Source organism: Mesorhizobium sp. M1227 (assembly GCF_040318315.1).
Classification (GTDB): Bacteria; Pseudomonadota; Alphaproteobacteria; order Rhizobiales; family Rhizobiaceae; genus Mesorhizobium.
The window spans coordinates 1-55,373 of the sequence record NZ_JAMYLZ010000019.1 but is presented as its reverse complement, the minus strand read 5'-3'; the positions used below and the strand labels follow the sequence as shown (position 1 = coordinate 55,373).

Sequence of the window (55,373 nt, the reverse complement as noted above, 5' to 3'; positions counted from 1 at the left end):
ATTGACCAACGGGCTTCTGCATCAATTTCACATCCTCGAGGTCGCCGAAACCCTTGGTGTAGACGTAATCCACCACCCGAGCAGCGCTAAAGCCGCCGTCGAAGGTTACGACAGGCTCCCACGCATCATCCGGATCGTAAAAAGACAGGCTGTCGAACCGTACCTGTTGTACCCAATCGCCATAGGTGCCGTCACCATAGGCGTACATTGCGGGCTTGCTGCCGGGCACCGGCTTTACGCCAGGGACGCTCGAATCGATCTCCGCGTTGAACTCATCCGACCCGGTGTCGAATTCGAACAGACGAGGCTTGGCACTATTGATGCCCACCATGATCCCGAGTTTGTGATAACCACCGTCGGTTCCGTATTCCCTGACGTGTTGCAATGGAATAAGTATCGGGCCGGCAGCCTGGACAGGGACGGTCTCTTCGGCCACCGCAGGTGCGGCATGTGATGTGTTCGCTGCCGGAACGGGGCAGCTCGGATCGCGTTCCTGGCATTTCAGGTAATCCTCGAAGTCTTTGACACGGGATTGCGTCAGGCTGTCCATGCACTGCGCGACGAGCATTGGCATTACACTTCCTCCGGCCGCTCCCACGGTCTGGAAACTGCACTCCGCGTCGCGAAATTTGACCCAATCGCGCTGTGCTTGAACAAAAAGCGTCTTGGTATCCACATCATCCTTCACGCGGGTTTCAATCTGCTTGTAAAGCTCGTTGAGCTTGTTGTCGGATTTCTTGGACGCGGCATCGGCGCACTCGTTCGCGGCGGCCTGATCCTTGGCGGCGTCGTAGCACTTGTCCTGGGCAAAAACGAAAGCCGGCATGGCCAGGACCATGGCAATGGTCAGCGTCGCGGTTTTCATCGGCTGACCTCTGTTTAGAACTGCCGGCCCGGTCGGCTGCTAGTTGGCATCGTCGTCGTTCGATCCGGCAGCGTCGTCGGTACTGTCATCCGTCGCATCGTCATCCGAGCTGTTGTCGTCAGTGTCGGTGTTGTTGTCGCCATCACCACCGTCCGTTGGGTCTGCATCGTCATTCTGATCGCTCGAATCGTCCTGATCGTCGGAACTATTGTTGTCAGTGCTGTCATCCGACGCATCGTTATCCGTACTATCGTCGTCAGTGTCGTCGTTCTGATCGCTCGGATCGTCCTGATCATCGGAACTTTTGTCATCGGCATCGGGAGGAGACGTTTCTGCGTCCTGACTGGCGTCCCCAGGCTGCGAGTCGTCCCCGCGATAGCTTGTGTCATTGAGGCCCGTCTCCATCTCCTCGTCATACTCATCGACGATCTGCGTCCATTCCTCTCGATTGTCGACGCTCGTCCATTGGGAGATATTGTTGACCGAGATGTTGGTGTTGAAGTTGTTGACGGTGATGTTGGTGTTGACCTCGACGACGTCTGTGACTTCTGTCCCGCGGTTCACGCCAAACAGGAAACTGGTGGCACTCGCGGCAAGGGCGGCCCAAACGAACCTATCGACATCGCGCGGCGTCGAAATCGGCTGATGCCGCACTGTGGCAAGCACGTCACCCGGTCGGATGCCTTGCCGCGCGGCAACACCGTGGGGTGCAACGGCCAGGACATACACGCCGCGAAGCTTGGGCGGGATCTGGTAGCGGTGCCGAGAGGCGTGATTGATCGGTATCAGAACCGCGTTAAGAGCCCGGGAAACATAGGGTTTCGGCAGATCATATTTGCTGGCATACGCAACATTGATCGTGTGCGGGACAGCTACACTCACAACAGCCGTCATTTTCACTGAAGTTGCCAATGCACGGGCGAGCTGCATTATCAGTCTGGATTTTCGAACGGTTTGCATTTTGCACATCCTGCAGCTGATGATTGGAGTCGATCTCAGAGCCCCGGCGCCCCGGAGCGCTCACCAATCATTCTCCCCCTGCACCAACGGTCAGCGGCAATTTCCAGCGATCATCACCGTCGTTCCGTAACTTCCTCGGCAAAACACTTTGCCAGGTCTTGCGGCGCTCCGAGCTTCTTCGCCCAGGATACCAGTTCAGGTTTTTCCGACGGCTCGGCATAGCCGCCCCACACGTCGCGAAACTGCTTCTTTCCGTCGACTGTCTGGAAGAACATCACGCCGTCGTCGCTCACCGGCGTGGAGACGTAGGCGGCGCTCCAGCTGCCGCTCTCCATGATCGTGAAGAACTTTGCCTGAGCGGGCTTGAACTTATTGGTCATCGCCGAGACGACGAGAGGGGCATATTCCTGCTTGCGCGCCTTCGTCACTTCGACCTTTATACCGTCACAGGCGTTATTCGCAGCGAAAGCGGACGTCAGCGCCATTCCCAACCCCGCAAGGCCGACCATAACGATTTTGGCATGTCGCCGGACCAGGCCGCTGAATTCAGACATGATTGGCTTCCTCCTTGTTCGCCCCCGAGTCCCTTAATCGGAATCGTCATCGTCGGATGAATTGTCATCGTCCGGTGTATCGACCTCGCAGCCGATGCCGCGGCAGCCTTGGTAGTTGCCTTGCGTGTCGAAGTTCGGATTGCCTTCCTTGTCGTACTGCGGCCTGTCGTCGATGCTTTTATCCCTGTCATCAGGATCGTCGACTTTACATCCGAGCCCATGGCAGCCGATGTAACGGCCCCTGGTATCGAAGTTGGGATTGCCGTTCCTGTCGAACTGCGGCCGGTCGTCTATCTTCCGGCTCCCTTTATGGGACCGATCAACCAGGCAGCCCTTTCGGCGACAACCATCGTAGTCGTCGGTGGTACAACCGACGATCGCCATCAAAGCAGTGACCAAGGCCGCACAGATTACGAGTTTCATGATTCATTCCTCCGACCGGCTGGCGGCGGACATCGTCCATATCGGAAGGCCATTGCAGGCGGCGATCCCCGCCTTTGCCGCGAAGGCTGGCGCCAATCGGAGGAGGGCAAAGCTTCGCCGGCCATCAAACGAGAGCCAGGCTGTGGGCGATGCATTCGACGACTTAGCCGACGGTTGCCGTAGTCTCTTGCGTCGGGTCGAACGCTCCCGGCCGGGGCCGCCGCATTAGCGAGTGTCAATATTCCTCTCCATGCTTAGTGCCCCGTCCGCCCAAGCATGTTTCAACGATCCGCTGACGCGGCTGTGCTTCCAAGAAATGCATCCAAGTCAGCCTATGACAAGGACAAATCCCAATATCGCAGGATTGAATTTTGCAAATGCTTAATAATTCGGAATCAGCACGGGCTATCTTAGCAGGTACTGAAATGTGACCAGCAGCAAGATTCAGGAATGCTTCCTTAGGTTTGTTCTCATTAAGCCGAGTTAGTACAAGCAATATTCTATGCTGTTGTGAATTTTGCGCCAGCTCTACAAAAAGGGCGCGACGAACCCACCCCAATCGCGATCTATTGTGGTATTTTGTCGAACCCAGCCAACCCTTGCGAGGGCCGAAAGAAACGTGCCCTTTGCCCGACTTTTCAACGCTGCGGAGTGCCAAATAGAGGCACAGTGGGGGCGGCACATCCCACAAAAGCTCGCAGAGGCGGCTGCGGCCGACCGGATGCGGCGCCAGCGCCAGATAGGCGAGCAGCGCACACAGCTTGCGCGATTTTGGGAGCCGGCTGATCGACCAGAACATCGCGCAAGGGCATTATCTCGGCGCGCTGATCGCGGCCGAACCGGCACTCGAAGTGGTAGCGCCGGTGAGCATCAACATCGTGTGCTTTCGCTACCGCGCGGACGGACTGGGCGGGGAGCGCCTGAAAGCGCTCAATACCGAGATCATGCTGAGGCTGCAGGAAGAAGGCATCGCCGCCATTTCCGACACGACGGTGCATGGCCAGCATAGCCTCAGGGTGGCGATCAACAACCACCGCACCCGGCGCGACGATCTGGACCTGCTGGTGCGGGAGACCGTGCGGCTTGGACTGGAGATTTCAAGGCCTGGCGTGGCTCTTCCTTCTCCCCTTGTGGGAGAAGGTGGACGCGAAGCGGCCGGATGAGGGGTGTTCCAGCTTGATACTGACGGCACTCCGTCCGCACCCCTCAACCGTCTTGGCGCTGCGCGCCAATCCACCTTCTCCCACAAGGGGAGAAGGAAGAAAGAGCGGCGCTGGCCCCGACAATTGGTCGTCTGCAAGGCTACGCCTCGAGCCAGACCTTCTCGAAATGCTGCTCGAGCGATTGGTGCTGCTCGCAGCCATGCACGCCCTTGCGGTAGGTGCGGTAGACCGAGCGCCAGTAGGGCTGGATGATGACGCCGGAATCGCGCAGATTCTGTTCGATCTTGGCCATGAGCTCCTTGCGGGCGCCGGGATCGGGCATCGCCAGCGCCTTGTCGAGCAGACTGTCGAATTCCGGATCGGCGTAGGCGGTCTCGTTCCACGCGGCGCCAGACTTATAAGCGAGCGCCAGCACCTGGACGCCGAGCGGCCGGCCGAGCCATTCCGTGCAGGAGAAAGGATATTTGCTCCAGTCGTTCCAGAAGGTCGCGGCCGGCAGCACGGTGCGCTTGATCTTCAGCCCGGCCTCGCGCATCTGCGCAGCGATGGCGTCGCCGGAGCTCTTCTGCCAGTCCACGTCGACCGAGATGAGTTCGTATTCGTGGTCGGCCTTGCCGGCCCCGGCGAGCAGGGCCTTGGCTTGATCAATGTTGCGGACGGCCGGGCCGATATCGGCATATTCGGGATGCATCGGCCCGACATGATGGTTCTCGGCAGGCTTGCCGCGGTTGTCCATGCCGATCTTCAGCACGGCGGCGTTGTCGACGGCGAGCTGGGCGGCGCGGCGCACCTTGATGTCGTCATAGGGCGGATTGCCGATATTGAACCGCGCGACGATGGTCGAGCCGGTGGCGATTTCCGAATTGCTCAGGCCCATGGAGTCGGTCTGCGCAACCGTGTCGGAGGCGGTTTCGTGATCGGTGTCGATCTCGCCCGATTCGAAGGCCGACAGCATCGCATTGGGGTCGGAGCCGTAGTCCACCCATTTGATGCCGTCGAGGTAGAACTCGCCCTTCCACCATGGCTTGTCTTTGCGGCGGACTTCGGCGCCGACCTCGGCGTCCCATGCCACGAGTTCGCAAGGCCCGGTGGTGATCGCCAATGCCTTCAGCGGATCGCCGTCGCCTTCATAGCTGCGGTGCATGATCAGCGCCGGGTAGTCGGCCATGCCGGCGATCAGCGAAATGTCGGGCTTCGGCAAATTGAGCCGCACGGTGACGTCGTCGACGCGCTCGATGCCGCCGTCGACGGGCTTCTTGGTATCGGCGTTGACCAGTGCGCCCATGCGCGCGGCGACTGAATTGCCGGCGACGGACGCATCACACCAGCGCGTCAGATTGTGGATCACGTCGTCGGCGTTGAAGGTGTCGCCGTTCGACCAGGTGATGCCCTTGCGGATATGCAGGGTCAGGACGCGGGCGTCGTCGCTGGTCTCCCAGCTCTCGAGCAGCCATGGCTCGAAGGTGAAGTCGCGCTTCCAGCGCACCAAATATTCGTTGCACTGGCGGGCGACGTTGGACATCTCGACGCCGTCGAAGGTGCGCGGATCCTTCCAGCCCTTGACATTCATGGCAACGCGCAAGACGCCGCCGCGCTTCGCCTCCTCGGCCCTGGCCGGTGACGGAGCAAGCCCGCCAAGCGCCAGCGCGCCGGCAGCGCTGACACCGAGCGCAGCCATGGTGGCGAGATATTCGCGCCGGTTCATCTGGCCTTTCTTGAAGCCATCGGCGACGGGCTCGGCCTGCGGATGCAGTTTTCGATCGGTCAGCATGAACTTCATTGTCGTCATTCCCCTGTTGTTGGGCACCTCTGCCGATCGCCAAACGCGGGGGACGGATGCGATCGCCGGAGCGCCATTGCCTCGGGGATGATAGGGCGAGCGCCCGTGGGGGAGTGTTCGGACTTCCGCAGTTCTTGTGCGCTGTTCCGCAAGCGGAAGGTCCCCCTCACCCGGATCGCCAACCGAATTGCGAAGGGCAGTTCGGGGCAATCCGACCTCGCCCCCGGGGGGAGAGGAGGTCGCCTGCGTTGATGCCAGGCTCTTCTCGCCAGCGGGGAGAAGGTGGACGCGAAGCGGCCGGATGAGGGGGCCTTCGCAACCTCAGTAAGGCCAGTCGCCTTTGCCAAGCGCGGCGATGGCCGCAATGATGCGGGCGAAGGCTTCACCGGCGCGCGGAACGGTTTTGCGGGCGCGCAGGAAACTGTGCACCAGACGCGGCTCCTCGCGCCACCAGGCGCGGCCGCCGGCGGCGAGGATGCAGTCGCGATAGGCCTCGCCGTCGGAGGACAGCGGATCGCACTCGGCCGTGATGATGAAGGTCGGCGGCAGGCCGGAGAAATTGCTGCCTCGGAGTGGCGAAAAGGTCGGATCGTCGGGCGACTGTGCCTTTGCGGAGCGCACGTTGCGATAGAATTCGATATCGCGCAACGTCAGCAGCGGCGCTTCGGCGTGCTCGACACAGGAGCCGGCGCTCTCTTTGCCAACTGGTTCCGGGCCGCCGAGCTCGGGATAGATCAGCACCTGGCCGATCGCATGGCGAGGATGGCGGTGTGTCGCCTGTGCCACCGCAGCGGCCAGATTGCCGCCGGCGCTTTCGCCGCAGAGCACTATCGGCAGGCCGGCCGTCGCCGTCGCCCATTCGAATACGGCCAGCGCATCGTCGAAGGCGGCCGGATGCAGATGCTCGGGCGCCAGCCGGTAATCGGCGGACAGCACGGCAAAGCCGGTGCCGGCGCATATCTCGGCGCAGATGTCGTCATGGCTGTCGAGGCCGCCAAGGACGAAGCCGCCGCCGTGATAATAGACAACCATCGCCTGCGGCGCCGTGCCCGCCATCTGGTAACGCCGGACCGGGATCGCACGGTCGCCGGCAGGAACCGCGCTGTCGCTGGCCTTGACGCCGGGTGGATAGGGCTCGCGAAACGCCCGGCACATGGCATCATAGACCGCCCGCTGCCTGTCGATCGGCATGTAGACGATTTCGGGCGGATACCACTCGTTGACCCGATCGATATAGGCCCACAGCTCCGGATCGAGCAGCGTCTGGTATTTTCCGCGCCCTCTCGTTCCGGGTCGCTCGGCCTCGGTGATCATCGCTGCGCGATCCCGCTCAGAGCTCGGCGTAGAGCCGGGCAGCATTTTCATAGCTGAAGCGCAGCGGCACCGAGCCCTCGACCTGCCAGGCTTCGACCGTCTCGCCTGCCAGCAGCCGGCAGGCGCCGTCGGTGGTGGTGACGGCACCGCCATAGAGCCGGTTGGCAAGGTTGAGGATGGCCGTCTGGTGCATCGCCGTGCTGCCACTGCCGCAGGCATCCTTGACCAGCAGCACTCGAAACCCGAGCGCCACCGCATCCTTGACGGTGGCATCGATGCAGGCCTCGGTCCAGACGCCGGCAACGACCAGCCACTCGATGCCATCGGCCTTCAGCCGCTCGGCGGCAGGCCCCGCGCGGAAGGCGCTGGCATCGGTCTTGACCAACATCATCTCGCCTGTCGCCGGGCCCACTTCCGCGCAGATCGCAGTCAGCGGATCGTCCTTGTCGGAAAATGCCGACTTGCCGCTGGCCTCGACCGGGTGGAACGGCCGCGCCGTGGCGAGATCGACGATATAGGCCCAGTGATACAAAGGCACATGATTGGCCCGTGCTGCTGTCTGCAGGCGCTGGACGTTGGGGAGGATATCGCCATAGCCTTCGACCAGATAGCGCTTGTCCCGCCGATGCTCCTCCTGGAGATCGATAAACACCGCCGCCGCCTTGCCGCGCTTGATCGAGATCGGGCTTTTCATGCAAAACTGCCTGTCAGCACTCAAACGTGTCTGTCAAGGAAATCATCCTCATAGGGGAAGCGCGACAGGAGCTCGGTGCCGGTCTCGGTGATCAGGATCTCGTCTTCCAGCTTGACGCCCTCGCGGCCGCCCTTCTCGCCGATATAGCTTTCGACGCTGACCACCATGCCGGGCACGATGAAACCGTCGCGGCCATAGGTCTCGTAGTCCATGGCGTGCGCTATGAACGGCGTTTCGCCATGCATGCCGACGCCGTGCATGACCGAGGTATAACGCTGGTCGACGAAGCGGTCCGGTATCTTCCAGGCCCTTTCGGCAATCTCGCGAAACGCCATGCCCGGCTTGACGACCCCGATATTGTGCTGAACCTGGTCGTGCGCCATGCGGTAGAGCGACTTCTGATAATCCGTCGGCTTGCCAGGTCCGCAACGGAAGGTGCGCGAAAAGTCCGAATAATAGCCGTAGCAGCCGATCGTATCGGTATCGAGCGCCAAGAGTTCGCCCGGCCTGATCTTGCGGCCGCTCGCCTCGTTGAACCACGGATTGGTGCGCTGGCCCGAGGTCAGCAGCCGGGTCTCGATGAACTCGCCGCCTTGCCGGATGACCTCACCATACATGATGGCGAACAGCTCGTTTTCGGAAACGCCAGGTTTGATCGCCTCGCGCACGGCATAGACCGCAGCCTCGGCACCAGCCATCGACACCTGCAGGCATTTTACTTCCTCGGGCGTCTTGACCGCGCGCACCGCCAAAATCTCGCCCTGGCAATCCCGCACCTCGCAGCCGCGCTTTTCGAGCGCCAGTGCCTGCAGATGACTGCAGCGGTCAAGGCCGAGCTTCATCGAGCCGCCGCCATGCACCTTGAGCAATTCGGCGATCTCATCGGCGAACGGGCCGGCGGTCTCGTCGTCGCGGCCTGACACCGACGACCAGACCAGCTTGGACGGACGCGCCTCGTCGATCGTGTCGAGCACCATCGAGACATGGTAGCTCTGCGGATATTCGAACAGCACGATCGGCCCTTCGGTGGGTATGAAGAAATAGCGCGTCGAGTTGCGCAGGAAATAGCCGAACATGTTGCGCGAACCGGTGGCGTAGCGCTGGTTGTAGGGATCGAACAAAACGACGCCGCCATAGCCGGCCTCGCGCATCCAGGCGCGCAGCCTGGCCAGCCGGCCCTTGCGCAGCGCGTCGGCGTCGATGAAGGACGGCTCGGTGTCCGACAGCCACATGCCGCCGGCCGGATCCGCCGCCGCCGGATGGCGCATGCGATCCCTGAAGTCGACATCCTCGGTGCTGTCGGGGTCAAAAACGACGATGCTCATGGGTGCCTCCTGGAAGCGGCGAGGATGGGCCATGCGCCGCGTAGAGGCTGTGCGAGATACCGCAGATGTTGTGCGAAATACCGCTTGAAGTCGTTCCGTAGCGTTCTACGGCGCCCCCCTCTGTCCTGCCGGACATCCCCCCTCAAGGGGCAGGGCAATCGCATTTGGATTCTTACGAAGATGGACCCCCACCCTAACCCTCCCCACAAGGGGGAGGGAACGCTGCCGCCCGCCCTTACTTCCCCTTTTGGCGCCGAAAGGCAGGCAATTTGCCGAGGTCAGCGCCAACGGAAGTCTCCCTCCCCCTTGTGGGGAGGGGTTAGGGGTGGGGGTACGTCGTAGAGCGAAAGCCTCGGCTTTCCATCTGCGATAGCCCTGCCTCAAGGGGGGAGATCGGCTCGTCATCGCCGCTTTCGTGAATTTCCACCGTCGCAGGAGGAGCGGAGCATCGAAGCTGCCAATCTCCCCCCTCGTGGGGGAGATGTCCGGCAGGACAGAGGGGGGCGCTGTCCCGGGCGCTGTCCCGCCAACATCCGAAATACCTAATGCCTCCGCATCACCTTCGGCGCATGGCCATGCTCCTCCCGAAACGCCCGCGCAAAACTCGACATCGAGGCGAAGCCGCAGGCCAGCGCCACGTCGCGCACCATCAGCGTCGAATGCGCCAGGAGGTCGGCGGCACGCTTCAGCCGCAGGCGGCGGTAATAGCCGTTGGGCGAGATACTGAGTTCGGAGCGGAAATTGCGTTCGAGCTTATCGGAGGAGATACCAAGTCGCCCCGCCAGTTCCGCCATGCCGAGCCGCTCCTCCACCGCATCCTCCATGATGGCGATGGCCGACAGCACCAGTTCGTTCTGCACGCCGGTCCGCAGCCTGAGCGGCATCAGCTTGCGGTCGACGCTGGAGCGTAGCGGGCTGTGCACAAACCATTCGGCGACGCCGGCGGCCAGTTCGGCGCCATAATCGCCGGTGATGATCTCCAGCATCATGTCGAGGCTGCCGACGCCACCGGCCGAAGTGAAGCGCTTGCGGTCGATGACATAGAGATCGCGCCTCAGCTCGATGTCCGGAAACGCTTCGGTGAAGGCAGCCTGGCTGGTCCAGTGCAAGGTGCAGGCATGACCGTCGAGCAGGCCGGCCCGAGCCAGGAAGAAGGCGGCATCCGCCACCGCGCCGATATGGGCACCGCCGCGCAGGCTTTTGCGGATCCAGCTCACGGCATCCTCGGCGACGAGATGATCGGCATCGCCGCCTGAGCAGACGACGATGCGATCGACCTTCGGCGCGTCATGGGCGGAAAAGCCGGGCTGAATGACGACGCCGTTCGAGGCCTCGACGGGGCCTTCGGCGGCGCCGACGATGATCCAGCGGTACCAGTCCCGCTTGGCCAGCACGTTCGCCGCGCGCAGCGGCTCGATCACCGAGCTGAACGCCATCATCGGAAAGCCTGGGAAGACCAGGATGGCGAAGGTGAGGGGGGTATCGCTTGCCGTCGGTTGGTTGCGTTGTCGGTTGTTCATAGCTTCCGGAGCCAGGCAGCAAGGTGGATCAGGAAGCTACAATTCTGCCAGATGGCGCCAAGGTCAACGGAATAGAATGTAAGACACATGGATATGGATGCAGAATAAGCGCCGCTCGTTCGCGATCCTTCACGCCCCCTCTGTCCTGCCGGACATCTCCCCCACAAGCGGGGAGACGGCAGCTTCGCCGTCCCGTCCGTGTTTCAGCGTTGGAGGTTGGCGAAAGCGCAAGATGACGGCCAAATTCCCCCCTCGTGGCCGAGATGCCCGGTAGGGCAGAGGGGGGCACTGTCCTGCCGACGTCTCGCAGGTTCTTGTTGGCGGGCTCAGCTCGCCAGCGCCTGATCCAGATCCGCGATCAGATCGTCGCCATCCTCGATCCCGGCCGACAGCCTTACCAGCGAATCCGAAATCCCGATCTCGGCGCGTTTTTTCGCCGGGATCGAGCCGTGCGTCATCAGCGCCGGGTGCTCGATCAGGCTTTCGACGCCGCCGAGGCTTTCGGCCAGCGTGAACAGTTGCGTATGTTCGAGGAAGCGTTTGGTGCCGGCGAGGTCGCGGTCGAGCTCGACCGTGATCATGCCGCCGAAGGCGTGCATCTGCCGCCTGGCGATGGCGTGCTGCGGGTGGCTGGGCAGGCCGGGATAGATGACACGGCGGATGTCGGGACGGCTTTCCAGCCAGTGCGCGATCTTCTGGCCGTTCGACGAATGACGCTCCATCCTCAGCGCCAGCGTCTTCAGTCCGCGCAGCGCCAGGAAACTGTCGAACGGCCCGGAAATGGCGCCGATGGCGTTCTGCAGAAATTTCAGCCGGTCAGCGAGATCCTTGTTGTCGCCGACCACGGCGACGCCGCCGACCATGTCGGAATGGCCGTTGAGGTATTTTGTCGTCGAATGGACCACGATGTCGATGCCGAGCTCCAGCGGCCGCTGCAGATAGGGGCTGCAGAAAGTGTTGTCGGCGACTGAGAGCACGCCTTTGCGCCTGGCAAGTGCTGCGACGCCTTCGAGGTCGACGACACGCAGCAGCGGGTTGGTCGGCGTCTCGACCCAGAGCATTTTGGTTTCCGGGCGGATCGCCGCCTCGACCGCGGCAAGATCGGTGAAGTCAACGAAGTCGACCTGGAGGTTGGCGGAGCGCTTGCGCACCCGCTCGAGCAGCCGAAACGTGCCGCCATAGATGTCGTCGGTGGCGACGATGTGGGCGCCGGAATCGAGCAGTTCGAAAATAGTGGCGATCGCTGCCAGCCCCGAAGCGAAGGCGAAGGCGGCTGTGCCGCTTTCGAGATCGGCCACAGCGCGTTCGAAGGCGAAGCGGGTCGGGTTCTGGCTGCGGGCATATTCAAAGCCCTTGTGCACGCCCGGGCTCTGCTGACCGTAGGTCGAAGTGGCATAGATCGGTACCATCACCGCGCCCGTCGTCGGGTCGTGGCTCTGGCCGCCATGGATGGTGCGCGTCGAAAAGGCGAGGCGGTTTTTGCCCGATACGGTGGCTTTGACGGTCATCGGGCGCGCCTCAGATGGTTGATCAGGTCGATGCGTGTTATCAGCCCGATGAATTCGTCGCCGTCGAAGACGATGGCGACCTCGTTGCGATCAAACACCGGCAGCAACGCGTCCAGCGTCTGGCTGGCTTGCAGCGTGTGCAGGGTAGAGGTCATGGCCGTACTGACCGGAGCCTTGAAGCGGTCCCAGCGGCTGTCATAGGGGCCTTCGACCTTGGCGAGGATATCGCTTTCGTCGATGATGCCGACGAGCTTGCCCTCGTCCAGCACCGGCAGCTGCGAGACGTCCGAGCGGCGCATACGGCCATAGGCGTTGAGCAGGCTTTCGTCCGGACCGACATACACGGTGTCACCGGTGCGGTGCGAACGCATCACCAGATCGCGCAAATCGCCATGCTGCTCCTGCTCGGCAAGGCCCTGCTCGGCCAGCCAGAAGTCGTCGAACACTTTCGACAGGTACTTGTTGCCGCTGTCGCAGACGAAGGTGACGACGCGCTTCGGCACGGTCTGCTCGCGGCAATAGCGGAGCGCTGCCGAAAGCAACGTGCCGGACGACGAGCCGGCGAGGATGCCTTCCTTCGAAAGCAGGTCGCGCACCGCCAGCATGCTCTGCTTGTCGGGGGTGGAATAGGCCTTCCTGACCAGCGACAGATCGGCATTGGGCGGGACGAAATCCTCGCCGATGCCTTCGACGGTCCAGCTCCCGGCCTCTATCATCTTGCCGGTCTTGATCAACGGCGCCAGCACCGAGCCGACCGGATCGGCCAAAATCATCTCGGTCTTTGGCGAGACTTTCGCAAAGTAGCGGCCGAGCCCGGTCAGCGTGCCGCCGGACCCGACGCCGACGACAACCGCATCGACGTCGCCTTCGAGCTGTTGGAAGATTTCCGGTCCGGTCGTGGTTTCATGAGCCAGCGGATTGGCCGGGTTGGCAAACTGGTTGGCATAGAAGGCGCCGGGCAGCTCGGCGGCGATCTTTTCGGCCATGTCCTGATAATATTCGGCATGACCCTTGCCGACATCGGAACGCGTCATCCGCACCTCCGCGCCGAGCGCCCGCAAATGCTGGATCTTTTCGCGCGACATCTTGTCGGGGACGACCAGGATGATGCGGTAGCCCTTGGGGATGCCGACCTGGGCGAGACCAAGACCGGTGTTGCCGGCGGTCGCCTCCACAATCGTCCCGCCGCGCTTCAGTTTGCCCTGTTTTTCGGCGGCGGCAATCATCGACAGCGCGATGCGGTCCTTGATCGAGCCGCCGGGATTCTGGCTTTCGAGCTTGATGAACAGCCGGCACTTGCCGATGTCGAATTTGGTCAGCTCGACGACCGGCGTCTGCCCGATCAGGTCGAGAACCGAGGCATAAGGCGGGCGCAGGCGGGACGATGCATCGTCCGATGCCACGATCTTGTGCTTGCTCATGTCAGATGCTCCGTTGCCAGAATGAGCAACCGCCCTGGAAGACGGCAACCTACCGTCTTTTCCAGCCGTTTGCAGTTGGAAAGAAGATAGATCGTGCCAATCCGGCCGCCAGCAGGGGAATGGAATTTCGCGAAAGCTTCGTCGGCCTGCAGGCAGGGGCAAAAGATTTGCAGAACCCGCTTAGGGTTCAGGCGATCGCGGCCTGGGCTTCGATCTCGATCAGAAAATCCGGATTGCCGAGGCCGGCGACGCGCAGCACCTTGATGATCGGCGGCGCGCCACGGTTTGCCCAGAACGCCATCCAGGCGCCGAAGGCCGGCCCTATGTCCAGGTCGCCGGCGATATAGACCGAGAGGCTGACGAGGTCTTCAGGCTTTGCCCCACCGGCTTCCAGCACCTTTGCCAGGTTGGAAAGCGCCTGAGCGGTCTGTGCAGCGAGATCGTCCCTGGCGACGGTCCGGCCTTGCGCGTCGACGCCATTCTGGCCGCCGACCAGCACGATGCGCGCGGATGCCGGCAGCGACACGCCGTGCGAATAGGCCGGATTGCTGTGCATGCCCTCGGGGTTCAGCCTTTCGATGGTCACCGCGCTTTTCTCCTCTTCAGCAAAAATTATCCCGCGGCCGCCCATAGGATCAACGGCAATCGTGCGGGCGTTTCAACGCACCATCTCGTTCGTTGCGGCCGCCGATTCCGCCATGCTACCCGGCGCTGGGCGAACAGCAATGCAAGGAACGGCCGATGAAGATTCTTGCCTATGACAATTTCAAGCCCGGCGTCACGCTCGACGATTTGCGGCCTTATCTGCGCGACGAAGTGTCGAATGTCTGGCGGCTCTGGAAGGCGGGGATCGTGCGGGAGAATTATGCGCGCGCCGATATTGGCGGCGTCATCATCGTCTTCGAGCTCGACAGCGTCGCGGAAGCGCGGCGCTACACCGAGGACTTCCCGCTGTCCAAGGCCGGGCTGCTAGAATGGCACTTCATCGCCTTCGACGCGCCATTGCCGCTGGAATTCCTGTTCGATCCGACGGTCGATATCGCCAAGCCATGGGACCGGACTGCGGCATGATCCGGTCGAGCGACGGGATCGAAATCCCGGCCAGCCTGGCTGAGTGGTGCGATCCGCGCCGCACGGCGCTGGTGGTCTACGACATGCAGGTCGGCATCTGTCGGCAGGTGGCCGGCGCCGCCACCCTCGTCGAGCGCACCGGCACGGTGCTGGAAGCGGGGCGCGGGGCCGGAATGCGGGTGGCGTTCACGCGCCACCTGTCGCTGCCGCGCAAATGGATGGGCGCGACGCAGCTGCGCACCGCCATGGCCTGGCAGCGGCGCGACAGCCCCGACACGGTCGAGCCGTGGTTCCTGCGCGACGCCGAAGCGACGCGGATCGTGCCCGAGCTGGACCCCCGCGCGGACGAGGCGGTATTCGACAAGCTCACGATGTCGGCGTTCGATTCCACCGCGCTCGGCTTTGCCTTGCGCGACTGCGGCGTGCGCACGATAGCGCTCGCTGGCATCGCCATGGAGATCGGCATCGAGCCGACCGTTCGCCAGGCGACCGACAATGGCTTTGTCGCCGTGGTAATCGAGGATGCCTGTGGCTTCGGCAACCGCGAAGCGCGCGACCGCTCGATGGCAACGCTACGCTTCCTCGGCGAAGCCGTCGTCACCGACGTCGCAAGCTTCTGCAGCGCGCTTGCCGGCGCGGGTTGAGGGCAATCGGCTTGCCGCGCGACCCACCGTTTCACGGCAACGCCGAACCGCTCCATCGCTTTGTCTTCACACATTACGGACGGAAAACCGCTCCGCGCTTTTCCCGGAATTGATCTAGGTGGTGGCTGCGCTGTCGGTGCGAAAGCGCACGCCTTCGGCGCGACCGTGCACGCTGCCCCAGTCGTAGAGCGCCTGGAGCGCGGCGGCGAGATCTTCACCGCGCCCGGTCAAGGCTTAGCGCCCCTTGCCGTCGGGCGACGTCTGGAGCGTGACGAAGCCGATCTCGACAAGCTCGGCCAGGCGCTGCGTCAGCATCTTGTCCGAGAGTGAGGGAATCAGCCGGCGCAGGTCGGAATAGCGCATCGGCTGTTCCTTGATGCGCGCCAGGATCACCGTCTTCCATTTGCCCCCGAGCGCGTCGAGCGCGAACTCGACCGGACAGCCGTAGAGTCTTCCGCGTTGGGTCATGCGCCATGGTAGGCAAGGCACGGTGACGACGAAAGCAGAATTTGCCCGGCCATCTGGCCAGGGTCGCGGCTCACGGCCTCGCCGACTACAAAATCCATGGAGGAGAACGAAGACGAGCGTGCGCGACATCAATCCGGTCGATGCGAGACGGCCGAAACGTGTGGCGTCATTGCCTGGCTGTCTCGACCACCACAGGCTGCTGGTCGGCTCTGGTGGAGCGAGCTCCCGCACCCTGGTTCGCCTTCACCGAACGCGGCTATGCGGTCGAGATCTTTTCACCCGGCGACAGCGGTCTTGCATCCGAGATCGCGTCAAGACAGAGGCGGCCTCATCCGAGCAAGCGCTTGCTCAGCCGCGCGCACTGCACGCGAATATCGGGAATGGCGTCGATTTCGAAGAAGGTGCCGCGCGTCAGTGGACCGACGGCGAGGATATTGGCGAATACCGTGCCGTCGCCGGCGATGACCTCGCAGTTCGCGGTCACGTCGAGGCCGAGGCGCAGCGGATCCGGCCGTGCCAGTCCACGCTCGACCAGCGACCGCACCACGCTGTTCGAGGTGGTCGAGATGTCCCTGGCGATGCCTGTGCAATCATAGATGCGGGTGACGTCGAACCTTTCGAGCTGCTGCGTGTGGCGCGACTGGACCTGTACGCTGAAGCCGTCGCCGGCGGCGATCTCGACGACGCGCCCGGCGACAAGGCGGATGCGGCCCGCTTGCACCGCCTCGGCAACGCGGGCGTAGACTTCCGGCGCCATGCGATGGCGGTGGATGTCCCACCAGGCCTTGGTGTGCTCGACGAAGCGGCGCTTGGCCGAGGACGGCCAGTTCTGCCAGATCTTCTGGTTGAAGGGTCTCAGACCGTCGACGACGTCGCGCCAGTCGATGCCGGCCTTCTGGTTTTCCCGGATCAGGTCGCGGAACCAGCCGACGAAATAGGAAAGCTGGGTGCCGAGCGGAATGTCGGCAACGTCGAGCTTGATCGGATTGCCCTTGCGATGCGGCGAAGGCAGCAGGCCGCGCCGCGACACCGCGACGATCGCGCCGCGGTGGCCGCGCTGCTCGAGCGACAGGAAGGCATCGACCATGCTCAAGCCGGTACCCAGCACCAGGACTCGGGCTTCGGGGTCGAGCGCAGTGTCCGCCTCGGATCCCATCCTGATCGCATGCCCCTGCCCCGCCCCCGGCTCTTCGTCGTGGCCGGTGGCGAGCACGGCAAGATGCGCAACCACGCTGGTGCCGTTGGCCAATGCCACTTCGACGCCTGACGCGGTCGGCGAGATCGACAGGCTCTCCTCGCGGATCAAGCGCAGCCGGCCCGTCTGCTGCTCACGCGCCTCGAGCTCGTCGAGCAACTCCTTGAGATAGCGGGCGTAGACGCTGCGCGGCGCATAGACCGGCGCCTGTTCCGGCGTTGCCAGGCCGCGTTGAAGCAGCCAGCGCGAGAAATTGCCGGGATCGTCGGCATAGGCGCTCATGCCCGACGCGCTGACATTCAGCACATGCGCCGACAGCAGCGTTGAATAGGCCATGCCTTGCCCAAAATGCGGGCGTTTTTCGATCAGGCTGACACGTAGATCGGGATTGGGCGACTTCAGCAGATGCGCGGCAAGCACGACGCCGCTGGCACCGCCGCCGACAATGATGATCGAACTTGGCGTAGCGCGCACGGTCATGCGCACACCAGCTGTCCTGGCGATCGTCGCCGGCTCAGGAGAGATTGGTTCAGGCCTGGATTTTCAACGCCGCCGAAAAATCCTCGTCGCCGGCGATGTCGCGCATTTCGGCGAGGCTGCGCTGGTCCAGCACCTCGGCGATGGCCTGCCGGACCTCCAGCATCAGGTGTCGGACTTGGCATGTCGCCTCGTTGCAGTCTTCGCAGCGCTGATACTGGGTGCGGCTGGCGCAAGGAATGGGGGCAAGCGGTCCGTCGAGCACGCGCACGACGTGGCCGACCTTGATCTCGTCCGCTGGGCGTGCCAGCCGGTAGCCGCCTTCCTTGCCCTTGCGGCTCTGAACGAAACCGGCATTGCGCAATTCGCCAAGGATGGCATCGAGGAACTTCTTCGGAATATTGTTTCCTGTGGCGATGTCGTTGACGAAGGCGAGCTGTCCAACCGGCAGGCGCGCCAGATGGACGAGCGCCTTGAGGCCGTATTTACCTTTTTTCGTGAGCATAACCCGCACGTTTCTCTGTCATGCGATGGCGCAAGGCCACCGGTTGCGAAACGCCTGGCGTGCCTCCCCGCCGCGTCCAAGCTGTCACTACAGATAAATTCTAGTGACATGATATACAAGCCGAGAAACGTTGATTTTGCTTCGTTTTCACGCCGCAATGGCCATTTTGGCCGGGGCCTGTGCTCTTGCGAGCACAGGAGCCACCGCGAATGACACACCGGCAAACTGGCCGGCGGCAGGAATGTCCCGATCGGCGAGAATACCGACAGCAGCTTCTGCACCTGAATTTGAAGGCCAAAGCATGCCGCGCGCGGCAACAAGGAGGGTGGCGTCGCTCATCGTCCTCTCCAATCCTTCAATGTCGATAAGGATACTAGACTTAACCGCGAACACAGGGAACTTGTTTCCAATTTCTTGGCTATCCACAGCATGGATTTGCCGATGCAGCCGCGAAAACGGGAAAATCCTTGTTGCGCGCAAGGACGACGTGGAAGAGGTTCCCGGGCAAGGACGATGGTTCTCACCCGAGCCGTCACCCAAAAGCGCGCGAACTGCCATAGCCAGATGACTTTTTCTAACAAGACCGCACCGATTGGAAGGATTTAACTCTACAAGAACGATAGAGTTAGATGACTATGAAACGCAATCCTGGTTTTCCTCGTTTCCAAGGAGCGTTTCATGTCCACCATTTCGCGACGTATCGTTCTCTTGTCCTCGGCGGCCTTGGCTGGCGCCGCCTTTCTCGGCCCAGCCGATGCGCAGGACCTCAAGATCACTATCGGCTACCAGACGGTCGTCGAGCCCTCGAAGGTGCCGCAGGCCGACGGCGCCTATGAGAGCGCGACCAAGGCGGCAATCGACTGGCGGAAATTCGATTCCGGCGCCGACGTGATCGCCGCCATCGCTTCCGGTTCGGTCGACATCGGCTATGTCGGCTCGAGCCCGCTGGCGGCGGCGGCGAGCCGCGAGCTACCAATCCAGACAATCTTCATTGTCGGGCTGATCGGCGAATCCGAGGCCCTTGTCGCCCGCAACGGCGCCGGCATCGAGAAGGCCGCCGACCTTGCCGGCAGGAAGGTGGCGGTGCCCTTCGTTTCGACGACGCATTACAGCCTGCTTGCCGCGCTGAAGCATGAGGGTGTCGACCCGAAGTCGGTCGATATTCTCAATTTGCGGCCACCGGAGATCGCGGCGGCATGGGCGCGCGGCGACATCGACGCCGCCTATGTCTGGGATCCGGCACTCGGCCAGATCAAGACTTCGGGCAAGGTCGTGCTGGATTCCTCGCAGGTCGCCGCCTGGGGCGCGCCGACCTTCGACGCCTGGATCGTGCGCACCGATTTCGCCGAAAGGAACCCGGAAGCGGTGCGCGACTTCGTCAAGGTGACGGGCGCGGCCTATGCCGAGTTCCTGGCCAAGCCGGACGCCTGGTCGGTGACGTCGCCGCAAGCGGCGAAGATCGCCACGATCACAGGGGCCAAGCTGGAGGACGTGCCGCAACTATTGAGGGGCTATGTCTTCCCGACGCTCGAGGAGCAAGCCTCGGACAAGTTCCTCGGTGGCGGCACGGTCAAGGCGGTCGAGGCGACATCTGCCTTCCTCAAGGAGCAGGGCAAGATTGATGCCGTGTTGCCGGATTATTCGAAATACGTGTCGTCGAAATATGTCAGCGAAGCGCTTGCCTCGAACTGACGCCAACGCGCGCGGTTCTCCTTCCCTGACGCCGCGTGCTCCCTGCCCCGAACCGCTTGCGAGGAGCGGCTTCGGGGCAGACAGATTCGGAATATCGGCGAGGTTCCCATGACGCATCTCGTGCTCGACAAGGTCTCGGTCCACTATGACGGTCAGCCGGCGCCGGCGGTCGAAAATGTGTCGATTGAGATCGCCAAGGATGACTTCGTTGTCCTGGTCGGCCGCTCCGGCTGCGGCAAGACCTCGTTGCTCAACGTCGCTGCGGGCCTGGTCGAGCCTGTGCGCGGACGCGCCACGATTGGCGGCCGGCCGATCACGGCGCCAGGCTCTGACCGCGCCGTCGTGTTCCAGAACGACGCGCTGTTTCCGTGGCTGACCGCGCGGGAAAATGTCGCCTTTGCGCTCAGGCTGCGCGGTGTCAGGGCCGCGGAACGGGCGCGGACTGCCGACGACCTTCTGGCGCTGGTGAAACTCGACGGCGCCGGCGACAAGCGCATCTGGGAGCTTTCCGGCGGCATGCGCCAGCGGGTCGGCCTGGCCCGGGCGCTGGCGGCCGAGCCGCAATTCCTGCTGCTCGACGAGCCGCTGGGCGCGCTCGATGCGCTGACACGCGAACGCATGCAGACAACGCTGCTCGATCTGTGGACGGCGAGCCAGGTCGGCGTGCTGATGGTCACGCACGGCATCGAGGAAGCCCTGGTGCTGGCAACCCGTATCATTGTGCTCGCTCCCGGCCCTGGCCGGGTGGTGTGGAGCTTCGAGACCGGCTTCAGCCGGCGCTATGCAGCCGGCGAGGCCATTCGCAGCATCAAGGCCGATCCCGCCTTCGCCGCAGCGCGCGGCGAGCTGACCGACGCGATCTTCGAAGGGGAGGCAGCATGACCGTTACCTCCTATACCGAGCGGCCGCAGCGCAAGGTCGACGACGGAGCCGACGCGCTGTCGGTGCCATGGTCGCGGCCGCGGCCGAGACGCAGCCGCGTTTCGGCCCGCGTGGTTAGCGCGATCACCATTCTGATGATGCTGGCGGCGTGGACGGCATCGGCCCGCCTGCAATTGGTGTCGCCGGTTTTCCTGCCGTCGCCTGTGGCAGTCTGGAACAAATTTGTCGTCGTCGCCCGTGACGGCTTTGTCGACGCAACGCTGCTCCAGCATATCGCCGCCAGCCTGTGGCGGGTGTTTGCGGCGCTGGTCGCGGCCGTTTTCGTCGGCGTTCCCATCGGGCTGGCTATCGGCATCAGCACGATCGGGCGCGGCATCTTCGATCCGCTGCTCGAATTCCTGCGGCCGATCCCGCCGCTCGCCTATCTGCCGCTGATCATTATCTGGTTCGGCATTGGCGAGCCGTCCAAGATCCTGGTGATTGCCATTGCCATGCTGGCGCCGGTTGCGCTGTCGACGGCATCGGGTGTTCGCGACGTCTCGCAGGAGCGCATCAACGCAGCGCGCTCGCTTGGCGCCACGCAGCGCCAGGTGATCAGGCACGTCATCCTGCCCAGCGCGCTGCCCTCGATCCTGACGGGGCTGCGCATCGCGCTTGGCGCCGGCTGGTCGACGCTGGTCGCCGCCGAGCTGGTGGCCGCGACGCGCGGGCTCGGATTCATGATCCAGTCCGCTGCCCAGTTCCTCGTCACCGACGTGGTAGTGATGGGCATACTGGTGATCGCGGCCATTGCCTTCGTGCTCGAATTCATCATCCGCAGGATCGAGTGGGTGCTCGTCCCGTGGGCGGGGCGGGAATAACCGGACCGGAGACGTGACGATGCCCCATTCCACCGCTGTACTGTTTGCGCATTTCGGCCATTGGCTCCGCCTGATCAAGGCCGGAGACAAACAGCCGCCTGAAGACGAACGCAAAACGCCGACACCGGTGCATCTGGACGCCGAGCGCAACCGCCTGCCGCCGCGCGACGAAAGTTTCTACTGGGGCTGGCAGTACTGGTCGCGGTGAGCGGCCGCCACGGGTCCGCTGTGTGCTGCTCCGGCGGGCGCCTGAGGATCGACGCCTGTTCAACCACGCGAGCGGTTTGCCCAGGCCAGGCCGACCAAGCCGACCAGCACGGTCACGATGCCGGCATAGAGCCATTGCGACTGGCCGGTCATGAAGCTGCCCTGGACCCAACCGATGCCTTGCAATGACCACAGCACGCCGATGGCGAGCACAATCAAGGCCAGCAGATTTTTGATCAATCTCATCGCTAGAACTCCTCTCCAAGTCGATCATCAGCCGCATTCCGGCCGAAATGGAACAGCTAAAAGAAGCAACCCAATCACGCCAACTTCTACTTAGATGCTAACCTCTGATCCTGCGCAAGACATGCGGAGATCGGTGGAAAGATCATCAAGGAAGCTGTGCCGCGCTGCGGGAAATCTCTGACAAATTGTTTCGCATCGACTCCAAACGTGTAACATTGCCATGGAACCGACAGATCATTGCCGCATTTGCTGCCTCATTCGTCCCTAACCGCTGCGGGTCTGTCAACGGAGCCAGTCCCCAACACATGAACAAAAGCAACCAGACCGCGCTTGTCGCGGCCACGATCGCGGCTGGCCTGATGGTCGGCGCATCCACTGCCAGCGCCGCCGCTCAGTGCGGCCGTGCGTCCTGGTACTCACTGCATTCCAGAACCGCTTCCGGCGAACGCATGAACCCGTCGGCGCTGACCGCCGCGCATCGCAGCCTGCCGTTCGGCACCAAGCTGAAGGTGACCAATCGCAACAATGGCCGCAGTGTCGTCGTGCGCATCAACGACCGCGGCCCGTTCATCAAGGGGCGGATGCTCGATCTGTCGAAGGGCGCCGCCAGTCAGCTTGGCTTCATCAGCTCGGGCCATACGGCCGTCTGCATGGCACGGGTCTAACGGCCGCCACGGCCGGACACCGCCTCCGACGCTCGTCCCCAATAGCCGTGCTGCCTGCCTGGCCTTCGCAGGTGCACATTGAGCCGGCTGTTGCCGTTCCAGGCGGATTCTCAACGCCTTGGACGAAAGAACGAGCCTAAATCACGCAAGTTGACGTATTGCATCGCAGCAGATTGTTGCTAACTTCCCCGCAAGGCATTCAAGGCTCGGCGCTGCTCGTCGGCCCTTCGATCGCAGTCGGCAGCGGGGTTCTCGATGTTCTACCAGCTCTACGAACTGAACCACGCCGCCTTGCAGCCGGCGCGCCTCTATGCCGATGCGGTGCGCCTGTTCTACTCCAATCCGCTCAACCCGGTCTCACACACGTCCTGGGGTCGCTCGGTTGCGGCAACGGCCGAACTGTTCGAGCGCACGACGCGCCGCTACGGCAAGCCGCAATTCGGCCTGACCAAGACCGTGGTCGACTGGAAAACCGTCGAGGTCAGCGAACATACCGTCTGGTCGCGGCCGTTCTGCAACCTGGTCCGTTTCGAGCGGGCGGTTCCTGCTGGGCGCCGACCGGATCCGAAACTGTTGATCGTCGCGCCGATGTCTGGCCACTACGCGACGCTGCTGCGCGGCACGGTTGAGGCGATGCTGCCCTATGCCGACGTGCATATCACCGACTGGGTCGACGCCCGCATGGTGCCGCTGGCCGACGGCAGCTTCGATCTTGACGACTATATCGACTACATCGTCGACATGCTGCATGCGCTGGGTCCCGACACCCATGTGATGGCGGTGTGCCAGCCTTCGGTGCCGGTGCTGGCGGCGGCGGCACTGATGGAAGCCAAGGGTGATCCGTTCGTGCCCTCGACGATGACGCTGATGGGCGGGCCGATCGACACGCGCCGCAATCCGACGGCGGTCAATCTGCTGGCGCAGGAAAAGGGCATCGACTGGTTCCGCGACAACGTCATCATGCGCGCGCCCTGGCCGGTGCCGGGCTTCGGCCGCGAGGTCTATCCCGGCTTCCTGCAGCTTTCGGGGTTCATGAGCATGAACCTCGACCGCCACATCATCGCCCACAAGGACTTCTTCATGCACCTGGTGAAGCATGACGGTGACAATGCCGAGAAGCACCGCGACTTCTACGACGAATATCTGGCGGTGATGGATCTGACGGCGGAATTCTACCTGCAGACCGTCGACACCGTGTTTGTCCGCCAGGCCTTGCCCAAGGGCAAAATGACGCATCGCGGCGTGGCGGTCGACCCTTCGGCGATCCGCAATGTCGCCCTGTTCACGGTCGAGGGCGAGAACGACGACATCTCCGGCCTTGGCCAGACCAAGGCGGCGCACGACCTGTGCATCAACATCCCGGCCGACAGGCACGCCCATTACATGCAGCCGGCGGTCGGCCATTATGGTGTGTTCAACGGCTCGCGCTTCCGCTCCGAAATCGTGCCGCGCATCGTTGATTTCATTACCAGCTATGGCCGTCAGAACCGCGTTGCGGTGAAGCCGAAACTGGTCCGGACCGGCAAGAAATAGGCGACCAGCGATGATGCCGCGCCCGCGACCTCGCATCAGGTCGGCCAACGCTAAAATTGCCGGTTGGAATCGGTGTAGTCCATCCGAGCTGTTGCACAATAGTCGCGTTGGCGCCACGCGGGTAACCATGCCGCAAAATCAATCCATCCTCATAATTGACACGGACTGTAAATACCCCTTAACGTTTCGTTAACAACAAGGGACAAGCGGGGACAATGATTTCCTCACCAATGGCGAGAACGCTGCGCCTGTGCGCGCTGGCTGGACTTACTGTGGCGGCAGGTTGGGCCGGTTCGGCCTCGGCAGCCAGCCCAATGATAACAGGTGGCCCGACCTCGCAGCCGATCGGCCATTATGATTTCTGCAAGAGCTACGCGTCCGAATGCTCGATCCGCCCGAAGGATCTGTCGCCCGCCAGCCTGACAGGCTCGCTGTGGCGCAAGCTGCTCAGCGTCACGGCCAAGGTCAACGCCGCCGTCAAGCCGGAGAGCGACTTCGACATCTACGGCAAGGATGAGGTCTGGGCCTATCCCGACAAGGGCGTTGGCGATTGCGAGGACTATGTCCTGGAAAAGCGCCGTGAGCTGAACCGGCTGGGCGTCTCGTTTGCCGATCTGCTGATGACTGTCGTGCGCAAGCCCGACGGTGAGGGCCACGCCGTGCTGACGGTGCGCACCGACAAGGGCGACTACATCCTCGACAATCTGACCGACCAGGTCCGTTCCTGGGACCAGACCGGCTATCGTTTCCTCAAGCGGCAGGCGATCGACAATACCGGCCGCTGGGTCTCGATCCGCGGCGGCCAGCAGGTGCTGGTCGGCTCTGTCCAGTAACAAGGCAGCTCATTTCGGTCGTGCCAGTGCGGCGCGGAGCGACGCAATGATGCGGCGAAGCTCGGCTTCGTCAAGCTTTTCGATGTTGTCGGCCAGAAGGTTGGCAAGCTCGGTCGCCGCCGGGCTAAGGCCCGACGTGTCGAGCTTGACACGCGGATGCGAGGTTTCGGCCAGCCGCGCCAGTTCCTCGGCGTCGTCCCAGATGATGTTGAAATAGCCGATGATCTTCTGGATCAGCGTCCAGCTCGGCGCACCGCGGCGGCCGTGTTCCAGCGCCGAGAGATAGGCTGCGCTGACGCCGATCGCCTTGGCCATGTCCTTCTGGCTGACGCCGCGCTCGTTTCGCAGCACGCGAAGCTTTTCGCCGAATGGGGTCACAAGCGCACCTTCATGGGTGCATCCTCATAGGTGCGTCCCTCATCGGCGTGTCCTCATGAGCGCGCCCGCCGCAAGCGGATATAGAGCGCACCCGAGCCGCCATGTTTGCGGGCGGCATGGTCGTGGCTGGAGACGAGGGGCCGGAAGGCGGGTGTCGACAGCCATGACGGCACGGCGCGCCGCAAGACGCCATCGCCGCCCGACGAAGAGCCCTTGCCGGTGATCACGAGGACGTAGCGGATGCCGCCGGCATGCGCCCGGTGCAGAAAGGAAAACAGCAGCGAATAGGCTTCGTCCTGCGTCAGGCCATGCAGGTCGACGCGGCCCTCGATCGGCAGCCGGCCCTTCGACAGCTTGTCCAGCGTCGGTTCATCGAGTGCGTGGGAGACATGCTGCGCCTTCGGCTTTGCGGCCGTGGCAGCATTGCCCGCGACCTGTGCCGGCGGCGGCGCCTGCCTGGTCTCGTCGATCTCCGGCCCGACGTGCGGAATTTCGACGGCGGTTCTGCCCTTCAGCGGTTTTGCCGTGTGCGCCACCAGGTTCCACAGCACCCGGTCGTCCTCGCTCAGCCTATCGATGCGCCGGGTCATCGGCCTGCTCCTGAAACCAGCGGCCGGGGGACCAGCGCATAAAAATCTGCGGCGTTGCGGATAACGCCGGCGATCTCGCCGGCAGCATCGCCCGACCCGGCAAACAGATCGCCGCGGGCCGGCCCGGTGATCGCCGAGCCGGTGTCCTGCGCGATCATCAGCCGCCGGAACGGTTTTCCGTCGAAAGCGGTCAGCGACGGCGCATCGATATGGAAGGGCGTGCCGAACGTGTGCAGCAGCCGGTCGACGGCGATCGAGCGGCCGGGTGTCAGCGCCACCTTGGCGGCAGCGATCGGGCCGAGCTCTGGGTCGTCGACGCCCATCTCGCGGAAGAAAATGTAGGAGCGGTTGCGCCAAAGGATCTCGTCGACGCGTTCCGGATGCGCCTTGAACCAGGCACGGATCGACTGCATCGTCACTTTCTCCCGCGGGATCTCGCCTTCCTCGCTCAAGATCTTGCCCGGTCCGGTAAAGCGCTGGCCGGATTTGGCGGCATAGGTGATGCGGCGAAGCCTGCCGTCGGTCATCTTGAGGCGTGCCGCGCCCTGCACGTGAATGAAGAAGGCGTCGACCTTGTCGGCGAGCCAGGCGATTTCCAGCCTTTTTCCGGCAAGCGCGCCGCGTTCGATCTCGCCGCGGTCGAAATATTCGACCGGGCCGTTCGGCGCCGCACGAGCAAAGGCGAGATAAGGATCCAAGGCTGAAGGACGATTGCCGTCGTCGATGTCGACTAGGTCGGCCGGGCGCGCCAGCAACGGCACCGAAAACCGTTGCGTGCGTACCGGCGAGGCTTCGACCTCCGGCTCATAAAAGCCGGTGACCAGGCCGGGACCACCATCTTCGGCATCGATACGGGCCGGAACGAAATGGCGCTCGAAAAAGCTTCGAGCCTGCGACCGATTCGCCGGCGAAACGGTGCGCGCTTCGGCATAGGCGTCGACAAAGCCATTGTAGTCGACGCCGAGCGCGCCGGAGCGGTAGGGTTTGCTCAGGAAATGAAAGGCCGAGCGGCGAAAGGCGTCAAAGGCAGCAAGATGGTCGTCCTCACCCCAGCCCGGCAATTCGCCAAAGGATTTTTCGCTGAAGGCTCGAGAAAGCGACACGACAGCCTCCGCCGCCGTCCAGTTCAGTCTTCTTCTTCGGTGGCGACGAGCTTCCAGTTCGGATCGCGCGAGCGCGCGTCACGAGCGAAGGTCCAGACATCCTTGACCTCGGCGACGGTTTCGGGATCGCCGTCGATGACGGCGCCGGCCTTGTCGCGGGTCGCCGAAATCAGTTCGCTGACAATGCGCAGCGTGATGTGGGCCTCGCTGCCCTTCATCTCGGCCGAAACGATGTCGGCCTTGTCGATGCCGACGAAGGAGGACTGGATCTTTTCGGCTTTCGCCTCACGGTCGCCGATGGCCGCGACGAAGCCGTCATAGACCTCGCGCGACAAAAGGTTCTTCAGCGTTTTGCGGTCGCCATCGGCGTAGGCCATGACGATCATCTCGTAGGACATCTTGGGGCGATCGACGAAGGTCTTCGGGTCGAAGGTCGGATCATTGTCCTTGATCGCCCGCAGGCCCCGGTTGAGATCGGTGTCCGGCTTGGCAAAGGCATCGATCGCCACATAGGCATCGGCCGCCGGCTCTCCCGCCAGGCGCTTGCGCGGCAGCGAGACCACGTTCTCGGGTTTCTGGGCGGCATCCTTGTCGTTTTTGCGCGCTGCCGTATATGGATCGAAGGGTGGGCGCTCGTTGCCCGTGCGTCGGCCAAGCACGTTGCGCAGCTGGAAGAAGATCACCACCGCCGCAATCAGAAAGAAAATCGTGCCGAAGTCGAAGAAGCCCATATCTTGCGCCAATCAATCCCTGCTTTGGCCGGACCAGCGGCCAAGCAAGGGCCGCGATCACATAGCGTTCAGTATCCAAAGCATATAGAACGCATGGCGCAATCATTCAAATCAAAGGCAGCCATACCTATCTAACAGCTCTGGTGCCAGCGGCGATTGCTCGCCGGCCGGCAAAACATCGAAAACGATCGGTCAAGATTTGCGTATCTCGCTGCTTCCCCTGTTCATTCTCGCGCTTCCACTGCTGGAGATAGCCGGTTTCGTTATTGTCGGCCGCCAGGTCGGCGCGCTGGCGACAGTCGGCTTGGTGATGGCCTCGAGTGTCGCCGGCGCCCTGCTGCTGCGGCACCAGGGTTTTGGCGTCATGGCCAGGGTCCGTGCCGAAATGGATGCCGGGCGTGATCCGAGCGGCCAGCTTGCGCATGGCGCCATGATCGTGCTGGCAGCGATCCTTTTGATCATCCCCGGCTTCATCTCGGATATTTTCGGCCTTCTGCTGTTCCTGCCGCCGGTGCGCGATCTTGCCTGGCGGATGCTGAAAGGCCGCATCGTGCTGGCAACCGATTTCAGCAGTGGTTTGCGGGCAAGGCAACGCGGCAAGACCATCGATCTCGACGACGGCGACTATTCGCGGGCCGACGACCATACGCGCGGACCGGGTTCTCCCTGGCGCCGCCTCAAGGACGAGTAGCTGCAAGGCAACCGGCGTCTTTTGCAAACTTGTCTTGTCGGGCCGGCCATGATAGCGAACGCCCGAATTTCAATCCGGTCAGCAACGCTGCCCAGGCAAAAGGACCACAGCTTATGGCCAGCAACGACGACGCGCCGACCGGCGCAGCCAACGGTAATGGAAATGCGGCGCAGCCTTCGCTCAACGTGCTTGCGCAATATGTGAAGGACCTGTCCTTCGAAAGCCCCGGCGCACCGAACTCGTTGCGCGGCCGCGACAAGGCTCCGGGCATCGCCATCAATGTCAACGTCAACGCCAACCCGCTTTCGGACAAGCAGTTCGACGTCAATTTGACGCTGAACGCAAAAGCGTCGTTCGACCAGGAAGTGCTGTTCAACGTCGAGCTGGTCTATGGCGGCGTCTTCTCCATCAGCGGCTTCCCGCAGGAGCACATGCTGCCGATCCTGTTCATCGAATGCCCGCGGCTGCTGTTCCCGTTCGCCCGGCAGATCATCGCCGAGGCAACACGCAACGGCGGCTTCCCGCCGCTGATGCTAGACCCGATCGATTTCGCGCAGATGTTCCAGCAGAAGCTGGCCGAGGACCAGGCTGCCGCCGCCAAGGTCAAGGTGAGCTGAGGCTGGTTGGCTCGCAGCGTTTGAAAAACCCGGCGCGAAGCCGGGTTTTTTGTTTGAGACGCCGGCGGGGCAGTACCCCCCTCTGGCCTGCCGGCCATCTCCCCCTCAAGGGGGGAGATCGGACTTCACGTCAGCCTTCGCCAATCCTTCATCGCCGCAGGAATGAGCGAGACGCTGGGTCTGCCAATCTCCCCCCTTGAGGGGGAGATGTCCGGCAGGACAGAGGGGGGCGCGAAGGATCACTCCGGTCAAAATCACTGTGCCGCGGAACTCGCTTCCGGGGGGACGCGCAGCCACAGCGCTTTTTCGCCGAGGCTGCCAACCATGCCTGCGTGTGCTGCGCGCTCGGCATCGGTCAGGCGCGACGGCAAGGCGATCGGCCGCACACCGATCGAAATATCGATGTCGTCGACATTCTGCCTGCCGCCCGCCGGAGTCAGGATGCTGTCGAGGATAAGGCTTGCCTGCTTGCCGCCGATGAGCTCGATATAGACCTCGGCCAGCAATTCCGAATCGAGCAGCGCGCCGTGCTTGGTGCGGCGGCCGTTGTCGATGCCGTAGCGGCGGCAGAGCGCGTCGAGCGAATTGGGGCCCATCGGATGCTTGCGGCGCGCCAGCGCCAGCGTGTCGACGATCCGTCCCGGATCGATGGCCGGATGGCCAAGCCGGCCGAATTCGAGATTGAGGAAGCCGATGTCGAAGCCGGCATTGTGCGCGACCAGTTTGGCGCCGTCGATGAAGGCCAGAAACTCCTCGGCGATCTCCATGAAAGTCGGCTTGCCCTGAAGATCGGCGGCACTGATGCCGTGCACGGCCTGCGCCTCGTGATGGATCTGGCGGCCTTGCGGGTTGATATATTTGTGGAAGGTTCGGCCGGTCGGGAAACGGTTGACCAATTCGACGCCGCCAAGCTCGATGACCCGGTCCTCGCGCGTGTCGAGGCCGGTGGTTTCCGTATCGAAGATGATCTCACGCATCGAATCAGTCCACTGGTTCCGGCATCATTCTAGCCGAATCACACCAGGAACAAAATGGCAACAAGTAATGCGGGTCTGCAAGCCTCTTAACCAGGCCTGGCTGCCTTATCCACGACTAGTTCGGCGATGATGGCCTTGACGGCCGCGCGAGTGGCGTCAAAGCCCTGACCGGTGTCGATGACAAAGTCGGCGCGCCGGCGCTTTTCGGTGTCGGGAACCTGCCTGGCCAGGATCGACGCCAGTTTCTCCTCGTTCATGCCCGGCCGCGCCAGCACGCGGGCGCGCTGGACTTCGGGCGGCGCGGTGACGACCACGACCTTGTCGACGCGGTTGCGGCCGCCGGTCTCGAACAGCAGCGGTATATCGAGCACGGCAAGCGGCGCGCCGGCGGCACGATGTTCAGCCAGGAAGGCATCGGCGTCGGCACGGACCAGCGGATGGATGATCGCTTCCAGCCGTTTCAGCGCGGCGGCGTCGCCGAGCACCCGCTCCGCCAGTGCCGCGCGGTCGACCGCACCGGATCGGGTGGTGCCGGGAAAGGCCGCCTCGACCAAGGGCGCGGCCTTGCCGGCATAAAGGCGATGCACAGCCTCGTCGGAATCATGGACCGGCACGCCGGCCTCGGCGAACATCTTGGCCGCGGTCGATTTGCCCATGCCGATCGATCCGGTGAGGCCGAGCACGATCATTTTATCGCGCCGATATCGGCAATAATTATTTGCCGCAGTTCGGCGGTGACTTCTGGCCTGATGCCGAACCACCGCTCGAAGCCGGGCACCGCCTGGTGCAGCAGCATGCCGAGCCCATCGACGGTTCTCAGGCCGCGCGCTTTGGCGGTAGCAAGCAGCGGCGTCTCCAGCGGCACGTAGACGATGTCCGTGACGATGGCGCGGTCCGGCAGTCTGCCTGGATCCGCGGACAGGCCTTCATTGCCATGCATGCCGAGCGCCGTCGTGTTGACCAGCAGGCCGGCATCTTCGAGCAATTCGCCGGTCGCCGCGAGGTTGTGGGCGGAAACGCCGGCACCGAAGCCGTCGCGCAGCTCCTGCGCCCTCGCAAGCGTCCGGTTGACGATGCGGATGTCGCTGACGCCGCGCTGCTTCAGCGCATGGATGACCGCGCGAGCGGCGCCGCCGGCACCGAGCACCACGGCGGGGCCGTTAGCCGCCCAGCCCGGTGCATATTCGTCCAGATTGGCGGCAAAGCCATGGGCATCGGTGTTGCCGCCGCACAATTCGCCATTCTCGAACCACAGCGTATTGACCGCACCTATCTGTTCGGCGTCGGCGTCGCGGCGCGCCGCCAGTGCGAAGGCGGCTTCCTTGTGCGGGATGGTGACGTTGCCGCCGCGATAGCCTTGTGCCTGCAGCGTCTGCAGGAATTCGGCAAACGCCTCCGGTGCAACGTCGATTGCCTCGTAGACGCCGTCGATGCCGTATTTCGCCAGCCAGTGGCCGTGGATCTTCGGAGACCTGGAATGCGCGATCGGGTGGCCGGTGACGAAGGCTTTTTTCGGGGCCTCAGCCATCGATCGCCCCGAACTCACGCAGCTTGGCCAGCACCGGCAAAAGTGGCAAGCCGACAATAGTAAAATAGTCGCCTTCGATTTTTTCGAACAGCTGGATGCCTTCGCCTTCGATCTGGTAAGCGCCGACGCTGGACAACGCTTTGGCGCCGACGCGCGCCAGATGGCGGCCGATGAAGGCCGGATCGAGCTTGCGCATGGTCAGGCTGGCGACGCCGACATGCCGCCACAGAACCTGGCCGTCACGGCCGAGCACGACGGCGCTGTTGAGATGATGCGTCTTGCCCGACAGCGCCAGCAGATGACGGCGCGCCCCTTCCATGTCGGCCGGCTTGTGGAACAGCTCGTCGCCGAGCGACAGCGTCTGGTCGCAGCCGAGCACCAGGGCGCCGGGCTTGCGCTCACTGACGTCGGTGGCCTTGGCTTCGGCGAGCACCAGGGCGACGTCCTCCGGCGACACGCCAGTATTCTGCAGCGGCGCCTCGAGCGCGCGCTCATCGACAGAGGCCGGAACCGCTTCGACAGTGACGCCGGCATTGACGAGCAGCGCCTTGCGGAACGGGCTGCCCGAGGCAAGGATGATTTTTTCAGCCATTTTTTTACCCGGTTCCTGACACTAGGGTGTGTCGAGATTCAGGTCAGGCCGAGCCGAAAACGGCGGCTTCCGAGAACCGGAGCGGAGCGTACTTTTCGTACGTGAGCACCGGAAGCGCAGGAAACCGCCGTTTGCAGGCCGGCATCACCTGAATATCACACGCCCTACCGCGTCTTGCCGCGCAGGGCAACGATGGCCGCCGCCGTCTCCTCGATCGAACGGCGGCTGACGTCGATCATCGGCCAGCCGTGCCGCGTGCATATCTGGCGGGCATAGGCGAGCTCTTCGGCGATCGCGGCACGGTCGACATAGTCGGTCGGTTCGTAGGCGCTGGTGCCGAGAATGCGGTTCTGCCGGACCTGCGAGATCCGTTCGGCGGTGGCGACCAGGCCGACGATCAGCGGCCTGGTGGCATTGACCAGGCTTTCGGGCACCGGAACGCCGAGCACGATCGGGATGTTGGCGGTCTTGATGCCGCGATTGGCGAGATAGATGCTGGTCGGCGTCTTCGAGGTGCGGGAGATGCCGACGAGCACGATGTCGGCATCATCCATATTGGCCGGCAGCTGGCCATCGTCATGCTCCATGGTGAAGTTGAGCGCGTCGATGCGGCGGAAATATTCGGCGTCCAGCACATGCTGGGCACCGACGCGGCGGCCGGCCGGCGTGCCGAGATAGGACTGGAACACCGTCAGCACCGGTTCCAGCACCGAGACGCAAGGCAGGCCCATGGCCGCGCAGCGTTCGTCGATGCCGCGGGCAAGCTTCTGGTCGACCACCGTATAGAGGATGATGCCCGGCTCCTCCTCGATATCCTCGAACACCTTCGTCACCTGCTTTTCGGTGCGGATGAGCGGGTAGATATGTTCGATGGCGCGCGCGTCCTTGTATTGCGCGGAAGCCGCGCGGCCGGCGGCCAGCAGCGTTTCGCCGGTGGCGTCGGAAATCAGGTGAAGGTGAAAGAAGCTCTGCGGTTTGTTCACAGGATACATTCCAGGCTGTGGGCCGATGTGGATAAGCCGGGCGGGAAACCGGCCACCGCAAAGCGACTGTATCAGATGGCGGTTTGTCCACAATTCGATGTGCTGTCGGCTTCTCCGGGCGGTTGGGGACAAGTCCGGGGACGGAGCTTTTTGCCTTCGCTTCATCCACAGGGGCAATTTCCCTGGCCTGGCGGCAACGCATTGACTCCAGTCGTAAATTCCCGACTTTCCACAAAGTCCTGCAATCCCGTTGGAGAAGCGCGCGACAATATGCTGGCTGGTCTTTTCGAGGGCAAAGCGGGACAGGAGACAACCACCACAACCAACAGACTCTTAGAATCATAAGATTCCTAAAAATAGAATATTTAATTATAGGGAAGCCTGGAAAGGCGAGCGCTCAATGCCTCAAGACCGGATCGTGCTGGACGTGTTGAGAGGCAAGGCGGCGTTTCCGCCACCGCTCTGGATGATGCGCCAGGCCGGCCGCTATCTGCCGGAATACCGGGAGACGAGGAGACGGGCCGGATCCTTCCTCGATCTTTGCTACGACCCGGATCTCGCCGTCGAAGTGACGCTGCAGCCGATCGAACGCTTCGGCTTCGATGCATCGATCCTGTTTTCCGATATTCTTGTCGTGCCGCATGCGCTCGGCCGCGACGTGCGCTTCGAGGAAGGACGCGGCCCGCTGCTGACGCCGATCACGGCTGCGGAAATTGCGGCTCTCGACGGCGAAACGTTTCACGTGAATCTCGAGCCGGTCTACGAGACGGTGCGGCGGTTGCGCGCCAGACTGCCTGATGAAACGACGCTGATCGGCTTCTGCGGTGCGCCCTGGACGGTGGCGACCTACATGATTGCCGGCCACGGTACGCCCGACCAGGCGCCGGCCAGGCTGTTCGGCTATCGCGAGCCGGCGGCCTTTCTTAGGCTGCTGAAGGTGCTCGCCGATCATTCGGCTGCCTATCTGATCCGCCAGATCGAGGCCGGCGCCGACGTGGTGCAGATCTTCGATTCGTGGTCAGGCGTGCTCGACGAAGCGTCTTTCGAATTGTTCTGCGTCGAGCCGGTGGCCTCGATCGTCCGGCAAGTGAAGGCTGCCCATCCCAATGTTCCGGTCATCGGCTTTCCCAAGGGCGCGGGAGATCACTATCGAAGCTATCGCCAGAAGACCGGCGTGACCGGGCTGGGCCTCGACTGGACCGTGCCGTTGTCGAGCGCGAAGGAATTGCAGCGTGACGGCGCCGTGCAGGGCAATCTCGATCCGCTGCGGCTTGTAGCCGGCGGCAAAGCGCTTGCCGACGGCGTGGGGGCGATCCTGAAGGCGCTGGGCGACGGACCACTGATCTTCAACCTCGGCCACGGCATCACGCCGGAGACGCCGCTGGCGCATGTCGAGCAGATGGTGAAACTGGTGCGGAGCGCATCGTGACGATGATGGGCGCAGACAATGCGAACGGCACCAACACCGGTAAGGGCGCGATGCGCCGCGCGGCAATCGCGATCGTCATTTTCCTGGTGCTGGCCGGGCTGCTGTTGCTGTTCGGGCCCGATGATTTCTATCCCTGGGCGAAGGCGATCCATGTGATTGCCGTCATCTCCTGGATGGCTGGCATGCTCTATCTGCCGCGCTTGCTGGTCTATCATGCCGATGCCGAAAAAGGCTCCGTCCAGTCGGAGACTTTCAAGGTGATGGAGCGCCGCCTGCTGCGCGGCATCATCAATCCGGCAATGGTGATCACCTGGGCATTCGGCCTGTGGCTCGCCTGGAAAGGCTTTGGTTTTCAAGGCGGCTGGCTGCATGCCAAGATCGCTGCGGTGGTGGGCCTGTCGGCCGTGCATGGCTATCTCGCCGGCGCCGTCCGCAAATTTGCCGAAGACCGCAATGAAAAATCGGCAAGGCACTGGCGGATCGTCAATGAGATCCCTACATTGCTGATGATCGTCATCGTCGTCCTGGTAATCGTGAAACCGTTCTGACGTCTTCGGTTGCCCGCAAAAGGCGGCTTGCTCTTTCAACCGACCGACGATAAAAGACGGGTCTTCCTTCCCGTCATGCGCCGCCCATTTGTCGCTTCGGCCGCGCCCGGCATTTGTCGCATCCCGCCGATATTTTTCCCAAAGCTTACTCAGAGTCCGTCTAATGATGCAAGAAATGAAGCTCACAGAGTTCAAGAACAAGAAACCGCCAGAGCTGATCGCTTATGCGGAATCGCTCGAAGTCGAGAATGCCAGCGTCATGCGCAAGCAGGAGCTGATGTTCGCGATCCTGAAGAGGCTGGCGACCCAGGATATCGAGATCATCGGCGACGGCGTCGTCGAAGTGCTGCAGGACGGCTTTGGCTTCCTGCGCTCCGCCAATGCCAACTATCTGCCGGGTCCCGACGACATCTATATTTCACCGTCGCAGATCCGGCGGTTCTCGCTGAAGACCGGCGATACGGTCGAAGGGCCGATCCGCAGCCCGAAAGAGGGCGAGCGCTATTTCGCGCTGCTCAAGGTCAACACGATCAATTTCGACGACCCGGAAAAAATCCGCCACAAGATCCATTTCGACAATCTGACGCCGCTTTATCCGACCTCGCGGCTGAAGATGGAGATGGAGGTTCCGACCTCGAAGGACATTTCGGCGCGCGTCATCGACCTGGTGGCGCCGCTCGGCAAGGGCCAGCGCGCCCTGATCGTGGCGCAGCCGCGCACCGGCAAGACGGTGCTGCTGCAGAACATCGCCCATTCGATCACCACCAACCATCCGGAATGCTATTTGATCGTGCTTCTGATCGACGAGCGGCCGGAGGAAGTCACCGACATGCAGCGCTCGGTGAAGGGCGAGGTGGTGTCCTCGACCTTCGACGAGCCGGCGGTGCGCCACGTCCAGGTTGCCGAAATGGTCATCGAGAAGGCCAAGCGCCTGGTCGAGCACGGCCGTGACGTCGTCATCCTGCTGGATTCGATCACCCGCCTCGGCCGCGCCTACAACACCGTCGTGCCGTCATCCGGCAAGGTGCTGACCGGTGGTGTCGACGCCAACGCGCTGCAGCGGCCGAAGCGCTTCTTCGGTGCTGCCCGCAACATCGAGGAAGGCGGCTCGCTGACCATCATCGCCACGGCGTTGATCGATACCGGCAGCCGCATGGACGAGGTCATCTTCGAAGAGTTCAAGGGCACCGGCAATTCGGAAATCGTGCTCGACCGCAAGGTGGCGGACAAGCGCATCTATCCGGCCATGGACATCCTCAAATCCGGCACCCGCAAGGAGGACCTGCTGGTTCCGCGCCAGGACCTGCAGAAGATCTTCGTGCTGCGCCGCATCCTGGCGCCGATGGGAACGACCGACGCCATCGAGTTCCTTATCGACAAGCTCAAGCAGACCAAGACCAACGCGGATTTCTTCGATTCGATGAATACGTAAAGGGGGCAAGGCGCTGTCCCGCCGGCGTTCCGGTTCTGTGCACCTCGACCTATCGACGGCGCAACTGCCGCTCGAGTTCCTCAGCGTCGGTTATCACCGGCAGGCAGACCTGCCCCGTGCAGAGCCAGGCGCCGGGCTCGGCCGTTGGCGGCAGGACGCCGCCTGGCAAGGCCGGCAGATTTGTCGCCGAGCCAACAGGCACGACGATGTCCACCCGGCGCGGGTCTGGATTTCGATTCGCAACCGGAACAAGCCTTAGAGTCTCGGGTCTATCCACGATCACCAGCTTCAGCGGTTCAAGCGCCAAGGCACAGGCATTGACTATACCCGCCTGGCCATAGCCCTGGTGCTCCGCCCGCCCGCCCGCGTGCTCTGCGACTGTCCAGGCTTTTTCCCAGAGATCGAGATCGCCCGAAAGCGACGACAATCGGACCAGAGCCTCGATGATCTGGCCGGTAGCGGAAGGAATGGCTTCGTCGACATCGCCGCGGATGCGGATCGGCACATCCGCGCTGTCGGACGCGGTCAGATAATAGCCGGTCTTGTCGCTGTCCCGGTGCCAAAGATCGAGTTGCTCAATGAAGTTCCCGGCGCGATCGATGTAGTCGGGATTGCCGGTCGCCTCGAACAGTGAGATGGCGGCGTTGGCCATGGCGGCATAGTCGCTCGACAGAGCCGGAAACAGCTTCTTTGCGCCGAGCATCGAATGCGGCAGGCGGCCGTCACGTCCGGCAGCCGCAATCGCGGCAAAGGCCGTTGCCGCCGCTTCGATCCAGTCGGATCGGCCAAGCGACCGTCCGGCCTCGGCAAGGGCTGCGATCATCAAGCCGTTCCAGTCGGTCAGGGCCTTGCCGTCACGCCCGGGCCGCACGCGCTGTTCCCTCGCTGCCAGCAGCCTTTGCTTGAGCGGAACCAGAAGGTCACGATCGATGACGCTCTGCGCCTGTTGAGCATCAGTCTGGCAAATGATCGGCTTGCCTTCCCAACCATGCGGGTCGGCAAGCGTGAAGTATTTGAAAAACAATGCTGAATCGTCGCCAAGGGCTGCTTCTAGCTCATCCCTGCTCCAGGTGTAGAACAACCCCTCCTCGCCCTCGCTATCGGCATCAAGGCTGGCGGCGAAGGCATCGCCCTCGACTCGCATTTCGCGCAACAGCCAGGCAATGGTCTCTTCGATTCGCAGCCGGAACAATTCCTCGCCGGTTGACGCATAGGCCCAATTGCACAAGCGGATGAGCTGGGCATTGTCGTAGAGCATTTTTTCGAAATGCGGGACCAGCCATTCGGCGTCGGTCGAGTAGCGGCTGAGTCCGCCGCCAATATGGTCATAGATGCCACCGGCCAGCATCTTTTCGAGGCTGAGGAGAACGGCGTCGCGGTGCGATGCGGTGCCGTCGCGCAGCCAGGTCAGCCAGAGGCTCTGCATGAACGGCGCGTTGGGGAATTTCGGCGCGCCGCGCAGACCGCCCAAATCGCGGTCGATCATGCTGTCAATGCCATTGGCGAGGTTCGCCAGCATGCCGCGGTCGAGCACGGCCTTGCCATGGCTGCCCGCCAGCCGCGTCTCGACATGCGTGGTCAGGCCGTCGGCACTCTGGTTAACGCTTTCTTTCTTCTCCCGCCAAGCCTTGTCAACCGCCTCCAGCACCTGGACGAAACCCGGCCGGCCGTAGCGGGCTTCGCGCGGAAAGTAAGTGCCACCCCAGAACGGCTTGCCGTCCGGGGTCAGGAACATGGTCAGCGGCCAGCCGCCCTGCTCGCCCATCGAGGACAGCGCCGCCATGTAGATCTGGTCGATGTCGGGGCGCTCCTCGCGGTCGACCTTGATATTGACGAAGAGACGGTTCATGACGGCGGCGACGTCGTCGTTCTCGAAGCTCTCATGCGCCATGACGTGGCACCAATGGCACGCGGCGTAGCCGACAGAGAGCAGGATCGGACGCTGCAGCACCTTTGCTTCGGCCAGAGCGGCGGGCGACCATGGCCGCCAGTGCACGGGATTGCCGCTGTGCTGCTGCAGATAGGGGCTGGCCTCTTCGGCAAGCAGGTTTTGTGCAGGCAATGTCACGGCACTACTCGATGCGGATTGAACAGGCATAGCTAGGGCGCTTCGGCAGAGCGGGCAAATGATTTCAAAAGACTCCATCGTGGCGCTGTCGAGCGGGCGCCTGCCGGCCGGCATTGCGGTGATCCGGATTTCCGGGCCGCAGAGTCGATTCGCTGTCGAAACGATTGCTGGATCGAAGGTGCCAAACCGCGTTGCCACCTATCGCAAGTTCCGGGCGCCCGACGGATCGGTGCTGGACAGCGGCCTGGTCGTCTTCTTTGCCGGCCCCGACAGTTTTACCGGCGAGGACGTTGCAGAGTTCCATGTGCATGGCGGGCGCGCCGTTGTGGCGAGGATGCTGGAAACGATCGCCTCCTTCGACGGCGTCAGGCATGCCGAGCCTGGCGAATTCACCCGCCGCGCCTTTCTCAACGGCAAGCTCGATCTGGTCGAAACCGAGGCGCTGGCCGATCTCATCAACGCCGAAACCGAGGCGCAGCGGCGCTTTGCCGTTCACAACGCCCAAGGCGTGCAGAGCGAACTCTATCTGGGCTGGCGCCGACGGCTGATCCACGCCCGCGCGATGATCGAGGCCGAGATCGACTTTGCCGACGAGGATGACGTGCCGGGCTCGGTCGCTGATACGGTCTGGTCCGATGTCCGGGCCATGATCGACGAAATCGAGCGCCACGTCGCCGGCTTCCGCGCTGCCGAAATCATCCGCGACGGGTTCGAAGTGGTAATCCTCGGCGCACCGAATGCCGGCAAGTCCAGCCTGTTCAACGCCTTGGCGCGGCGCGAAGCGGCCATCGTCACCGACGAGCCGGGCACGACCCGCGACCTGCTCGAGGTGGTACTGGACCTGCAAGGGGTGCGGGTCAGGGTAACCGACACCGCCGGTCTGCGGGAGGCGCCCGGCAAGATCGAGGCGATCGGCATCGAGAAGGCCAGGACCAAGGCGCACAGCGCTGATCTGCTGTTGCTGCTGGAGGATCTGGCGGAGCCAATCGCGATCGGTATGCTGCCGGGCGACATTCAGGCGCTGAGGGTCGGAACAAAAATTGACCTGCTGGGGGGCAAATCGCCCTCGCCTGCGGCGCACTATGATTTCGCTATCTCGACGCGGGACGGCACGGGTCTGACCGAACTGCTGGACGAGATCGGGCGTCGTGCCGCAGTCCAGATCGGCAAGGCCGGCGATGTCCTGCCGTCGCGGCTGCGGCACGTCGAGCTGCTCAACGAGACGAAACGCTTCCTGCTCGCAGCAGTGGTCAGTGGTGATCGCGGCCAGGAGCTACGGGCCGAGGAACTGCGCCTGGCGGCGGATCCGCTTGGACGCATCGTTGGGGCGGTCGATGTCGAGGATATGCTGGACGTTATCTTTTCGCAGTTCTGTATCGGCAAATGACTCACGTGAAACATAGGGGAAGGAGCACACCGGGGTGATTCACGTGAAACATGGGCCCAGGAATAGGGGGGACTGTTTCACGTGAAACGATCTCGCTCGTAGCGTCTCCCCTTCTCCCCTAAGGGGAGAAGGGGGCCGAGCGAAGCTCGGTCGGATGAGGGGTGTTCCAGCTTGGCACCAACAGTGCTCCGTCCAGCACCCCTCAACCGTCTTGGCGCTGCGCGCCAATCCACCTTCTCCCACAAGGGGGGAGAAGGAAAGACAGGGCGGCGCCAGGCGATCTCTGTCTGCATTGTCGGGGGCAGTCATGCGTCTGAAGGCCCTGCGTCCTTGACAGCGCGTGTCTCCAGGGACATGTGTCGGTCCACTTGAATTCGGGATTCTGAAATGACCAATCACTATGATGTGGTGGTGGTGGGCGGCGGTCATGCTGGTTGCGAGGCGGCTAGTGCGGCCGCGCGGGCTGGCGCCAGAACGGCGCTGGTGACGCTGCGCTTCGACACGATCGGCGTGATGTCTTGCAATCCGGCGATCGGCGGCCTCGGCAAGGGCCACCTGGTTCGCGAGATCGACGCCATGGACGGGCTGATGGGGCGCGTCGCCGATGCCGCAGGCATCCAGTTCCGTTTGCTCAACCGCCGCAAAGGACCGGCGGTGCGCGGGCCACGGACGCAGGCCGACCGAAAACTCTATCGCCTCGCCATGCAGGCGGCAATCCGCCAGCAGGCAGGCCTCGATGTCATCGAAGGCGAGGTGCTGGATTTCGAAATCAACGACGGGGAAATCGACGACGGACGCATCGCGGCGGTGCTGCTGGCGGATGGAAGCCGGCTCGCCTGCGGCGCCGTCGTGCTGACGACCGGCACTTTTCTGCGCGGGCTGATCCATATCGGCGAGAAGAAGATCGTCGCCGGCCGCATGAACGAGCAGGCGAGCATCGGCCTGTCGGCGACGATGAGCCGCGCCGGCTTCAAGCTCGGGCGGCTGAAGACCGGCACGCCGCCGCGGCTGGACGGCAGGACGATCGATTGGGCGTCACTGGAGAGCCAGGCTGCGGACGAGGACCCCGTGCCGTTCTCGCTGCTGACCGATCGCATCGAAAATCCGCAGATCCATTGCGGCATTACCCGAACGACCAATGCGACGCACGAGTTGATTCGCGCCAATCTCGGCCGCTCGGCCATGTATTCGGGGTCGATCGAAGGCGTCGGGCCGCGTTATTGCCCGTCGATCGAAGACAAGATCGTCAAGTTCGGCGACCGCGAAGGCCACCAGATCTTTCTGGAGCCCGAAGGGCTGGACGACGACACGGTGTACCCGAACGGCATTTCGACCTCGCTGCCCGAGGACGTGCAGCTCGACATCCTGAAGACCATTCCGGGGCTGGAGCGGGCAACGATGCTGCAGCCGGGCTATGCCATCGAGTATGATCATGTCGATCCACGCGAGCTCAAGCCGACGCTGGAAACCAAGCGGATCGCCGGCTTGTTCCTCGCCGGACAGATCAACGGCACCACCGGCTACGAGGAGGCCGGCGCGCAAGGGCTGCTTGCCGGCTTGAATGCAGCGCGCAAGGCGTCGGCGAGCGAGGAAATCGTGCTCAGCCGCACCGAAGCCTATATCGGCGTGATGGTCGACGATTTGACCAGCCGCGGCATTGCCGAACCCTACCGCATGTTCACCTCGCGGGCCGAGTTCCGGCTATCGCTGCGAGCCGACAACGCCGATGAGCGGCTGACGCCACTGGCGATAAGGCTGGGGATTGCCTCGCCGGAGCGGATGCAGCGGTTCAACAATAGTATGCAAGACCTTGAGAAGGCGCGACAGCTCGCCCTCGGCACCACCATGACCCCCAATGAGGCAGCGCGCCATGGGCTCGAAATCAACCGGGGCGGCGTCCGCCGCTCGGCCTATGAGTTGCTGGCCTATCCCGGCGTCGACATAGCCTGGCTGGCGCGGGTCGAGCCGGCTTTCGCGGCGATCGACAGCAAAACGGCCGAACGTCTTGGAACGGAAGCCAAATATTCTGTCTATCTCGACCGCCAGCAGGCCGATGTTTCGCAGATCAGGCATGAGGAGAGCAGGCTTATTCCCGAGTCGCTCGACTTTGCTTCTGTTCCCGGCCTGTCGAACGAGTTGAAGCAGAAGATGCTGGCACGCCAGCCGCGCTCGATTGCCGATGCGCAACGCATGGAAGGCATGACGCCGGCGGCGCTGGCGATTATTGTCGCCCATGTCCGCAATGCCGAGGCGGCCGCGCGAAAGCAGGTCGCGTGAGCGCTGCGTCCTGGGCAAACCTGCAGGCGGCAGCGGGCCCGGTTTCACGTGAAACATTCGATCGCCTGGTCGAGTTCGAGGCCGTCTTCCAGAAATGGAACCGCCGGATCAATCTGGCCGCGCAATCGACGCAGGACGATGTCTGGCGCCGCCACATCCTCGACAGCGCGCAGCTGGCGCGAATCAAACCTGAGGCGAAGCGCTGGGTCGATCTCGGCTCCGGCGGTGGGTTTCCCGGCCTTGTGCTGGCCTTTTTGCTTGCCGAGCGGGACGGCGCCGGTATCGACCTGGTTGAAAGCAATCGGAAAAAAGCATCGTTCCTGCAAGCGGTCATCGGACAGTTCAGCCTGCCCGCCAAGGTTATCGCGCGCCGCATCGAAGACAGCTATCCTCTTGTTCCTGCACCGCAAATCGTCACAGCCAGGGCACTCGCCTCGCTGCCCGACTTGCTCGACCTGGCGGCACCGTGGCTGACCAAGGGGTCGCGCGGCCTGTTTCACAAAGGCCGGGATTACCGCGCCGAAGTGGCAGAAAGCGCTCAACGATGGTCTTTCGATCTGGTAGAACATGCCAGTGCAACCGACGCGCAGGGCGTCATTCTCGAAGTATCCGACTTGCGACAGCACCCTGCTTGTGACCGGCGACCCAAATGAATTTCTGGCATAGACCCATGATGAAGAACGGCCCCCGAATCATCACCGTCGCCAACCAGAAGGGCGGCGTCGGCAAGACGACGACCGCCATCAATCTGGCCACCGCGCTGGCGGCCATAGGCGAACAGGTGCTGATCGTCGATCTCGACCCGCAGGGCAATGCCAGCACCGGGCTTGGCATCGACCGGCGCGACCGCACCGTCTCGTCCTATGATGTGCTGACCGGCGAACTGGATCTCGAAGCGGCGGCGATCCCGACGGCGGTGCCTGGCCTGTCGATTGTACCGTCGACGCTCGACCTGCTCGGCATCGAGATGGAAATCGCCTCGGCGCCGGATCGGGTGCTGCGGCTGCGCAACGCGCTGCGGGCTTCGGCCGAGCGCTCGGCCAACTTCGGCTATGTGCTGATCGACTGCCCGCCGTCGCTCAACCTGCTGACACTGAATTCGATGGCTGCGGCCGATTCGGTGCTGGTGCCGCTGCAGTGCGAGTTTTTCGCGCTGGAGGGCCTGAGCCAGCTTTTGGAGACGGTCGAGCAGGTGCGCCGCTCGATCAACCCCGACCTGACGATCCAGGGCATCGTGCTGACCATGTTCGACGGGCGCAACAATCTCGCCAACCAGGTGGTGCAGGATGTGCGGGCGCATATGGGCGACAAGGTCTATGAAACCGTCATCCCGCGCAATGTCCGCGTTTCCGAGGCGCCGTCCTACGGCAAACCGGCGATTCTCTACGACCTCAAATGTTCGGGCAGCCAGGCCTATCTGCAGCTTGCTTCGGAAGTCATCCGCCGCGAGCGCAAATTGCGTGCCGCTTAACCGGTTGTAAATAATAAACCCGATTCGATACCGAAACGATCTGGACGGACGATGAACGAAGACCCTTCGAGGAAAAGACTGGGACGGGGACTGGCGGCCCTGATCGGCGAAATCGATCGCCCAGCGGCACCGGAAAAGCCCGGGTTGGCGGGCGACGGCAAGGTGCCGATCGAGTTCCTCAGCCCCAATCCGAAAAACCCGCGCCGGCATTTTGGCGACGCCGACCTGACCGACCTCGCCCAGTCGATCCGCGAACATGGCGTGGTGCAGCCGGTGGTGGCGCGGCCGTCGAAAACCCAACCGGGCCGCTACGAGATCATCGCCGGCGAGCGACGCTGGCGCGCGGCGCAACGCGCCGGGCTGACCGAAATCCCGATTATCGTGCGCGACGTCGACGATCGCACGGCGCTCGAACTGGCGATCATCGAAAACGTCCAGCGCACCGACCTCAACCCGGTCGAGGAGGCGCTCGGCTACCAGCAGCTGATCGACGACCATGGCTATACCCAGGCCGATCTCGGCCAGGTGATCGGCAAGAGCCGCAGCCATGTCGCCAACACGTTGAGACTGCTCAAGCTGCCCGACGTCATCCGCGACATGCTGGTCGACGGGGCGCTCTCGGCCGGCCACGCCCGTACCCTGGTGACGGCCAACGACCCGGCCGGGCTTGCCAAGCGGATCATCGATGAGGGGCTTTCGGTGCGCCAGGCCGAGGCCTTGGCGCAGCTGCCGGTCGGCGCGCCGTCGGCAAAACGCCAGCCCGCCGCACCGCCGCAAAAGGATGCCGACACGCTGGCGCTGGAGCGGCTGATGACCAGCACGATCGGCATGATCGTCACGATCGAGCACAACCAGCGCGGCGGCGTGATCAGCGTCGCCTACCGGACGCTGGAGCAGCTTGACGAGCTTTGCCGAAGGCTGAAGCGGGAGTAGGTAGGTTGCTAAAATTAGCCGGCAAATAAGATTTTTGCTGCCGCGCGGTGATTGGCGAAATCGTCGAAGTAGTTAATCTCCCCCCTTGAGGGGGAGATGGCCGGCAGGCCAGAAGGGGTCGTCAAATTTCAAGCGCCCACGTCCTCTGTCTTCGCGGAAGGGGCTGGTGTTTTACGCGCTGTGACCCCCTCTGTCGCCTTTGGCGACATCTCCCCCTCAAGGAGGAAGATCAGGTGCGCTGCGCCAGCCTTGCGCTCTCCACTGCGATGCCGAGCAGGGCCTGGCGTGCCAGCGCGACCGACAGATCCGGCCGCCGGCGTGTCTGCAGCACCGCCGTCTGCAGGCGGTTGAGGGCGCGCCCGAGCGCCTCGTTGCTCCAGCGTTCGAGGGCTTTCTCGACCAGCTTGCGCCTGGAGAAAAACACCGGCGGGCGCGCCGCGGCAACGACCGAAGCGGCATTGCGGCCGCCGGCGTCCATCAGGCCGCGCATCGCCTGGATCGCCTGCAACTGCCGCATCGCCGATGAAAGTACCAGAAAGGGCTGGCCGCCGGACTGGCAATGGCGGGTGAAGGCGGTGTCGAAGTCGGCGATCCTGCCTTCGAGCAGGGCGTCGACGGCCGCATCGAAGGAGAGGCCGGAGACATCGCCGGATGTCGCCTTGACGTCGTCGAGGCCGATTTCGGCCTGGCCATGCGCATAAAGCACCAGCTTTTCGATTTCACCGCGCGAGGCCAGCCGGTCGCCGCCGAGATTGCGGCGCAGCGCCTGCCGCGCTTCCAGTGTCATCGACATGCCGGCCTTGCGCAGTTCGTCGTCGATGACCGTATCGATATCCCTGGCCTCATCGGCATAGCAAGGCAATGCCATGGCATTGTCCGCCGCCTCCACCACGGCGCGCAGGCCGACGCCCTTCTTCAGGTCGCCGGCCTCGATGAGGATGATGGCGTCCCGCGCGGGCTCCGACGTCAGCGCCTTGACGTCATCGGCAAGCGCCTTCTGAGCGCCGGCGTTGCGCACCCATAGCAGGCGCCGCTCCGAAAACATCGGCACGGTGCGCGCCTCGTCGAGCAGACGGCCCTCGTCGCGATCGACTTCCGATCCGTCCAGCCTGACGACCGAGAACGGATCGTCGAGCGGCAGGCCGGTCTTGCCGGCAAAGGCCTTTGCCCGCTCGGCAACCAGCCCGCGATCGGGACCGTAAAGCAGCACGATCGAGACGCGCGGATCAGGCTTCGCGAGCCATGCATCGACCTCGTATGCTTTCTTTTGTGCCATGGGCGCTGATTAGCATGACGCGGGCGCGGGGTGAACGGCGGTCGGGGGTATTGTATCGAGACGCTCGAGGGGCAGAGGGGCGCGAAGGAAGACCAGCCTCTCAAGACGTGGGTTCCTCTCCGCCGCAAAGCGGGGGAGAGGTGGCCGCGAAGCGGTCGGAGAGGGGGCTTTCGTAGAGCGCGGCTCCCCCTCTCCGTCTCGGCTTCGCCGAGCCACCTCCCCCCACTTCCGTGGGGGGAGGAACCCGAGCTTGGATGATGCCGCGATCCTCCGGCAGGACAGAGGGGGCGCGAAGGAACTCGACCGAGCGATCTTCCCGCAGGAAGTTCCTGCTCTTGCGCCAGACCAGGCCGGGCATTCGCCAAATTGCGCGCCGGCGCGGAAGATCGACAAGAAATTTCGCCGACATATCTCCATCCTGTCGGCCGCGGGCAGCAGCCAGCGGCAGCGAAGCCTCGCCCGACGAATTGGCACTGGTCTGGCGGTGTGCAAATATCCTGGCCGGGCAACAGTGGAGGACCGAGATCATGGCCGATGCCGGAATGCTGCGCTTCCATGTTCCGGAACCGGAAGTGCGGCCGGGCGGGACGCCGGATTTCTCCAATGTGAGCATTCCAAAAGCTGGCTCGGTGCCGCGTCCGAAGATCGACGTCGACCCGCGCGACATCCGCGATCTGGCCTTCTCGATCATCCGCGTGCTCAACCGCGCCGGCGAGGCGGTCGGGCCGTGGGCAGGGCTGCTTTCGGACGACGAGTTGCTGGAGGGGCTGCGCCATATGATGACGCTGCGCAGCTTCGATGCGCGCATGCAGATGGCGCAGCGCCAGGGCAAGACCTCTTTCTATATGCAGCATCTCGGCGAAGAGGCAGTGAGCTGCGCCTTCCGCAAGGCGCTGTCGCGCGGCGACATGAATTTTCCGACCTATCGGCAGGCCGGCCTGCTCATCGCCGACGGCTACCCGATGGTCACGATGATGAACCAGATCTATTCGAACGAGGCCGATCCGCTGAAAGGGCGGCAATTGCCGATCATGTATTCGTCAAAGGAGCACGGCTTCTTCTCGATCTCCGGCAACCTGGCGACGCAGTACATCCAGGCGGTCGGCTGGGCGATGGCCTCGGCAATCAGCAATGATTCAAAGATCGCCGCCGCCTGGATCGGCGACGGCTCGACTGCCGAATCCGACTTCCATTCGGCGCTGGTGTTTGCCTCGACCTACAAGGCGCCGGTCGTGCTCAACGTCGTCAACAACCAGTGGGCGATCTCGACCTTCCAGGGCATCGCCCGCGGCGGTTCCGGCACTTTTGCCGCCCGTGGGCTCGGCTTCGGTATTCCGTCGCTGCGCGTCGACGGCAACGACTATCTCGCCGTCCATGCGGTGGCCAAATGGGCGGCGGAACGGGCGCGCAGCAATCTCGGGCCGACGCTGGTCGAATACGTCACTTACCGCGTCGGCGCCCATTCGAGCTCCGACGACCCGTCGGCCTACCGGCCGAAGGCCGAGTCCGATGCCTGGCCGCTCGGCGACCCGATCGTCAGGCTGAAGAACCATCTCATCCAGCGCGGCGTCTGGTCGGACGAACGCCACGCCCAGGCCGAGGCCGAAATCCTCGACACGGTGATTTCGGCGCAGCGGGAGGCCGAGCGCCATGGCACGCTGCATGCCGGCGGCAAGCCCTCGGCGCGCGACATGTTCGAGGGCGTCTATGCCGAGATGCCGCCGCATCTCAGGCGCCAGCGCCAACAGGCAGGGGTCTGACCATGCCGCGGCGGACCATGATCGAGGCGATCCGCGACGCCATGGACGTGTCGATGGCACGCGACAGCCAAGTCATCGTGTTCGGCGAGGATGTCGGCTTCTTCGGCGGCGTCTTCCGCTGCACGCAAGGCCTGCAGGCGAAATACGGCAAGAGCCGCTGCTTCGATGCGCCGATCAGCGAATCCGGCATTGTCGGCGCGGCCATCGGCATGGCCGCCTACGGGCTGAAGCCTTGCGTCGAGGTGCAGTTTGCCGACTATGTTTATCCAGCCTATGACCAGATCGTCTCGGAAGCGGCGCGGCTGCGCTACCGGTCGAACGGCGATTTCACCTGCCCGATCGTCGTGAGAATGCCGACCGGCGGCGGCATTTTCGGCGGCCAGACCCACAGCCAGAGCCCGGAGGCGCTGTTCACCCACGTCTCCGGCTTGAAAGTCGTGGTGCCCTCGAACCCGTATGACGCCAAAGGCCTGCTGATCGCGGCGATCGAGGATCCCGACCCGGTGATCTTCCTGGAGCCGAAGCGACTTTACAACGGCCCCTTCGACGGTCATCACGAGCGGCCGGTAACGCCATGGTCGAAACATGAGCTCGGCGAGGTTGCCGACGGCCATTACACGGTGCCGCTCGGCAAGGCGGTGATCCGACGGCCGGGTGCGGCGGTCACCGTGCTTGCCTACGGCACGATGGTCTATGTCGCCCAGGCGGCGGCGGAGGAGACCGGCATCGATGCCGAGATCATCGATCTGAGGACACTGCTGCCGCTCGACCTCGAGACGATCGTCGCCTCGGTCAACAAGACCGGGCGCTGCGTGGTCGTGCACGAGGCGACGCTGACATCGGGGTTCGGTGCCGAACTTTCGGCGCTGGTTCAGGAGAGCTGCTTCTATCATCTGGAAGCGCCTGTGGCGCGGGTCACCGGCTGGGACACGCCCTATCCGCATGCGCAGGAGTGGGACTATTTTCCCGGTCCTGCCCGGCTAGGCCGCGCGCTGGTCGAAACGATGGAAGCCTGAGGGGGAACGATGGGCGAATATGTCATCAAGCTGCCCGATGTCGGCGAAGGCGTCGCCGAGGCCGAGCTCGTCGAATGGCAGGTCAAGGTCGGCGATCTCGTGCGCGAGGACGCCGTGCTTGCCGCTGTCATGACCGACAAGGCGACAGTCGAAATTCCGTCGCCCGTCGATGGCGAGATCGTCTGGTTGGGCGCCGAGATCGGCGACACGGTGGCGATCGGCTCGCCGATTGTCAGGTTGAAGGTGGCGGGCGAGGGCAATGTGAACGCAGGCGCGAAATCGGCGGAGGGTGAGGCGGCACCTACCCCCACCCCTAGCCCCTCCCCACAAGGGGGAGGGGGACGAGCTTCGGCCGCCAAAGCCGAAGCCAGGTCCAGCTCGCCCTTGGTCGGGCATGTGCCAAGAACCGAGGGCGCACGAACGGCGGATACGGAGTCCCCCTCCCCCTTGTGGGGAGGGGTTAGGGGTGGGGGTACTGCGCCGGCTTTCGGGGGTATAGCGCCGGTCGGTGCGCCGCGCCCCGAGGGAGAAAAGCCACTGGCCTCGCCGGCCGTCCGCCTCAGGGCGAAAGAGGCCGGCATCGACCTTCGGCAGGTCCCGGGAACCGGCCCAGCCGGCCGCATCCGGCACGAGGACATCGACGCCTTCCTGGCACGCGGACCGCAGCTCGCGAAGGCCCCTGGCCTCGCCCGCAACGAGGCGGTCGAGGACATCAAGATAATCGGGCTCAGGCGAAGGATCGCCGAGAAGATGACGCTGGCCAAGTCGCGCATCCCGCATATCACCTATGTCGAGGAGATCGACGTCACCGCACTCGAGGATTTGCGCGCCGCGCTCAACAAGGAGAAGCGGCCGGGCGCAGACAGGCCGAAGCTGACGCTGCTGCCGTTCCTGATGCGGGCGATGGTCAAGGCAATCGCCGACCAGCCCAATGTCAACGCACTGTTCGACGACGAAGCCGGCATCGTCCACCAGCATGGCGGCGTCCACATCGGCATCGCCGCGCAGACGGCTTCCGGGCTGATGGTGCCGGTGGTCAAGCACGCCGAGGCGCGCGACATCTGGGACTGTGCAGCCGAGGTTGTCAGGCTGGCCGAGGCGGCAAAATCCGGCACGGCGACGCGCGACGAGCTCTCGGGCTCGACCATCACCATCACTTCGCTGGGCGCCATGGGCGGCGTGGCGACGACGCCGGTGATCAATCATCCGGAAGTGGCGATCGTCGGCGTCAACAAGATGATGGTGCGGCCGGTATGGGACGGCAGCCAGTTCATCCCGCGCAAGATGATGAACCTGTCCTCCAGCTTCGACCACCGCGTCGTCGACGGCTGGGATGCGGCGGTATTTATCCAGCGGATAAAGACGCTACTGGAGACGCCGGCGCTGATTTTTGTGGACTGAGGAGATGAACAGAGGATCGCAGGGGCGTGAGATGAGAGCAGTAGCGATCCTTCGCGCCCCCCTCTGCCCTACCGGGCATCTCCCCCTCAAGGGGGGAGATCGGCCGTCATCCCGCCTTTCGCCAATCTCCAGCCTTGCAGGACTAAGCCGAACGCGAAAGCTGCCAATCTCCCCCCTCGAGGGGGAGATGTCCGGCAGGACAGAGGTGGGTGCTGCCCCGCCGGCTCGTCGAACTAAGGTGCAATGATGAAGGAAATCTCCTGCAAGCTGCTGGTCATCGGCGCCGGTCCGGGCGGCTATGTCTGTGCCATCCGCGCCGGGCAGCTTGGCATCGACACGGTGATCGTCGAGGCAGGCAAACCGGGCGGCACTTGCCTCAATGTCGGCTGCATCCCGTCAAAGGCGCTGATCCATGCAGCCGAAGAGTTCGAAAAGCTCTCGCACATGGCCGGCGGCAAAAGTCCACTCGGCATAACGGTCGCGGCACCGTCGCTTGATCTCGCCGCGACCATTGCCTGGAAAGACGGCATCGTTAGCCGGCTGAACAACGGCGTCGCCGGCCTGCTGAAGAAAGCTGGCGTGAAGACGGTGCATGGCTGGGCGACATTTCGCGACGGCAAGACCGTTGCCGTCGAGACCGAGATCGGCATGCAGGTGATCCGAGCCGAAACGGTGGTGATAGCGACCGGCTCGGCGCCGGTCGAGCTGCCGTCGCTGCCGTTCGGCGGGCCGGTCATTTCGTCGACCGAGGCGCTGGCGCTGAGCGAAGTTCCGGAGAGGCTGGCGGTGGTCGGCGGCGGCTATATCGGGCTGGAACTCGGCATCGCCTTTGCCAAGCTGGGCGCCAAGGTGACCGTGGTCGAGGCGTTGCCGCGCGTGCTGGCGCAATATGATGCGGAACTGACCCGGCCGGTGGTGAAGCGGCTGGCCGAACTCGGCATCGAGGTGCTCGTGAACGCCAAGGCCAAGGGGCTGTCCACTAAGCGCGACGCGCTGCTGGTCGAGACGAATGGCGGCAAGAACGGCAAGATCGCTGCCGACAAGATGCTGGTCACGGTCGGTCGCAAGCCGGTGACCGAAGGCTGGGGGTTGGAGCAGATCGACCTCGACATGGCCGGACCCTTCATCCGCATCGACGACCAGTGCCGCAGCTCGATGCGCGGCCTCTTTGCCATTGGCGACGTCACCGGCGAGCCGATGCTGGCGCATCGGGCCATGGCGCAAGGCGAAATGGTCGCCGAGATCGTTGCCGGCCACAAGCGCAGCTGGGACAGACGAGCGATCCCGGCTGTCTGTTTCACCGATCCGGAGCTGGTCACCGCAGGCCTGTCGCCGGAGGAGGCCAAGACCCGTGGCGAGATCAAGGTCGGACAGTTTCCCTTCACCGCCAATGGCCGGGCGATGACGAAGTTGGGCGAGGACGGATTCGTCCGGGTAGTGGCGCGGGCGGACAGCCATCTGGTGCTTGGCATCCAGGCCGTCGGCCAGGGCGTGTCGGAGCTGTCGACGGCGTTTGGGCTGGCGCTGGAGATGGGTGCGACGCTGGAGGATATCGCCGGGACGATCCATGCCCATCCGACACAGGGCGAGGGTTTTCCGGAAGCGGCGCTGAAGGCGCTGGGGCACGCACTGCATGTCTGATGGCTCGCGCTCTCCCCCCTTGAGGGGGAGATGGCCGGCAGGCCAGAGGGGGTCGGTTCGACTGGATGCGACCTCCCTTGCGACAGATGGAGGTTGGCGCTCTACGCGAGGCGACCCCCTCTGTCGGCGACATCTCCCCCTCGAGGGGGGAGATTACGCAGCTCACCCTGCAAGCCGGCTAACCATTTCGTGCTGCGCATAGGCGCGGCCGAAGCGGTTGGCCAGGAAGGCGTCGAGGGCGATGTCCTCCTGCTTGATGAAGCCCCTGGCCGGCAAGGTGCCGTCCGCGAGCATGTCGAGCACCGCGCAGATGGCGGAGGCGGTGGTGATCTGGATGGCGCTGCGCACCGTTTCGCCGTCGCGCCTGGCGTAGATCTTGTTGGCGTAGGTTTCCTGCAGCAGACGGCCGTTCTTGCGGCCGCTGACGGTGACGAAGACGACAACCACGTCCTGCAGCGTCGCCGGCAGGGCGCTTTCGAAAATGTCCTTCAGCACGTCGCGGCGGTGCCGCAGGCCGAGGTCGTTGAGCAGCGCCTTCATAATAGCGGCATGGCCGGGATAGCGGATGGTGCGATAGTTCAGCGTCCGCACCTTGCCTTTCAGCGTTTCGGCCAGCGTGCCCAGCCCGCCCGAGGTGTTGAACGCCTCGTAGGTGACGCCGTCGAGCGAGAATTCTTCACGCTCCTCCAGCGGCGGCACTTCGATCAGCTCGCCTTCGACGATCGCCTCGCAAGGCTCGCAATATTCGTTGATGACGCCGTCGGTGCTCCAGGTCAGATTGTAGTTCAGCGCATTCGACGGGTATTGCGGCAGCGCGCCGACCCGCATGCGCACGCTTTCCAGCGTGTCGAAGCGGCTGGCGAGATCGTTGGCAACGATCGAGATGAAGCCCGGCGCCAGACCGCATTGCGGGATGAAGGCGCTGCTGCCGGAACGAGCCAGTTCCTTGACCCGCCTGGTGCTGACAACGTCTTCGGTCAGATCGAGATAGTGCACGCCGGCGCTGGCCGCCGCCTCGGCGATGCGCGTGGTCAGATGGAAGGGCGCCGCGCTGAGCACCGCGAATTTGCCGGCCAGGGCCGATTCGAGGGTGCCGGCGGCTTCGATGTCGAGTTCCAGCGTCTCGACCGTTTCAGGCAGTTCGGCCGCGCCGAGCTGCGCCGCCGAGCGGTCGACGAGCGTAACATGGTAGTTGCCCGTGGAAGCCAGCATCTCGGCAATGGTCGAGCCGATCTTGCCGGCGCCGACGACGATGATTTCCTTCATGACCGGTCCCTCGCACCAATGCTAAATTCACGGTTAGAATCGCAGCTTGCCTGTCGAAAGGAAGCGTGAGATTGTACGAAACGCAGCCTCTCTTTGGGCAATGTGACGGTAAGGTTCGTCGAAATGCTCAGCGATGCCGACCAGGCTCTGCTTTCCCTGCTGCGCACCAATGCGCGCGCCTCGACCGCAGAACTGGCGCGGCGCCTCGGCGTCTCACGAACGACGGTGCAAAGCCGGATCGAGCGGCTGGAAGAGCGCGGCATCATCGCTGGCTACGGGGTCAGGCTGTCGCCGGATTACGAGCAGGGGCTGGTCAGGGCGCATGTCCTGCTCACCGTCACCCCCAAGCTTGCCGACAAGGTGGTGCGCAGCCTGCAGGCGCTGGCACCGGTTCGCACGCTGCACTCGGTCAGCGGCAATTTCGACATGATCGTCATCGTCGAGGCGCCTTCGATCAGGGATCTCGACACGCTTCTCGACCAGATCGGCGCCATGGACGGAGTCGAGCGCACGTCGTCGTCGATCATCCTGTCGACGCGGATCGACCGCTGAGCGGGCTGGTGTCGCGGGTCCAGACGCTGGCGCGAAGGATCACCGAGCGCAGTGATCGTTCTGGCGCTCTCGCGGCAAAGCGATATAGGCTTCGAAGATGTTGGATGAGACTCGCAGAGGGGCCGCGTCCTCTCGCGCCAAGCTGACAAGTCGCGCGGTCACGCAACGATTTCCAGAGGAGGCCTCCTTGCCCAAGCAATGTTTTGGAAAATCCCATGTGCCGTTGTCGCCGGCGGTCAGGGCCGGCGATTTCGTCTATGTCTCAGGCCAGGTGCCGGTCGGCACAGACGGACTGGTGGTCAAGGGCGGCATCGCCGAACAGACCGAGCAGGTGCTGTCGAACGTCAAGGCGGCACTGGCGCTGGCCGGCTGTACCCTGGACGACGTAGTCAAGACGACGGTCTGGCTCGAAGACGCCCGCGATTTCGGCATTTTCAACACCGTCTATGCCAGGCATTTCCCGAAAGACCCGCCGGCGCGCACGACAGTGGAGTCGCGGCTGATGATCGACATCAAGATCGAGGTCGAGGCCGTTGCCTACAGGCCGGCCTGACGGGAAAATGGAGACAGGCGCGATGCAATTCGATCTCCTGATAAAAGGCGGCCGCCTCATCGATCCGGCCTCCGGCCTCGACGCGCAGCGCGATCTGGCGATTGCCGACGGCCGTATCGCCGCGATCGACACCGAAATCCCATTCGAACGTGCCGCCCGCGTCATCGATGCCACGGGCTCGATCGTCGCGCCGGGCCTGATCGACCTGCACAGCCATGTCTATTGGGGCGGCACGTCGCTCGGCGTCGATGCCGACCGGCTCGCCGCAAAGAGCGGCACCACCACCTTCATCGATGCCGGAAGTGCCGGTGCCGGCAATTTCCTCGGCTTTCGCCGCCACGTCATCGAGCGCTCGAAAGTCCGTATTCTGGCTTACGTCAACATTTCCTTTGCCGGCATATTCGGCTTCTCGCAGACCGTGGCGGTCGGCGAGTGCAGCGACCTCCGGCTCTGCGAACCGCGCGAGACCGTAGCGGCGGCTCGCGAGCACGCGGACGTGGTTGTCGGCGTCAAGGTCCGCTCGGGTCGCCATGCCGGCGGCACCAGCGGCATCGCGCCGGTCGATCTCGCGCTCGAAGCCGCCGACAAAGCCGGCCTGCCGCTGATGGCGCACATAGACGAGCCGCCGCCGGGCCGCTCGGAAGTGCTGCCGCGGCTGCGCAAGGGCGACATCCTCACCCACTGCTTCCGGCCGTTTCCCAACGCGCCGGTCTTCGCCTCGGGGGCGGTGCGGCCAGATATGCGGCTGGCGCGCGAGCGCGGCGTCATCTTCGATATCGGCCACGGCATGGGCTCGTTCGATTTCGAAGTGGCCAAGGCGATGCTCGGCGAGGGGCTGGCGCCGGACGTGATCAGCAGCGACGTGCATCTCTACTGCGTCGACGGGCCGGCCTTCGACATTCTGGTGTGCATGTCGAAGCTGCTGGCGCTCGGCATGCCGCTGGTCGAGGTGCTGCGCGCCGCGACACAGCGGCCGGCCGAAGCGATCGCCAGGCCCGATCTCGGCAGGCTGGCGGTGGGTGCGGTCGGCGACATCGCGGTGCTGCGGCTGCGTCCGGGCCGCTTCACCTTTGTCGATTCGGTCGGCGCCTCGCTGGTCGCCGAGCAAAGGCTGGTCTCGGACGGAATCGTGGTCGGCGGCAGCTGGTGGCCGAACGAGGCGGTGGACGATCTCGGCGAAACCGAGCGTTTCGAAGCGCATGCGCACGACACGCATGTCGATGTTGTGAGCCGGCATTTCGGGCGTGGGTGATCTCCCCCTTGAGGGCAGGGCTATCGCATATGAGTGATGGCATTGATGAGATAGTCGTCGTTCCAGGCGCATTTCTTGATGCGATGGCTGATGGGAACTTTGGCAGCATCGGCGGC

57 protein-coding genes (1 of these 57 running past the window's edge) are annotated in these 55,373 nt (G+C 63.6%); 27 read left to right on the top strand and 30 right to left on the bottom strand.

The features are described 5' to 3' along the window. The 5 genes from NKH28_RS21105 to NKH28_RS21085 form a co-directional block, all read right to left on the bottom strand. Positions 1–865 carry the beginning of a lysozyme inhibitor LprI family protein gene (locus NKH28_RS21105; RefSeq protein ID WP_352980340.1) on the bottom strand. It extends 1,430 nt beyond the left edge of the window, so 865 of the gene's 2,295 nt are visible here — the first part of the coding sequence; it begins with the start codon at positions 863–865; its stop codon lies off the left edge, out of view. Positions 866–904: 39 nt separating this feature from the next. Further along, the gene (locus tag NKH28_RS21100; RefSeq protein ID WP_352980339.1) at positions 905–1,795 is read right to left on the bottom strand and encodes a Do family serine endopeptidase; all 891 of its coding nucleotides are present in this window, start codon (positions 1,793–1,795) and stop codon (positions 905–907) included. A 143-nt stretch (positions 1,796–1,938) separates the two neighbouring features. Further along, the gene (locus NKH28_RS21095) at positions 1,939–2,310 is read right to left on the bottom strand and encodes a hypothetical protein (protein WP_352980338.1); all 372 of its coding nucleotides are present in this window, start codon (positions 2,308–2,310) and stop codon (positions 1,939–1,941) included. A gap of 102 nt (positions 2,311–2,412) precedes the next feature. Then, positions 2,413–2,802 carry a hypothetical protein gene (locus NKH28_RS21090; RefSeq protein ID WP_352980337.1) on the bottom strand — a complete coding sequence of 130 codons (390 nt, stop codon included), beginning with the start codon at positions 2,800–2,802 and terminating at the stop codon, positions 2,413–2,415. A gap of 235 nt (positions 2,803–3,037) precedes the next feature. After that, complete coding sequence (locus NKH28_RS21085) at positions 3,038–3,601, bottom strand: hypothetical protein (protein ID WP_352980356.1); 564 nt, start codon at positions 3,599–3,601, stop codon at positions 3,038–3,040. Here NKH28_RS21085 and NKH28_RS21080 point away from each other — a divergent pair. After that, positions 3,564–3,965 (top strand): hypothetical protein, encoded by a 402-nt coding sequence (locus NKH28_RS21080; RefSeq protein ID WP_352980336.1) that lies wholly within the window; start codon positions 3,564–3,566, stop codon positions 3,963–3,965. The genes NKH28_RS21085 and NKH28_RS21080 overlap by 38 nt on opposite strands. A gap of 139 nt (positions 3,966–4,104) precedes the next feature. Here the strand turns inward: NKH28_RS21080 and NKH28_RS21075 are convergent, their stop codons facing one another. The 8 genes from NKH28_RS21075 to NKH28_RS21040 form a co-directional block, all read right to left on the bottom strand. After that, entirely contained in the window at positions 4,105–5,745 is a 1,641-nt protein-coding gene (locus NKH28_RS21075) for an ABC transporter substrate-binding protein (RefSeq protein ID WP_352980354.1), read from the bottom strand. A 321-nt stretch (positions 5,746–6,066) separates the two neighbouring features. After that, positions 6,067–7,059, bottom strand: a complete 993-nt coding sequence (locus tag NKH28_RS21070) for an alpha/beta hydrolase (protein ID WP_352539771.1) — start codon at positions 7,057–7,059, stop codon at positions 6,067–6,069. Between the two features lie 16 nt (positions 7,060–7,075). Next, complete coding sequence (locus NKH28_RS21065; RefSeq protein ID WP_352980335.1) at positions 7,076–7,753, bottom strand: isochorismatase family protein; 678 nt, start codon at positions 7,751–7,753, stop codon at positions 7,076–7,078. 20 nt (positions 7,754–7,773) lie between these two features. Continuing rightward, a complete protein-coding gene (locus NKH28_RS21060; protein ID WP_352539769.1) occupies positions 7,774–9,078 on the bottom strand; it encodes a M24 family metallopeptidase in 1,305 nt (434 codons plus the stop codon). A 542-nt stretch (positions 9,079–9,620) separates the two neighbouring features. Continuing rightward, positions 9,621–10,598 (bottom strand): GlxA family transcriptional regulator, encoded by a 978-nt coding sequence (locus NKH28_RS21055; protein ID WP_352458590.1) that lies wholly within the window; start codon positions 10,596–10,598, stop codon positions 9,621–9,623. 326 nt (positions 10,599–10,924) lie between these two features. Beyond that, positions 10,925–12,106, bottom strand: a complete 1,182-nt coding sequence (locus NKH28_RS21050) for a cystathionine gamma-synthase (RefSeq protein WP_352458589.1) — start codon at positions 12,104–12,106, stop codon at positions 10,925–10,927. Next, entirely contained in the window at positions 12,103–13,527 is a 1,425-nt protein-coding gene (locus tag NKH28_RS21045) for a pyridoxal-phosphate dependent enzyme (protein WP_352980334.1), read from the bottom strand. The genes NKH28_RS21050 and NKH28_RS21045 overlap by 4 nt, the downstream gene beginning before the upstream one ends. Positions 13,528–13,714: 187 nt before the next feature. Then, positions 13,715–14,113 carry a RidA family protein gene (locus tag NKH28_RS21040; RefSeq protein WP_352458587.1) on the bottom strand — a complete coding sequence of 133 codons (399 nt, stop codon included), beginning with the start codon at positions 14,111–14,113 and terminating at the stop codon, positions 13,715–13,717. Positions 14,114–14,268: 155 nt separating this feature from the next. Here NKH28_RS21040 and NKH28_RS21035 point away from each other — a divergent pair, with 155 nt between their 5' ends. Together NKH28_RS21035 and NKH28_RS21030 are read left to right on the top strand one after the other, a co-directional pair. Next, positions 14,269–14,598, top strand: coding sequence for a hypothetical protein (locus tag NKH28_RS21035; RefSeq protein ID WP_352458586.1), 330 nt, complete (start codon positions 14,269–14,271; stop codon positions 14,596–14,598). After that, positions 14,595–15,242 (top strand): cysteine hydrolase family protein, encoded by a 648-nt coding sequence (locus tag NKH28_RS21030; protein WP_352980333.1) that lies wholly within the window; start codon positions 14,595–14,597, stop codon positions 15,240–15,242. Before NKH28_RS21035 ends, NKH28_RS21030 begins: the two co-directional genes overlap by 4 nt. Before the next feature lie 234 nt (positions 15,243–15,476). Here NKH28_RS21030 and NKH28_RS21025 read toward each other — a convergent pair whose 3' ends face one another. The 4 genes from NKH28_RS21025 to NKH28_RS21010 form a co-directional block, all read right to left on the bottom strand. Beyond that, entirely contained in the window at positions 15,477–15,710 is a 234-nt protein-coding gene (locus NKH28_RS21025) for a winged helix-turn-helix transcriptional regulator (RefSeq protein ID WP_352980332.1), read from the bottom strand. A gap of 328 nt (positions 15,711–16,038) precedes the next feature. Beyond that, positions 16,039–17,385 (bottom strand): FAD/NAD(P)-binding protein, encoded by a 1,347-nt coding sequence (locus NKH28_RS21020; protein WP_352980331.1) that lies wholly within the window; start codon positions 17,383–17,385, stop codon positions 16,039–16,041. Between the two features lie 49 nt (positions 17,386–17,434). Next, positions 17,435–17,887 (bottom strand): RrF2 family transcriptional regulator, encoded by a 453-nt coding sequence (locus NKH28_RS21015; protein WP_023675902.1) that lies wholly within the window; start codon positions 17,885–17,887, stop codon positions 17,435–17,437. Positions 17,888–18,034: 147 nt separating this feature from the next. Beyond that, positions 18,035–18,226: a hypothetical protein gene (locus NKH28_RS21010; protein ID WP_352458582.1), complete on the bottom strand. Its 192-nt coding sequence runs from the start codon at positions 18,224–18,226 to the stop codon at positions 18,035–18,037. Positions 18,227–18,565: 339 nt separating this feature from the next. On the opposite strand from NKH28_RS21010, the gene tauA reads away from it, so the two are divergent. From tauA to NKH28_RS20990, 4 genes are all read left to right on the top strand, one after another. Then, positions 18,566–19,579, top strand: coding sequence for a taurine ABC transporter substrate-binding protein (gene tauA, locus NKH28_RS21005; RefSeq protein WP_352491241.1), 1,014 nt, complete (start codon positions 18,566–18,568; stop codon positions 19,577–19,579). A 108-nt stretch (positions 19,580–19,687) separates the two neighbouring features. Continuing rightward, positions 19,688–20,461: a taurine ABC transporter ATP-binding protein gene (locus tag NKH28_RS21000; RefSeq protein WP_352686551.1), complete on the top strand. Its 774-nt coding sequence runs from the start codon at positions 19,688–19,690 to the stop codon at positions 20,459–20,461. Further along, positions 20,458–21,321: an ABC transporter permease subunit gene (locus tag NKH28_RS20995; protein ID WP_352980330.1), complete on the top strand. Its 864-nt coding sequence runs from the start codon at positions 20,458–20,460 to the stop codon at positions 21,319–21,321. The genes NKH28_RS21000 and NKH28_RS20995 overlap by 4 nt, the downstream gene beginning before the upstream one ends. A gap of 19 nt (positions 21,322–21,340) precedes the next feature. Beyond that, positions 21,341–21,529, top strand: coding sequence for a hypothetical protein (locus NKH28_RS20990; RefSeq protein ID WP_352473982.1), 189 nt, complete (start codon positions 21,341–21,343; stop codon positions 21,527–21,529). A gap of 59 nt (positions 21,530–21,588) precedes the next feature. Here NKH28_RS20990 and NKH28_RS20985 read toward each other — a convergent pair whose 3' ends face one another. Beyond that, on the bottom strand, positions 21,589–21,774 hold the full coding sequence (locus NKH28_RS20985) for a hypothetical protein (RefSeq protein WP_352491244.1): 186 nt from the start codon (positions 21,772–21,774) through the stop codon (positions 21,589–21,591). A 305-nt stretch (positions 21,775–22,079) separates the two neighbouring features. Here NKH28_RS20985 and NKH28_RS20980 point away from each other — a divergent pair, with 305 nt between their 5' ends. From NKH28_RS20980 to NKH28_RS20970, 3 genes are all read left to right on the top strand, one after another. Next, positions 22,080–22,439 (top strand): septal ring lytic transglycosylase RlpA family protein, encoded by a 360-nt coding sequence (locus NKH28_RS20980; RefSeq protein ID WP_352473985.1) that lies wholly within the window; start codon positions 22,080–22,082, stop codon positions 22,437–22,439. Between the two features lie 255 nt (positions 22,440–22,694). After that, positions 22,695–23,972, top strand: coding sequence for a polyhydroxyalkanoate depolymerase (locus NKH28_RS20975; RefSeq protein ID WP_352980329.1), 1,278 nt, complete (start codon positions 22,695–22,697; stop codon positions 23,970–23,972). A 215-nt stretch (positions 23,973–24,187) separates the two neighbouring features. Next, positions 24,188–24,805, top strand: coding sequence for a transglutaminase-like cysteine peptidase (locus NKH28_RS20970; RefSeq protein ID WP_352453647.1), 618 nt, complete (start codon positions 24,188–24,190; stop codon positions 24,803–24,805). A 9-nt stretch (positions 24,806–24,814) separates the two neighbouring features. On the opposite strand, the gene NKH28_RS20965 is transcribed toward NKH28_RS20970, so the two are convergent. The 4 genes from NKH28_RS20965 to NKH28_RS20950 are packed head-to-tail and all read right to left on the bottom strand — an operon-like array spanning position 24,815 to position 27,607. Beyond that, a complete protein-coding gene (locus NKH28_RS20965) occupies positions 24,815–25,183 on the bottom strand; it encodes a helix-turn-helix domain-containing protein (RefSeq protein WP_352473989.1) in 369 nt (122 codons plus the stop codon). A gap of 53 nt (positions 25,184–25,236) precedes the next feature. Next, on the bottom strand, positions 25,237–25,773 hold the full coding sequence (locus tag NKH28_RS20960) for a Smr/MutS family protein (RefSeq protein WP_352473990.1): 537 nt from the start codon (positions 25,771–25,773) through the stop codon (positions 25,237–25,239). Then, entirely contained in the window at positions 25,770–26,876 is a 1,107-nt protein-coding gene (mltA, locus tag NKH28_RS20955; RefSeq protein ID WP_352980328.1) for a murein transglycosylase A, read from the bottom strand. The genes NKH28_RS20960 and mltA overlap by 4 nt, the downstream gene beginning before the upstream one ends. 23 nt (positions 26,877–26,899) lie before the next feature. Next, positions 26,900–27,607: a Tim44/TimA family putative adaptor protein gene (locus tag NKH28_RS20950; RefSeq protein WP_352980327.1), complete on the bottom strand. Its 708-nt coding sequence runs from the start codon at positions 27,605–27,607 to the stop codon at positions 26,900–26,902. Positions 27,608–27,806: 199 nt separating this feature from the next. Here NKH28_RS20950 and NKH28_RS20945 point away from each other — a divergent pair, with 199 nt between their 5' ends. Next, positions 27,807–28,298, top strand: coding sequence for an FxsA family protein (locus NKH28_RS20945; protein WP_352491248.1), 492 nt, complete (start codon positions 27,807–27,809; stop codon positions 28,296–28,298). A 113-nt stretch (positions 28,299–28,411) separates the two neighbouring features. After that, positions 28,412–28,915, top strand: a complete 504-nt coding sequence (secB, locus tag NKH28_RS20940) for a protein-export chaperone SecB (RefSeq protein WP_352453643.1) — start codon at positions 28,412–28,414, stop codon at positions 28,913–28,915. Between the two features lie 254 nt (positions 28,916–29,169). Here secB and dnaQ read toward each other — a convergent pair whose 3' ends face one another. The 5 genes from dnaQ to NKH28_RS20915 all read right to left on the bottom strand — a co-directional run bounded on the left by dnaQ (position 29,170) and on the right by NKH28_RS20915 (position 32,995). Then, positions 29,170–29,892: a DNA polymerase III subunit epsilon gene (gene dnaQ / locus NKH28_RS20935; RefSeq protein ID WP_352473994.1), complete on the bottom strand. Its 723-nt coding sequence runs from the start codon at positions 29,890–29,892 to the stop codon at positions 29,170–29,172. Positions 29,893–29,978: 86 nt separating this feature from the next. Then, complete coding sequence (coaE, locus tag NKH28_RS20930) at positions 29,979–30,581, bottom strand: dephospho-CoA kinase (RefSeq protein ID WP_352473995.1); 603 nt, start codon at positions 30,579–30,581, stop codon at positions 29,979–29,981. Continuing rightward, a complete protein-coding gene (locus tag NKH28_RS20925) occupies positions 30,578–31,420 on the bottom strand; it encodes a shikimate dehydrogenase (RefSeq protein WP_352491250.1) in 843 nt (280 codons plus the stop codon). The genes coaE and NKH28_RS20925 overlap by 4 nt, the downstream gene beginning before the upstream one ends. Continuing rightward, on the bottom strand, positions 31,413–32,012 hold the full coding sequence (locus tag NKH28_RS20920; RefSeq protein ID WP_352980326.1) for a Maf-like protein: 600 nt from the start codon (positions 32,010–32,012) through the stop codon (positions 31,413–31,415). Before NKH28_RS20920 ends, NKH28_RS20925 begins: the two co-directional genes overlap by 8 nt. A gap of 164 nt (positions 32,013–32,176) precedes the next feature. After that, entirely contained in the window at positions 32,177–32,995 is an 819-nt protein-coding gene (locus tag NKH28_RS20915; RefSeq protein WP_254817949.1) for a pyruvate, water dikinase regulatory protein, read from the bottom strand. A 400-nt stretch (positions 32,996–33,395) separates the two neighbouring features. Here NKH28_RS20915 and hemE point away from each other — a divergent pair, with 400 nt between their 5' ends. The 3 genes from hemE to rho all read left to right on the top strand — a co-directional run bounded on the left by hemE (position 33,396) and on the right by rho (position 36,404). After that, positions 33,396–34,424, top strand: a complete 1,029-nt coding sequence (hemE, locus tag NKH28_RS20910; protein WP_352980325.1) for a uroporphyrinogen decarboxylase — start codon at positions 33,396–33,398, stop codon at positions 34,422–34,424. Between the two features lie 2 nt (positions 34,425–34,426). Beyond that, positions 34,427–34,972, top strand: coding sequence for a protoporphyrinogen oxidase HemJ (hemJ, locus tag NKH28_RS20905; protein WP_502893764.1), 546 nt, complete (start codon positions 34,427–34,429; stop codon positions 34,970–34,972). Between the two features lie 166 nt (positions 34,973–35,138). Then, entirely contained in the window at positions 35,139–36,404 is a 1,266-nt protein-coding gene (gene rho / locus NKH28_RS20900; protein WP_023675925.1) for a transcription termination factor Rho, read from the top strand. Between the two features lie 49 nt (positions 36,405–36,453). Here rho and NKH28_RS20895 read toward each other — a convergent pair whose 3' ends face one another. Continuing rightward, on the bottom strand, positions 36,454–38,472 hold the full coding sequence (locus NKH28_RS20895; RefSeq protein ID WP_352980324.1) for a thioredoxin domain-containing protein: 2,019 nt from the start codon (positions 38,470–38,472) through the stop codon (positions 36,454–36,456). 58 nt (positions 38,473–38,530) lie between these two features. Between NKH28_RS20895 and mnmE the strand changes: the two genes are divergently transcribed. The 5 genes from mnmE (at position 38,531) to NKH28_RS20870 (ending at position 44,540) form a co-directional block, all read left to right on the top strand. Further along, positions 38,531–39,859 (top strand): tRNA uridine-5-carboxymethylaminomethyl(34) synthesis GTPase MnmE, encoded by a 1,329-nt coding sequence (mnmE, locus tag NKH28_RS20890; protein WP_352980323.1) that lies wholly within the window; start codon positions 38,531–38,533, stop codon positions 39,857–39,859. Between the two features lie 387 nt (positions 39,860–40,246). Continuing rightward, positions 40,247–42,136, top strand: a complete 1,890-nt coding sequence (gene mnmG / locus NKH28_RS20885) for a tRNA uridine-5-carboxymethylaminomethyl(34) synthesis enzyme MnmG (RefSeq protein ID WP_352980322.1) — start codon at positions 40,247–40,249, stop codon at positions 42,134–42,136. Next, a complete protein-coding gene (rsmG, locus tag NKH28_RS20880; protein WP_352903490.1) occupies positions 42,133–42,789 on the top strand; it encodes a 16S rRNA (guanine(527)-N(7))-methyltransferase RsmG in 657 nt (218 codons plus the stop codon). Before mnmG ends, rsmG begins: the two co-directional genes overlap by 4 nt. Positions 42,790–42,806: 17 nt before the next feature. Beyond that, entirely contained in the window at positions 42,807–43,607 is an 801-nt protein-coding gene (locus NKH28_RS20875; RefSeq protein WP_084642633.1) for a ParA family protein, read from the top strand. Positions 43,608–43,658: 51 nt separating this feature from the next. Beyond that, positions 43,659–44,540 (top strand): ParB/RepB/Spo0J family partition protein, encoded by an 882-nt coding sequence (locus NKH28_RS20870; protein ID WP_352770435.1) that lies wholly within the window; start codon positions 43,659–43,661, stop codon positions 44,538–44,540. Positions 44,541–44,769: 229 nt separating this feature from the next. On the opposite strand, the gene holA is transcribed toward NKH28_RS20870, so the two are convergent. Continuing rightward, positions 44,770–45,816 (bottom strand): DNA polymerase III subunit delta, encoded by a 1,047-nt coding sequence (gene holA, locus NKH28_RS20865; protein WP_352980321.1) that lies wholly within the window; start codon positions 45,814–45,816, stop codon positions 44,770–44,772. Positions 45,817–46,343: 527 nt separating this feature from the next. Between holA and NKH28_RS20860 the strand changes: the two genes are divergently transcribed. From NKH28_RS20860 to lpdA, 4 genes are all read left to right on the top strand, one after another. Next, complete coding sequence (locus tag NKH28_RS20860) at positions 46,344–47,576, top strand: 3-methyl-2-oxobutanoate dehydrogenase (2-methylpropanoyl-transferring) subunit alpha (RefSeq protein ID WP_254817940.1); 1,233 nt, start codon at positions 46,344–46,346, stop codon at positions 47,574–47,576. 2 nt (positions 47,577–47,578) lie between these two features. After that, complete coding sequence (locus NKH28_RS20855) at positions 47,579–48,592, top strand: alpha-ketoacid dehydrogenase subunit beta (RefSeq protein ID WP_352921614.1); 1,014 nt, start codon at positions 47,579–47,581, stop codon at positions 48,590–48,592. Positions 48,593–48,601: 9 nt separating this feature from the next. Continuing rightward, positions 48,602–49,993, top strand: a complete 1,392-nt coding sequence (locus NKH28_RS20850) for a dihydrolipoamide acetyltransferase family protein (protein WP_352684380.1) — start codon at positions 48,602–48,604, stop codon at positions 49,991–49,993. A 246-nt stretch (positions 49,994–50,239) separates the two neighbouring features. After that, complete coding sequence (gene lpdA / locus NKH28_RS20845) at positions 50,240–51,634, top strand: dihydrolipoyl dehydrogenase (protein WP_352980353.1); 1,395 nt, start codon at positions 50,240–50,242, stop codon at positions 51,632–51,634. Positions 51,635–51,796: 162 nt separating this feature from the next. On the opposite strand, the gene NKH28_RS20840 is transcribed toward lpdA, so the two are convergent. Further along, positions 51,797–52,900 carry a saccharopine dehydrogenase family protein gene (locus tag NKH28_RS20840; protein WP_352541924.1) on the bottom strand — a complete coding sequence of 368 codons (1,104 nt, stop codon included), beginning with the start codon at positions 52,898–52,900 and terminating at the stop codon, positions 51,797–51,799. 123 nt (positions 52,901–53,023) lie between these two features. On the opposite strand from NKH28_RS20840, the gene NKH28_RS20835 reads away from it, so the two are divergent. From NKH28_RS20835 to NKH28_RS20825, 3 genes are all read left to right on the top strand, one after another. Further along, on the top strand, positions 53,024–53,452 hold the full coding sequence (locus NKH28_RS20835; RefSeq protein WP_352770106.1) for an Lrp/AsnC family transcriptional regulator: 429 nt from the start codon (positions 53,024–53,026) through the stop codon (positions 53,450–53,452). A 187-nt stretch (positions 53,453–53,639) separates the two neighbouring features. After that, on the top strand, positions 53,640–54,005 hold the full coding sequence (locus NKH28_RS20830) for a RidA family protein (RefSeq protein WP_023675940.1): 366 nt from the start codon (positions 53,640–53,642) through the stop codon (positions 54,003–54,005). 22 nt (positions 54,006–54,027) lie between these two features. Next, the gene (locus tag NKH28_RS20825; protein WP_352921611.1) at positions 54,028–55,257 is read left to right on the top strand and encodes an amidohydrolase/deacetylase family metallohydrolase; all 1,230 of its coding nucleotides are present in this window, start codon (positions 54,028–54,030) and stop codon (positions 55,255–55,257) included. Positions 55,258–55,373 lie beyond the last annotated feature (116 nt).

Bases quoted from the DNA above. Each gene is read 5' to 3' on its own strand.
- NKH28_RS21100 (WP_352980339.1), bottom strand. From the start codon at position 1,795: ATGCAGCTCGCCCGTGCATTGGCAACTTCAGTGAAAATGACGGCTGTT.
- NKH28_RS21095 (WP_352980338.1), bottom strand. From the start codon at position 2,310: ATGGCGCTGACGTCCGCTTTCGCTGCGAATAACGCCTGTGACGGTATA.
- NKH28_RS21090 (WP_352980337.1), bottom strand. From the start codon at position 2,802: ATGAAACTCGTAATCTGTGCGGCCTTGGTCACTGCTTTGATGGCGATC.
- NKH28_RS21085 (WP_352980356.1), bottom strand. From the start codon at position 3,601: ATGTTCTGGTCGATCAGCCGGCTCCCAAAATCGCGCAAGCTGTGTGCG.
- NKH28_RS21075 (WP_352980354.1), bottom strand. From the start codon at position 5,745: ATGAAGTTCATGCTGACCGATCGAAAACTGCATCCGCAGGCCGAGCCC.
- NKH28_RS21070 (WP_352539771.1), bottom strand. From the start codon at position 7,059: ATGATCACCGAGGCCGAGCGACCCGGAACGAGAGGGCGCGGAAAATAC.
- NKH28_RS21065 (WP_352980335.1), bottom strand. From the start codon at position 7,753: ATGAAAAGCCCGATCTCGATCAAGCGCGGCAAGGCGGCGGCGGTGTTT.
- NKH28_RS21060 (WP_352539769.1), bottom strand. From the start codon at position 9,078: ATGAGCATCGTCGTTTTTGACCCCGACAGCACCGAGGATGTCGACTTC.
- NKH28_RS21055 (WP_352458590.1), bottom strand. From the start codon at position 10,598: ATGAACAACCGACAACGCAACCAACCGACGGCAAGCGATACCCCCCTC.
- NKH28_RS21050 (WP_352458589.1), bottom strand. From the start codon at position 12,106: ATGACCGTCAAAGCCACCGTATCGGGCAAAAACCGCCTCGCCTTTTCG.
- NKH28_RS21045 (WP_352980334.1), bottom strand. From the start codon at position 13,527: ATGAGCAAGCACAAGATCGTGGCATCGGACGATGCATCGTCCCGCCTG.
- NKH28_RS21035 (WP_352458586.1), top strand. From the start codon at position 14,269: ATGAAGATTCTTGCCTATGACAATTTCAAGCCCGGCGTCACGCTCGAC.
- NKH28_RS21030 (WP_352980333.1), top strand. From the start codon at position 14,595: ATGATCCGGTCGAGCGACGGGATCGAAATCCCGGCCAGCCTGGCTGAG.
- NKH28_RS21025 (WP_352980332.1), bottom strand. From the start codon at position 15,710: ATGACCCAACGCGGAAGACTCTACGGCTGTCCGGTCGAGTTCGCGCTC.
- NKH28_RS21020 (WP_352980331.1), bottom strand. From the start codon at position 17,385: ATGACCGTGCGCGCTACGCCAAGTTCGATCATCATTGTCGGCGGCGGT.
- NKH28_RS21015 (WP_023675902.1), bottom strand. From the start codon at position 17,887: ATGCTCACGAAAAAAGGTAAATACGGCCTCAAGGCGCTCGTCCATCTG.
- NKH28_RS21010 (WP_352458582.1), bottom strand. From the start codon at position 18,226: ATGAGCGACGCCACCCTCCTTGTTGCCGCGCGCGGCATGCTTTGGCCT.
- tauA (WP_352491241.1), top strand. From the start codon at position 18,566: ATGTCCACCATTTCGCGACGTATCGTTCTCTTGTCCTCGGCGGCCTTG.
- NKH28_RS21000 (WP_352686551.1), top strand. From the start codon at position 19,688: ATGACGCATCTCGTGCTCGACAAGGTCTCGGTCCACTATGACGGTCAG.
- NKH28_RS20995 (WP_352980330.1), top strand. From the start codon at position 20,458: ATGACCGTTACCTCCTATACCGAGCGGCCGCAGCGCAAGGTCGACGAC.
- NKH28_RS20990 (WP_352473982.1), top strand. From the start codon at position 21,341: ATGCCCCATTCCACCGCTGTACTGTTTGCGCATTTCGGCCATTGGCTC.
- NKH28_RS20985 (WP_352491244.1), bottom strand. From the start codon at position 21,774: ATGAGATTGATCAAAAATCTGCTGGCCTTGATTGTGCTCGCCATCGGC.
- NKH28_RS20980 (WP_352473985.1), top strand. From the start codon at position 22,080: ATGAACAAAAGCAACCAGACCGCGCTTGTCGCGGCCACGATCGCGGCT.
- NKH28_RS20975 (WP_352980329.1), top strand. From the start codon at position 22,695: ATGTTCTACCAGCTCTACGAACTGAACCACGCCGCCTTGCAGCCGGCG.
- NKH28_RS20970 (WP_352453647.1), top strand. From the start codon at position 24,188: ATGATTTCCTCACCAATGGCGAGAACGCTGCGCCTGTGCGCGCTGGCT.
- NKH28_RS20960 (WP_352473990.1), bottom strand. From the start codon at position 25,773: ATGACCCGGCGCATCGATAGGCTGAGCGAGGACGACCGGGTGCTGTGG.
- NKH28_RS20950 (WP_352980327.1), bottom strand. From the start codon at position 27,607: ATGGGCTTCTTCGACTTCGGCACGATTTTCTTTCTGATTGCGGCGGTG.
- secB (WP_352453643.1), top strand. From the start codon at position 28,412: ATGGCCAGCAACGACGACGCGCCGACCGGCGCAGCCAACGGTAATGGA.
- dnaQ (WP_352473994.1), bottom strand. From the start codon at position 29,892: ATGCGTGAGATCATCTTCGATACGGAAACCACCGGCCTCGACACGCGC.
- coaE (WP_352473995.1), bottom strand. From the start codon at position 30,581: ATGATCGTGCTCGGCCTCACCGGATCGATCGGCATGGGCAAATCGACC.
- NKH28_RS20925 (WP_352491250.1), bottom strand. From the start codon at position 31,420: ATGGCTGAGGCCCCGAAAAAAGCCTTCGTCACCGGCCACCCGATCGCG.
- NKH28_RS20920 (WP_352980326.1), bottom strand. From the start codon at position 32,012: ATGGCTGAAAAAATCATCCTTGCCTCGGGCAGCCCGTTCCGCAAGGCG.
- hemE (WP_352980325.1), top strand. From the start codon at position 33,396: ATGCCTCAAGACCGGATCGTGCTGGACGTGTTGAGAGGCAAGGCGGCG.
- hemJ (WP_502893764.1), top strand. From the start codon at position 34,427: ATGATGGGCGCAGACAATGCGAACGGCACCAACACCGGTAAGGGCGCG.
- rho (WP_023675925.1), top strand. From the start codon at position 35,139: ATGCAAGAAATGAAGCTCACAGAGTTCAAGAACAAGAAACCGCCAGAG.
- mnmE (WP_352980323.1), top strand. From the start codon at position 38,531: ATGATTTCAAAAGACTCCATCGTGGCGCTGTCGAGCGGGCGCCTGCCG.
- mnmG (WP_352980322.1), top strand. From the start codon at position 40,247: ATGACCAATCACTATGATGTGGTGGTGGTGGGCGGCGGTCATGCTGGT.
- NKH28_RS20875 (WP_084642633.1), top strand. From the start codon at position 42,807: ATGATGAAGAACGGCCCCCGAATCATCACCGTCGCCAACCAGAAGGGC.
- NKH28_RS20870 (WP_352770435.1), top strand. From the start codon at position 43,659: ATGAACGAAGACCCTTCGAGGAAAAGACTGGGACGGGGACTGGCGGCC.
- holA (WP_352980321.1), bottom strand. From the start codon at position 45,816: ATGGCACAAAAGAAAGCATACGAGGTCGATGCATGGCTCGCGAAGCCT.
- NKH28_RS20860 (WP_254817940.1), top strand. From the start codon at position 46,344: ATGGCCGATGCCGGAATGCTGCGCTTCCATGTTCCGGAACCGGAAGTG.
- NKH28_RS20855 (WP_352921614.1), top strand. From the start codon at position 47,579: ATGCCGCGGCGGACCATGATCGAGGCGATCCGCGACGCCATGGACGTG.
- NKH28_RS20850 (WP_352684380.1), top strand. From the start codon at position 48,602: ATGGGCGAATATGTCATCAAGCTGCCCGATGTCGGCGAAGGCGTCGCC.
- lpdA (WP_352980353.1), top strand. From the start codon at position 50,240: ATGAAGGAAATCTCCTGCAAGCTGCTGGTCATCGGCGCCGGTCCGGGC.
- NKH28_RS20840 (WP_352541924.1), bottom strand. From the start codon at position 52,900: ATGAAGGAAATCATCGTCGTCGGCGCCGGCAAGATCGGCTCGACCATT.
- NKH28_RS20835 (WP_352770106.1), top strand. From the start codon at position 53,024: ATGCTCAGCGATGCCGACCAGGCTCTGCTTTCCCTGCTGCGCACCAAT.
- NKH28_RS20825 (WP_352921611.1), top strand. From the start codon at position 54,028: ATGCAATTCGATCTCCTGATAAAAGGCGGCCGCCTCATCGATCCGGCC.